This is a genomic window from Frigoribacterium sp. Leaf164, from assembly GCF_001423665.1.
Taxonomy (GTDB): domain Bacteria; phylum Actinomycetota; class Actinomycetes; order Actinomycetales; family Microbacteriaceae; genus Frigoribacterium; species Frigoribacterium endophyticum.
Window position 1 is genome coordinate 566,714 of the sequence record NZ_LMOX01000003.1, and the last position, 57,671, is coordinate 624,384.

The 57,671-nt window shown below is 76.6% G+C and carries 43 protein-coding genes; 20 read left to right on the forward strand and 23 right to left on the reverse strand.

The genetic code is table 11. The annotated features are described in order from the left end of the window. The 3 genes from ASF82_RS10645 to ASF82_RS10655 all read right to left on the reverse strand — a co-directional run. On the reverse strand, positions 1-924 hold a 924-nt coding region (locus ASF82_RS10645), incomplete at its 3' end, for a MurR/RpiR family transcriptional regulator (RefSeq protein WP_235491265.1). Next, positions 921-2,183, reverse strand: coding sequence for an allantoate amidohydrolase (locus tag ASF82_RS10650; protein WP_056056858.1), 1,263 nt, complete (start codon positions 2,181-2,183; stop codon positions 921-923). The genes ASF82_RS10645 and ASF82_RS10650, both read right to left, overlap by 4 nt. Then, positions 2,180-3,469, reverse strand: a complete 1,290-nt coding sequence (locus tag ASF82_RS10655) for an alanine--glyoxylate aminotransferase family protein (RefSeq protein ID WP_082514565.1) — start codon at positions 3,467-3,469, stop codon at positions 2,180-2,182. The genes ASF82_RS10650 and ASF82_RS10655 overlap by 4 nt, the downstream gene beginning before the upstream one ends. Positions 3,470-3,546: 77 nt before the next feature. Between ASF82_RS10655 and ASF82_RS10660 the strand changes: the two genes are divergently transcribed. Continuing rightward, positions 3,547-4,233: an NTP transferase domain-containing protein gene (locus tag ASF82_RS10660; protein ID WP_200931998.1), complete on the forward strand. Its 687-nt coding sequence runs from the start codon at positions 3,547-3,549 to the stop codon at positions 4,231-4,233. Positions 4,234-4,356: 123 nt separating this feature from the next. On the opposite strand, the gene ASF82_RS10665 is transcribed toward ASF82_RS10660, so the two are convergent. Both ASF82_RS10665 and ASF82_RS10670 read right to left on the reverse strand, forming a co-directional pair. Continuing rightward, entirely contained in the window at positions 4,357-6,024 is a 1,668-nt protein-coding gene (locus ASF82_RS10665; RefSeq protein WP_235491266.1) for an AtzH-like domain-containing protein, read from the reverse strand. Beyond that, positions 6,017-7,153: an acetamidase/formamidase family protein gene (locus ASF82_RS10670; RefSeq protein ID WP_056058978.1), complete on the reverse strand. Its 1,137-nt coding sequence runs from the start codon at positions 7,151-7,153 to the stop codon at positions 6,017-6,019. Before ASF82_RS10670 ends, ASF82_RS10665 begins: the two co-directional genes overlap by 8 nt. A 262-nt stretch (positions 7,154-7,415) precedes the next feature. On the opposite strand from ASF82_RS10670, the gene pucL reads away from it, so the two are divergent. After that, positions 7,416-8,324, forward strand: coding sequence for a factor-independent urate hydroxylase (gene pucL / locus ASF82_RS10675; protein WP_082514567.1), 909 nt, complete (start codon positions 7,416-7,418; stop codon positions 8,322-8,324). Between the two features lie 71 nt (positions 8,325-8,395). Beyond that, entirely contained in the window at positions 8,396-8,911 is a 516-nt protein-coding gene (locus ASF82_RS10680) for a nucleoside deaminase (RefSeq protein WP_056056859.1), read from the forward strand. A 77-nt stretch (positions 8,912-8,988) separates the two neighbouring features. Here the strand turns inward: ASF82_RS10680 and uraH are convergent, their stop codons facing one another. Then, complete coding sequence (uraH, locus tag ASF82_RS10685; protein ID WP_056056861.1) at positions 8,989-9,315, reverse strand: hydroxyisourate hydrolase; 327 nt, start codon at positions 9,313-9,315, stop codon at positions 8,989-8,991. Beyond that, positions 9,312-9,854, reverse strand: coding sequence for a 2-oxo-4-hydroxy-4-carboxy-5-ureidoimidazoline decarboxylase (gene uraD / locus ASF82_RS10690; protein ID WP_156370080.1), 543 nt, complete (start codon positions 9,852-9,854; stop codon positions 9,312-9,314). Before uraD ends, uraH begins: the two co-directional genes overlap by 4 nt. 42 nt (positions 9,855-9,896) lie before the next feature. On the opposite strand from uraD, the gene ASF82_RS10695 reads away from it, so the two are divergent. From ASF82_RS10695 to ASF82_RS10705, 3 genes are all read left to right on the forward strand, one after another. Next, entirely contained in the window at positions 9,897-10,787 is an 891-nt protein-coding gene (locus ASF82_RS10695; RefSeq protein WP_082514568.1) for an FAD binding domain-containing protein, read from the forward strand. 62 nt (positions 10,788-10,849) lie between these two features. After that, a complete protein-coding gene (locus ASF82_RS10700; RefSeq protein ID WP_056058984.1) occupies positions 10,850-13,654 on the forward strand; it encodes a molybdopterin-dependent oxidoreductase in 2,805 nt (934 codons plus the stop codon). Between the two features lie 79 nt (positions 13,655-13,733). After that, a complete protein-coding gene (locus ASF82_RS10705; protein ID WP_056056864.1) occupies positions 13,734-14,558 on the forward strand; it encodes a carbon-nitrogen hydrolase family protein in 825 nt (274 codons plus the stop codon). 198 nt (positions 14,559-14,756) lie between these two features. Here the strand turns inward: ASF82_RS10705 and ASF82_RS10710 are convergent, their stop codons facing one another. From ASF82_RS10710 to ASF82_RS10725, 4 genes are all read right to left on the reverse strand, one after another. Continuing rightward, positions 14,757-15,779, reverse strand: a complete 1,023-nt coding sequence (locus ASF82_RS10710) for a BMP family protein (RefSeq protein WP_056058987.1) — start codon at positions 15,777-15,779, stop codon at positions 14,757-14,759. A 232-nt stretch (positions 15,780-16,011) separates the two neighbouring features. After that, the gene (locus tag ASF82_RS10715; RefSeq protein ID WP_056056865.1) at positions 16,012-16,758 is read right to left on the reverse strand and encodes a response regulator transcription factor; all 747 of its coding nucleotides are present in this window, start codon (positions 16,756-16,758) and stop codon (positions 16,012-16,014) included. Further along, entirely contained in the window at positions 16,746-18,098 is a 1,353-nt protein-coding gene (locus ASF82_RS10720; protein ID WP_082514569.1) for a sensor histidine kinase, read from the reverse strand. Before ASF82_RS10720 ends, ASF82_RS10715 begins: the two co-directional genes overlap by 13 nt. A gap of 85 nt (positions 18,099-18,183) precedes the next feature. After that, on the reverse strand, positions 18,184-20,835 hold the full coding sequence (locus ASF82_RS10725; protein WP_056056867.1) for a phosphoenolpyruvate carboxylase: 2,652 nt from the start codon (positions 20,833-20,835) through the stop codon (positions 18,184-18,186). 72 nt (positions 20,836-20,907) lie between these two features. On the opposite strand from ASF82_RS10725, the gene ASF82_RS10730 reads away from it, so the two are divergent. Continuing rightward, entirely contained in the window at positions 20,908-21,243 is a 336-nt protein-coding gene (locus tag ASF82_RS10730; protein WP_056056869.1) for a hypothetical protein, read from the forward strand. Between the two features lie 162 nt (positions 21,244-21,405). Here the strand turns inward: ASF82_RS10730 and ASF82_RS10735 are convergent, their stop codons facing one another. The 7 genes from ASF82_RS10735 to ASF82_RS10765 all read right to left on the reverse strand — a co-directional run bounded on the left by ASF82_RS10735 (position 21,406) and on the right by ASF82_RS10765 (position 31,366). Next, positions 21,406-22,272, reverse strand: coding sequence for an SDR family NAD(P)-dependent oxidoreductase (locus ASF82_RS10735; protein ID WP_056056872.1), 867 nt, complete (start codon positions 22,270-22,272; stop codon positions 21,406-21,408). Positions 22,273-22,356: 84 nt separating this feature from the next. Next, positions 22,357-22,782 (reverse strand): DoxX family membrane protein, encoded by a 426-nt coding sequence (locus ASF82_RS10740; protein ID WP_056056874.1) that lies wholly within the window; start codon positions 22,780-22,782, stop codon positions 22,357-22,359. Then, on the reverse strand, positions 22,779-24,539 hold the full coding sequence (locus ASF82_RS10745) for an MDR family MFS transporter (protein WP_082514570.1): 1,761 nt from the start codon (positions 24,537-24,539) through the stop codon (positions 22,779-22,781). The genes ASF82_RS10740 and ASF82_RS10745 overlap by 4 nt, the downstream gene beginning before the upstream one ends. Then, the gene (locus ASF82_RS10750; RefSeq protein WP_056056875.1) at positions 24,536-25,237 is read right to left on the reverse strand and encodes a TetR/AcrR family transcriptional regulator; all 702 of its coding nucleotides are present in this window, start codon (positions 25,235-25,237) and stop codon (positions 24,536-24,538) included. The genes ASF82_RS10745 and ASF82_RS10750 overlap by 4 nt, the downstream gene beginning before the upstream one ends. Positions 25,238-25,450: 213 nt before the next feature. After that, positions 25,451-28,042 (reverse strand): MMPL family transporter, encoded by a 2,592-nt coding sequence (locus tag ASF82_RS10755; protein WP_056056877.1) that lies wholly within the window; start codon positions 28,040-28,042, stop codon positions 25,451-25,453. A gap of 149 nt (positions 28,043-28,191) precedes the next feature. After that, the gene (locus tag ASF82_RS10760) at positions 28,192-28,854 is read right to left on the reverse strand and encodes a TetR/AcrR family transcriptional regulator (protein ID WP_056056879.1); all 663 of its coding nucleotides are present in this window, start codon (positions 28,852-28,854) and stop codon (positions 28,192-28,194) included. Positions 28,855-28,936: 82 nt separating this feature from the next. After that, on the reverse strand, positions 28,937-31,366 hold the full coding sequence (locus tag ASF82_RS10765) for an excinuclease ABC subunit UvrA (RefSeq protein ID WP_056056882.1): 2,430 nt from the start codon (positions 31,364-31,366) through the stop codon (positions 28,937-28,939). 240 nt (positions 31,367-31,606) lie between these two features. On the opposite strand from ASF82_RS10765, the gene ASF82_RS10770 reads away from it, so the two are divergent. Next, positions 31,607-32,827, forward strand: a complete 1,221-nt coding sequence (locus ASF82_RS10770) for a GDSL-type esterase/lipase family protein (RefSeq protein WP_056056884.1) — start codon at positions 31,607-31,609, stop codon at positions 32,825-32,827. On the opposite strand, the gene tatA is transcribed toward ASF82_RS10770, so the two are convergent. After that, the gene (gene tatA, locus ASF82_RS10775; protein WP_056056886.1) at positions 32,824-33,066 is read right to left on the reverse strand and encodes a twin-arginine translocase TatA/TatE family subunit; all 243 of its coding nucleotides are present in this window, start codon (positions 33,064-33,066) and stop codon (positions 32,824-32,826) included. The two genes, ASF82_RS10770 and tatA, sit on opposite strands and share 4 nt — an antisense overlap. 243 nt (positions 33,067-33,309) lie before the next feature. Here tatA and ASF82_RS10780 point away from each other — a divergent pair, with 243 nt between their 5' ends. Then, complete coding sequence (locus ASF82_RS10780) at positions 33,310-35,919, forward strand: LuxR family transcriptional regulator (protein ID WP_056056888.1); 2,610 nt, start codon at positions 33,310-33,312, stop codon at positions 35,917-35,919. On the opposite strand, the gene ASF82_RS10785 is transcribed toward ASF82_RS10780, so the two are convergent. After that, entirely contained in the window at positions 35,916-36,299 is a 384-nt protein-coding gene (locus tag ASF82_RS10785) for a PqqD family protein (RefSeq protein WP_056056890.1), read from the reverse strand. The genes ASF82_RS10780 and ASF82_RS10785 overlap by 4 nt on opposite strands. A gap of 147 nt (positions 36,300-36,446) precedes the next feature. Here ASF82_RS10785 and ASF82_RS10790 point away from each other — a divergent pair, with 147 nt between their 5' ends. The 7 genes from ASF82_RS10790 (at position 36,447) to ASF82_RS10820 (ending at position 44,623) form a co-directional block, all read left to right on the forward strand. Then, positions 36,447-37,121, forward strand: a complete 675-nt coding sequence (locus ASF82_RS10790; protein ID WP_235491268.1) for a hypothetical protein — start codon at positions 36,447-36,449, stop codon at positions 37,119-37,121. Beyond that, a complete protein-coding gene (locus tag ASF82_RS10795) occupies positions 37,118-38,335 on the forward strand; it encodes an LCP family protein (protein WP_056056894.1) in 1,218 nt (405 codons plus the stop codon). The genes ASF82_RS10790 and ASF82_RS10795 overlap by 4 nt, the downstream gene beginning before the upstream one ends. Next, positions 38,332-39,915 carry a sugar transferase gene (locus ASF82_RS10800; RefSeq protein WP_056056896.1) on the forward strand — a complete coding sequence of 528 codons (1,584 nt, stop codon included), beginning with the start codon at positions 38,332-38,334 and terminating at the stop codon, positions 39,913-39,915. Before ASF82_RS10795 ends, ASF82_RS10800 begins: the two co-directional genes overlap by 4 nt. Next, positions 39,915-40,709 carry a WecB/TagA/CpsF family glycosyltransferase gene (locus ASF82_RS10805; protein ID WP_056056897.1) on the forward strand — a complete coding sequence of 265 codons (795 nt, stop codon included), beginning with the start codon at positions 39,915-39,917 and terminating at the stop codon, positions 40,707-40,709. The genes ASF82_RS10800 and ASF82_RS10805 overlap by 1 nt, the downstream gene beginning before the upstream one ends. After that, positions 40,706-41,779: a glycosyltransferase family A protein gene (locus tag ASF82_RS10810; protein WP_056056899.1), complete on the forward strand. Its 1,074-nt coding sequence runs from the start codon at positions 40,706-40,708 to the stop codon at positions 41,777-41,779. Before ASF82_RS10805 ends, ASF82_RS10810 begins: the two co-directional genes overlap by 4 nt. A gap of 196 nt (positions 41,780-41,975) precedes the next feature. Further along, entirely contained in the window at positions 41,976-43,736 is a 1,761-nt protein-coding gene (locus tag ASF82_RS10815) for a polysaccharide biosynthesis tyrosine autokinase (RefSeq protein WP_056056901.1), read from the forward strand. Then, positions 43,733-44,623, forward strand: a complete 891-nt coding sequence (locus ASF82_RS10820) for a nucleotidyltransferase family protein (RefSeq protein WP_056056902.1) — start codon at positions 43,733-43,735, stop codon at positions 44,621-44,623. Before ASF82_RS10815 ends, ASF82_RS10820 begins: the two co-directional genes overlap by 4 nt. An 82-nt stretch (positions 44,624-44,705) precedes the next feature. On the opposite strand, the gene ASF82_RS10825 is transcribed toward ASF82_RS10820, so the two are convergent. Next, the gene (locus tag ASF82_RS10825; protein WP_056056904.1) at positions 44,706-46,034 is read right to left on the reverse strand and encodes an O-antigen ligase; all 1,329 of its coding nucleotides are present in this window, start codon (positions 46,032-46,034) and stop codon (positions 44,706-44,708) included. A 230-nt stretch (positions 46,035-46,264) separates the two neighbouring features. Between ASF82_RS10825 and ASF82_RS10830 the strand changes: the two genes are divergently transcribed. The 4 genes from ASF82_RS10830 to ASF82_RS10845 are packed head-to-tail and all read left to right on the forward strand — an operon-like array spanning position 46,265 to position 53,113. Next, positions 46,265-48,436, forward strand: coding sequence for an acyltransferase family protein (locus ASF82_RS10830; protein ID WP_162240273.1), 2,172 nt, complete (start codon positions 46,265-46,267; stop codon positions 48,434-48,436). Continuing rightward, complete coding sequence (locus tag ASF82_RS15930) at positions 48,433-50,721, forward strand: acyltransferase family protein (protein WP_056056908.1); 2,289 nt, start codon at positions 48,433-48,435, stop codon at positions 50,719-50,721. The genes ASF82_RS10830 and ASF82_RS15930 overlap by 4 nt, the downstream gene beginning before the upstream one ends. Then, positions 50,718-51,878, forward strand: coding sequence for a glycosyltransferase (locus tag ASF82_RS15935; RefSeq protein ID WP_056056910.1), 1,161 nt, complete (start codon positions 50,718-50,720; stop codon positions 51,876-51,878). The genes ASF82_RS15930 and ASF82_RS15935 overlap by 4 nt, the downstream gene beginning before the upstream one ends. Further along, positions 51,875-53,113, forward strand: coding sequence for a hypothetical protein (locus tag ASF82_RS10845; protein ID WP_056056912.1), 1,239 nt, complete (start codon positions 51,875-51,877; stop codon positions 53,111-53,113). Before ASF82_RS15935 ends, ASF82_RS10845 begins: the two co-directional genes overlap by 4 nt. Positions 53,114-53,186: 73 nt before the next feature. Here ASF82_RS10845 and ASF82_RS10850 read toward each other — a convergent pair whose 3' ends face one another. Both ASF82_RS10850 and ASF82_RS10855 read right to left on the reverse strand, forming a co-directional pair. Then, positions 53,187-55,646 carry a polysaccharide biosynthesis C-terminal domain-containing protein gene (locus tag ASF82_RS10850; protein ID WP_056056914.1) on the reverse strand — a complete coding sequence of 820 codons (2,460 nt, stop codon included), beginning with the start codon at positions 55,644-55,646 and terminating at the stop codon, positions 53,187-53,189. Between the two features lie 230 nt (positions 55,647-55,876). Continuing rightward, on the reverse strand, positions 55,877-57,538 hold the full coding sequence (locus ASF82_RS10855) for a hypothetical protein (RefSeq protein WP_156370084.1): 1,662 nt from the start codon (positions 57,536-57,538) through the stop codon (positions 55,877-55,879). Between the last annotated feature and the right edge of the window lie 133 nt (positions 57,539-57,671).

The window sequence follows — 57,671 nt, forward strand, 5'->3', positions numbered from 1 at the left end:
CTCCGTACCGGGCCGCTGCTCCAGCTCGGCCAGGTCGGCGTAGAGCCCGGTGACGTCGCCGACGCGGGTGCGGCCGGTGCGCGGGTGCTCGGCCAGCACGGCCGCCGCGAAGAGCGCCACGAGGCTCATCGCCGCGGCGTAGCTGTCGAAGGGCGAGGGGCTGTCGACCGGGCACTCGAGGCGCACGGCGACCTCCGCCGCGCGGGCCGACGCGTCGCCGACGAGCACGACGGGCACCCCGCGCTCGGCCAGCGAGCGGACGACGCCCGAGAAGCCGGCCGGCCGTCGCCGGAACCCGACGAGCACGACGACGTCGCGCGGGCTCAGCCCCACGAGCTCCTCCCCGACCGACTGGCCCGGCTGCGGGGCGAGGCGCACGTCGTCGCGCACCTGCACGAGCTGCTGTCGCAGGTGCATCGCGACGGGGTAGCTGTTGCGGAACCCGACGACCACGACGCGCTGGGCGTCGGCCACCAGGCGGGCGGCGTCGGCGAGGCGACCGTCGGCGAGGCCGTCGAGCATCCGCTGCAGGTTGCGCTGCTCGGAGGCCGCGTGGGGGGCGAGGTCGCCGCAGGCGGTGGTCGGCCCGACGGGGACGCCCCGGCCGCGCGCGGCGCGGGCCTGCTCGCGCACCTCCTGGGCGTCGGTGAATCCGAGGCGGCGGAACAGCCGCGACACCGTCGCCTTCGACACCCCGCTCTGCTCGGCGATCTCGGTCGCCGTGACGACCGCGAGGTCGTCGAGGTGGTCGAGGATGAAGTCGGCGGCCCGCTGCTCCTGCGGGCTGAGGGCGCCGTAGCCGGAGTCGATCCGGTCGCGGATGCCGCCCTCGGGCGGGGCGGCCGGAGCGTCGGAGGCGCCGACCGGAGCGTCGGTCGGCACGGGACCCGCCGGCTCGGCGACCGCGTCCGCGCTCGCGCTCACGCCGCCTCCGCCGTCCGGGCCGCCAGGGCGCGCACCGCGGCCTCGAACGCGTCGAGCGCGACCGCCACGTCGGCGAGGCCGACGATCTCGTCGGGGTGGTGGCTGATGCCGCCGGCCCCGCAGCGGACGAAGAGCATCGCCCAGTCGGTGAGCTCGGCGACGGCCATCGCGTCGTGGCCGGCCTTCGAGAACAGCGTCATCGGGTCGGCGTCGCCCGTCGCCGCGATGCCCTCGCGCACGACGTCGCGGAGGGCGGGCGAGGCGACCACGGCGGGGGCGCTGTGCGTCTCGCGCGCCTCGACGGTGAGGCCGCGGCGCTCGGCGACCTCCGCGGCCTCGGCGAGCACCGCCTCCCACACGGCGTCCCGCTCGGCGTCGTGCTCGCCCCGCAGGTCGACGCTGGCCTCGACCAGGCCGGGGATGACGTTGACCCCGCCCGGGAACGCCTGCAGCCGGCCCACCGTCGCCACGCAGCCCGCGTCGCGGGCGAGGCGCTCGACCGCGAGCACGATCTCGCTGGCGCCGGCGAGCGCGTCGTGCCGGCGATGGAAGGGGACTCCCCCGGCGTGCCCGGCGACGCCCGTGACGGTGAGCTCGAAGCGTCGTGCCCCGGCGATCGACGAGACGACGGCGAGGGCCCGGTCGGCCTCCTCGAGGTAGGGGCCCTGCTCGATGTGCGCCTCGAGGTAGCCGACGAGCGACCCCCGGGGAGGCGCGGCGTCGGCCACGGCCGCGGGGTCGAGCCCGAAGGCGGTGAACGCGTCGCGCAGCGTGGTGCCCTGGTCGTCGACGAGCTGCCACCACGCGTCGTCCCAGGTGCCGGCCAGCGCCCGGGAGCCGAGCAGGGCCGTGCCGAAGCGCGTGCCCTCCTCGTCGCCGAACGCCGCGACCTCGACCGCGACCGGCAGGCGGGTGCCGGCACGGTGCAGGCGCTCGACGACGGCGATCGCGAGCAGCACGCCGAGGACGCCGTCGTAGCGCCCGGCGTCGGGCACCGTGTCGAGGTGCGAGCCGAGCAGCACCGCGGGGGCGCCCGGCGTCTCGGCCTCGTACCGGCCGCGCTGGTTGCCCGCGGCGTCCTGCCAGGTCGTCATGCCCGCGGCCTGCATCCACCCGGCCGCGATCGCGTTGACCCGGGCGTGCTCGGGGCTGAGGTACACGCGCGTGATGCCGTGGGCGGCGCTGCTCTCCCGGGCGAGCTCGTCGCACCGGTCGAGGACGACCTGGGCGTCGGAGCGGGGCGTTCCTGCGGGGCTCACGCCGCGCCTCCCGCCTGCTCCGCGCCTCCGGCCGTCGCCGCGGCCAGGGCCGCGGCCCGGTCGGCGTCGGCGTACACGTCGTAGGCGGCGTCGACCCCGCCGCCCGACGCGACCCGGGCGCCCGCCCGGCGCAGCACCGACTCGAGCGCCGAGAGCGTCGTCAGCACGGTGTCGCGGCGGGCGTTGTAGCCCATCGTGCCGATGCGCCAGACCTTGCCGTGCAGCGGCCCGAAGCTCGTGCCGATCTCGAGGCCGAAGTCGGCGAGCAGCTGCCCGCGCACCGCGTCGCCGTCGACCCCGTCGGGGATCTCGACGGCGACGACGTTGTTCATCTTGTGCTCGACGTCGCCGAAGACGCCGAGGCCGAGCCCCTGCACCCCGGCGAGCATCGCCGCGCCGTGCAGGCGGTGCCGCTCGACGGCGGCGTCGAGCCCCTCGTCGACGACGAGCCGGGCGCACTCGCGGGCGCCGTAGAGCATCGTCGTGGCCTCGGTGTGGTGGTTGAGCCGCTGCGGGCCCCAGTAGTCGAAGATCATCGCGAGGTCGAAGTAGTTCGACGCGATGCGCCGCTCGCTGGTCGGGTCGCCCGCGCTGCGGATGCCGGCCTCGACGGAGGCGCGGGCCCGGATGCGCTCGACGGCCCGGTCGGAGAAGGTGGCCGGGGCCGAGCCGGAGGGCCCGCCGAGGCACTTCTGCAGCCCGGCGGTGACGGCGTCGAGCCCGAGCGCGTCGGCGTCGACGGCGTTGCCCGCGATCGAGGCCGTGACGTCGGTGTAGAAGAGGACGCCGTGGCGGGCGCAGACCTCGCCGAGCCCCTCGAGCGGCTGGGCGACGGTCGTCGAGGTGTCGCCGTGCACCACCGCGAGCAGCACCGGGCGCGTCTCGACGATCGCGCGCTCGATCGCCTCGGCCGTGAAGACCTGGCCCCAGGGCACCTCGATCGTGTGCACCTCGGCGCCGCACCGCCCGGCGATCTCGACGAGCAGGTGGCCGAAGCGGCCGAAGACGGGCACGAGCACGCGGTCGCCCGGCTCGATCAGCGAGACGAGGGCCGCCTCGATGCCGGCCCGGGAGGTGCCGTCGACGAGCACGGTCTGCTCGTTGTCGGTCTGGAAGACCTGCCGGTAGAGGGCCTGGGTCTCGTCCATGGTCGCGGTCATCCACGGGTCGTACTGGCCGACCAGCTGCGCCGACATCGCCCGCAGCACGCGCGGGTCGGCGGTGATCGGGCCGGGGCCCATCAGCAGGCGAGCGGGCGGGTCGATCGGCTGGAAGGCTCGTTTCATGCCGCCATCGTACGCAACCCGTGTTTCAGGGGTGTTGCCGTCCGGCGGGGTGGCGGCGAGGCTGCGAGGATCGGGGCGTGACCGAGCCGACCCGTGCCCCCTCGTCGCCCTCCGGCGTACCGGCGGGCAGCGCCCCCGGCGGCCGGGTCGTCGGCGTGCTCCTGGCCGCCGGGGCCGGGGCGCGCGCGGGGCGGCCGAAGGCGCTCGTCCGCGACCCCGACGGCACGCCCTGGCTCGAGCGGGGGTGCGCGGCGCTGCTCGACGGGGGCTGCGACGTGGTGGTCGTGGTGCTCGGCGCGCGGGCAGGCGAGGCGCGCGGTCTCGTGCCGGCCGACCCGCGCCTCCTCGTGGTCGTGGCCGGCGACTGGGCCGAGGGGCTCGCCGCGTCGCTCCGCGCGGGGTTGGCGGCCGCGGCGGGGCCGGAGGTCGCCCGGGCGCTGGCCGACGCGGCGGACGGTGCCGGAGGAGGAGCCGAGGAGGCGCGGTGCGCGCTGGTCTCGCTGGTCGACCTCCCGGGGCTGCCGCCGGCCGCGGTCGCGCGGCTGCTCGACGGCGAGGGCGGACGCTCGGCGAGCGCCCTGCGGCAGGCGGAGTTCGGAGGCCGCCCGGGGCACCCCGTGGTGATCGGTCGCGACCACTGGGCCCCGCTGGCGGCCACGCTGCACGGCGACTCCGGCGCCCGGAGCTGGCTGCACGCGCACGGCGCCGAGCGCGTCGACGCCTCCGACCTGTGGGACGGCGCCGACGTCGACCGCCCCGCCTGACGGCGAGCGCGACGCCGTCGCGCCCCGAGGCGACTCGAACGGGGCCCTCCGTGGCACTGCGGGCCCCGGACGAGTCACCTCGATCGCCCCGACGGCGCCGCCGTCGCCGCCGTCGCCGCCGCCTCAGCCGACGAGCGACGCCGCCAGGTCGACGAGCGCGAGGTCCGAGCCGCGCGGCCCCACCAGGCAGAGCCCCACCGGCCCGCCGGAGACGCGCAGCAGCGGGGCCGAGACGGCGGGGCGCCCGGTGACGCCCGCGAGGCAGGTGAGGCGGAGCGTCGCCCCGCGCACGCGGTCGACCTCCTCCGGCGAGGCGTCGAGCCGGGGCGCCGACGACGAGGCCGATGGCAGCAGGAGCACGGCGTCGCCGAGCACCGCGTCGAGGGCGCGACGGGCCTCCGCCAGGCCGAGCCGCGCCTCCTGCTCCTGCTCGGCGTCGACACCCGCCCCGACGGCGAACCGCGCCGCGACGTCCGCGGAGAGGACGCCGGGGTGCGCCTCGATCCACCGCCCGTGGCTGCGCCAGGCCTCGGCGGCCTGCACGACCCGGAACAGCTCGAACAGCGCATCGAGGTCGCCGACCGCGACGGCCGCGAGGCCGGGCAGCCGCCCGTCGTCGACGAGCGCGTCGACGACCTCGGTGAAGGCCGCGGCGACGTCGGGCTCGACCGCGGCGAGCACCCGGGGATCGACGACGACCGACGGCCCCGTAGCCCCCGAGGGACCCGACCGCGCGCGCCCCGCCGACCCGCCGGGCGCCGCCCCCAGCGACGCCTCCGCCGCCGCCCGCAGCGTCGCCGGGTCGCGCGTCAGCCAGCCCACCGTGTCGAAGCTCGGCGCCAGCGGCAGCAGGCCCTCCCGCGGCACGGCGCCGTGCGACGTCCGCAGCCCCCAGAGCCCCTGGTACGAGGCGGGGACCCGCACCGAGCCTCCCGTGTCCGTGCCGAGCCCGACGTCCGCCTGCCCCAGCGCGACCGCGGAGGCGGGGCCGCTCGACGAGCCGCCCGGCAGCGCACCCGGCACGGCCCCGTTGGGCGGGGTGCCCCACGACCCGTTGCGGCCGGCGACGCTGTACGCGAACTCGTCGGTCTGCGCCAGGCCGGCGACGCTCGCCCCGGCGGCGAGCAGCAGCTCGACGGCCGGGGCCGACGCCGTCTCGACCGGCTGCTCGGCGAGCCAGGCGGGCACGCCCGCGCCGACCGCGTGCCCCGCCACGGCGAAGAGGTCCTTGACGGCGACGGTCCGCCCCGCCAGCGGCCCCGAGGAGGCGCGGGCCGGCACCAGGGGCCCGCTCACCACCCGCCACACCCGCGTGTCGACCGCGGGGCGCGGGGCCTGCACGTGCGCGGTCGCGATCCGCCACGGCTGCCCGGCCCCGCGCCTCCACAGCTGGGTGACGACGCCGCGGCCGCCGCCGGCCGGCGCGTTGACGGTGACCACGACGGCCGAGCCGGGGTCGAGCACGCGCACGTGGCACTCCTCGACGCGACGGGCCGGCGCACCGCCCCGCCGGGCCCGGAACGCCGTGATCGCGTCGTGCCCGACGAGCACGCCCTGCGCGTCGACGCGCACGCTGCCCGGGCCGGGCTCGAACGCGTCGGCCAGGGCCGCGGCGTCGTCGCGGCGCAGGGCGTCCTCGTAGGCGACGACGGCGTCGAGCAGGCCCTCGGGCAGCTCGCCGCCCTCTAGCGTGGTGATCGACAGCGGGGCGACCGGCTGCGGGGTGACCGGCTGCGGGGTGACCGGCTGCGGGGTGACCGGCTGCGGGCCGGGGGCGGTCTCGTCAGGCACGGGCCGCCTCCTCGCGGTCGAGCCGGGTCACGGCGCGGTCGCCGCCCACCAGCGGCACGCCGGCGAAGTCCGCCTTGCGCACCCGGGCGTGCACGCCCTTCACGAGGTCGACCACCTGTGAGATGTCGAAGTCGGTCGCGGCCGAGAGGTAGGCGTACGCCAGCGACTCGTCCATGCCCCAGCGTGCCCGGAGCAGGGCGATCGCCGCACGGACGCAGGCGCGCACCGCCTCGTCGAGGTCGGCGTCGAGCCCCGTCGGCACGAGGTCGTCCACGGTCTCGCCGAGCGGCCCGGCGAGCTCGCCGAACATCGCGAGCGCGTCGTCGCGCCGCACGAGGTCGAGCTGCACGGTCACGCGCAGCGACGCCTCCATCGCGGTCAGCGCGACCTCGCCGTCGCCCTGGGCGAAGTGGGGGTCGCCGACGTAGACGAGCGCGTCGGGCACCTGGACGGGCAGGTGCAGCGTCGTGCCGGCCGTGAGGAGCGCGATGTCGACGTTGCCGCCGAAGGCCCCGGGCGGCACCGAGTGGGGGCGCTCGGCGCCCGCGGCGGCGACGCCCATGATGCCGAGGAAGGGCCGCAGCGGGAAGCGCACGACGTGCTCGCCCCCGGGCACCACCGGCAGCGTGCCGACGAGCGAGCCGTCGGGCTCGACGTCCACCGCCGCGAAGACGCTGACCGGGCCCTCCTGCAGCGGGTACTCGCCGGCGAGGGCCCCGCGCCCGTGCCGGTTCGAGACGACGCCGTACGGCACGCGCGGCAGGGCCTCGACGAGCGTCACGCTGAGCACGTCGCCCGGCTGCGCCCCGCGCACCGCGACCGGGCCGGTGACGAGGTGCGGCCCGTCGACGAGCGGGTCGCGGCCGTGGGCGTCGGAGGCGGCGATCGCGACCGCGTCGCGCAGCACGTCGTCGGCGGCGACGCCGTGGGCGGCGAAGAAGCGCACCGGGTCGCGGCCCTGGTCGTCGAGCACGCCCTCGTGGCTGACCGTGTCGATCGTGACGCGCGTGCCCGGCTCGACCGTCAGCACCGCCGTGTCGGCGGCGCAGGGCAGGCGGCCCCAGAGCGTCGTCTCGGGCGTCGCGGGGAGGTAGTGGCCGGCGGCGACGGGGCCCTCCCCCGGCTGCAGGGGCCAGGCCGGGCGGGGCGGGGCGGCGGACGCGGCAGGTGAGACGGGCGCCGCGGCGGACGGGGCGGCGGGCGGAGGAACGGGGGCGGGGGCGGGGTGCACGGCGACGGCCTCTCTGGTCGCGCGGGGCCCGTGGCGGCCCCGGGTGACTCCCGACCCTAGGCGACGAGCCGTCCCTCCCGAGGGCCGTCCTGAAACAATCCGTTCACAAACGGCCCATCGTGAAACACGGCGTTCACACGAGCGTGTGAGGATCACGGCCATGGCGATCATCCTCGGCGACAACCAGTACGGCAAGGCGGAGTCCCGCCTGGTGCGCATCGTGCGCGACTCCCCCCGGCACGAGATCCGCGACCTCAACGTGACGACCGCGCTCCGCGGCCCGTTCGAGGCCGCCCACCTCGCCGGCGACCAGTCGGCTGTGCTGCCCACAGACACGCAGAAGAACACCGCCTTCGCGTTCGCCAAGTCCCACGGCGTGCAGTCGGTGGAGGGCTTCGGCCTCGACCTGGCGCGCCACTTCGTCGCCGACGTGGGCCCCGTCGTCGGCGCGCGCGTCGAGATCGAGGAGTTCGCGTGGGCCCGGGCCGTCGTCGACGGCGTCGAGCACGACCACACCTGGCTGCGCACGGGGCAGGAGGTCCGCACGGCCGCCGTCACGGTCGACGCCGACGACGAGCACGTCGTGGCCGGCCTGAAGGAGCTCGTGCTGCTGAAGTCGACCGGGTCGGAGTTCGCCGGGTTCCTCACCGACGAGTTCACCACCCTGCCCGAGACCCACGACCGCGTGATGGCGACGGCGCTCGACGCGAAGTGGCGGCTCTCCGGCGCGGCGGCGGCCGACCCCGACCGCGACTGGGACGCCCTGTACGCCTCGGTCAAGACGCTGATGGTGCGCGAGTTCGCCACCCTCCAGTCGCTGGCGCTCCAGCAGACGCTCTGGCACATGGGCAAGGCGGTGCTCGAGGCCCACCCCGAGATCGCCGAGATCCGCCTCAAGGCCCCCAACAAGCACCACTTCGCCTACGACCTCGACCGCTTCGGCCTGTCGAACGACAACGAGGTGTTCTGGGCCGCCGATCGGCCCTACGGTCTGATCGAGGCCACCCTCACGCGCGACGACGCCGCCCCCGCGGGCGACGCCTGGCGGGCGTCGGCCGGGCTCGCCTGAGCCCCGTCGCCGTGGCCACCCGACCCGCACCGCCCGCCGCCCCCGCGGCACCCGACCGAGCAGGAGGCGCCGTGAGCGCAGAGAGCACCACACCCGTCACCCGAGCGACCGCCACCGAGGCCGACGACGCCCGCTGGCTCGCCCGCACCATCGAGCTCGCGGTCGAGAACGTCGCCGCCGGCGGGGGGCCGTTCGGCGCGCTGATCGTGCGCGACGGCGAGCTGGTGGCCGAGGGCCAGAACCGCGTCACGGCGAACCTCGACCCGACCGCGCACGCCGAGGTCACGGCGATCCGCGCGGCGTGCCAGGTCGTCGGCGACTTCTCGCTCGCCGGCGCGACGCTCTACACGTCGTGCGAGCCGTGCCCGCTCTGCCTCTCGGCGTCGCTCTGGGCACGGGTCGACCGCGTGGTCTACGCCGCCGACCGCCACGACGCGGCCCGGGGCGGCTTCGACGACCTCGAGTTCTACGAGCTGTTCCGCCGCGACCGCTCCACCTGGGATCTCCCGGTCGTCGCCGCGCGCCCCGACGACGCCTCGGCGCCGTTCGAGGCCTGGCTCGCCCACGACCACCGCACCGACTACTGAGCGCCGTGCGAGGGCCCGTCACGGCCGGGGGCGCCCGGCCCCCGGTCGCCCGGCCCGCGGTCGCCCAGGCCGGCGGGTCAGCTGCCGCGGTACGTCGTGAAGGCGAACGGGCTGAGCAGCAGCGGCACGTGGTGGTGGGCCGACGCGTCGGCGAGCTGGAACTCCAGCACGACGCGCGGCCAGAAGGAGTCGCGGCCCGCGGCCTCGAAGTACGCTGCGGTGTGGAACGTGAGCCGGTAGACCCCCGCGACCAGCGCCTCCGGCCCGAGGTCCGCGACGCGACCGTCGGCGTCGGTGACGCCCTGGCCGAGCAGCGTGCCCGCCTCGTCGGAGAGGTCGACGGCGACGCCGGCGGCCGGGCGGCCGAGCGCCGCGTCGAGCACGTGCGTCGTGACGTGGCTCACGCGGCGGGCTCCCGCGGCGACGCGGTCTCGCTGGTGCGGCCGGTCTCGGCCGTCGCGGCGGCGAACATCTGGCGCAGCCGCAGCGCGGCGATCTCGACCAGCTGCTCGCCCACGACCTGCTTCTCGGTCTCGTCGTCGAGCTTCAGCCGACGCTCGAGCTCGTCGACGATCTCGGCGCGGCTGCGCCCCGCGGCGCGGATGAGGAAGACGCGGCCGAAGCGCTCCTCGTACGTGGCGTTGCCCTCGGCGAGCGCCTTGGCGAGCTGCGGGTCGTCGGTCTGCGCCGACGCCTCCTGCTCGCGCCGGCTGAACTCCTGCGCGGCACCCTCGCCCGTCGGCGCCTCGCCGATGCGCGGGTGGTGCGCCATGGCCTCGTCGACCTCGGCCTCGCTGAGCGGGCTGCCCGCGGCCGTGGCGGCCCCGACCAGGGCGTCGACGTCGTCGAACGGCGCGGACGCGGCCACCTCGTCGACCCAGCGCTGCACGGACAATGCGGTGGCCAGCCGCTCGCGCAGCTCGCTCTCGGGGAGGTCGATCATGGTCGCCACTGTACTGACCGCGACCGGGGGGCGGGTGCCGTCGTGGACCTGATCACCGTGCGCGAGGTGCGCACCCCGACGACGCGGGGCGAGCTCCGCTTCGGCCCCGGCGAGCTGCCCCTCGGCGGCGGCACCTGGCTGTACTCCGAGCCGCAGCCGGGGCTGACCGGCCTCGTCGACCTGACCACCCTGGGCTGGGCCCCGCTCCAGGTCGTCGGCGACGTGCTGAGCATCGCGGCCACGTGCACGCTGGCCGAGCTGACGCGGCTGCCGGCGGAGCCCGGCTGGGCGGCGCACCCGCTCGTGCGCCAGTGCGCCGAGAGCCTGCTCGCCTCGTTCAAGATCTGGAACACGGCGACGGTCGGCGGCAACGTCGCGACGAGCCTGCCCGCCGGCGCGATGACGTCGCTGCTCAGCACCCTCGACGCCGTGGCCGTCGTCTGGACCCCCGACGGCGGCGAGCGCCGCGAGCCCGTGGTCGAGCTCGTCACGGGCGTGCGCGAGAACACCCTGCGCCACGGCGAGGTGCTGCGGTCGCTCGAGGTGCCCCTCGGGTCGCTGCGCTCGCGCACCGGGTTCCGCCGCGTCTCCCTGAGCCCCCTGGGCCGCTCGGGAACGCTCGTCACGAGCCGCACGGCGCCCGACGGCGAGTGGGTGCTCACCGTCACGGCGGGCACGACGCGCCCCGAGCAGCTGCGCTTCGACGAGGTGCCCGGCGAACGGGCCCTCGCCGACGCGCTCGCCCGCGTCGACACCTGGTACGACGACCCGCACGGCGCCCCCGACTGGCGACGGCACGTCAGCGCCCTCTTCGCGCACGAGCTGCGGGCCGAGGCGCTGTCGCCCGCCCCGACGCCGCCCGCGCGGCCCTTCGTCCACCGCCCGGGCCCGGCCCGGTCGGCCGGCACCCCGACCCGAGGAGGCACGGCGTGAGCACCCCAGGAGCAGCCAGCGGCGGCGGCGTGACCGGCCCGGCGACCGCCAGCGAGGCGGCCGTGCCGAGCCGCGCCTCCGGCAGGACCGTCTCGTTCGAGGTCGACGGGCGACAGCTCGACGCGCCGGTGGCGCCCGGCCAGGTGCTGCGCACGGTGCTCCGCGAGGCCGGCGTGCACTCGGTGAAGAAGGGCTGCGACGCGGGCGACTGCGGAGCCTGCTCGGTGCTCGTCGACGGCGAGCCCGTGCACTCGTGCATCTGGCCGGCGCACCGCCTCGACGGCCGCGCCGTCACCACGGCCGCCGGCCTCGGCACGGTCGAGCACCCGCACCCCGTGCAGCAGGCCTTCGTCGACGCCGCGGGCTTCCAGTGCGGCTTCTGCACCGCGGGCATGGTCGTGACCGCGTCGACCCTCACCGAGGCCGACCACGACGACCTGCCCCGGCTGCTCAAGGGCAACCTCTGCCGCTGCACCGGCTACCGGGCGATCGGCGACGCGATCTGCGGCGTCGCCAACACGACGACGCCGGCCGCGGGCACGGCCGTCGGCCAGTCGACCACGGCCCCGGCCGCCCTCCGGGTCGTGACCGGCGGCGAGGAGTACACCCTCGACTTCCGCTCGCCGACGAAGCTGCTGCACCTCGCCGTGCTCGGCAGTCCCCACCCGCACGCGCGCGTCGTGTCGATCGACGTCTCGGCCGCCGAGGCCATGCCGGGCGTGCACGCCGTCCTCACGCACCACGACTCCCCCGCGACGCTGTTCTCGACCGGCCGCCACGAAGACCGGGAGGACGACCCCGACGACTCGCTCGTGATCGACCCCGTGCTGCGGTTCCGCGGCCAGCGCGTCGCGGCCGTCGTCGCCGAGTCGGTGCGCGAGGCGCGCCTCGCCCTCGACGCCGTCGTCGTCGAGTACGAGCTGCTGCCCGCCGTCTTCGACCCCGAGCAGGCCCGGCGCCCCGGAGCCCCGCTGCTGCACGGCGAGAAGACGAGCGAGGTCTCGCGCATCGCCTTCCCCGAGCGCAACACCGTGGCCGCGATGCACGGCGAGACGGGCGACGTCGAGGCCGCGCTCGCCGCCGCCGACGTCACCGTCGAGGGCACGTGGCGCACCCAGCGGGTCAGCCACGCGGCGCTCGAGACGCACGCCACGCGGGGCTGGCTCGACGACGACGGGCGCCTCGTGCTCCGCACCTCGAGCCAGGTGCCCTTCCTCGTCCGTGACGAGGTGGCGCACGTCTTCGGCCTGCCGCAGGAGTCCGTCCGGGTCTTCACCAAGCGGGTCGGCGGCGGGTTCGGCGGCAAGCAGGAGCTCTTGACCGAGGACCTCGTGACGCTCGCCGTGCTGCGCACCGGCCGGGCCGTGCAGTACGAGATGAGCCGCGACGACGAGTTCACGGTCGTGCCGACCCGGCACCCGATGCGCGTGCGCGTGCGGCTCGGGGCCACCCGCGACGGCCTGCTCACGGCGATGCACGTCGACCAGCTGATGGACACGGGCGCCTACGGCAACCACGGCATCGGGGTCATGTACCACTCGGTGCACGAGTCGACCTCCGTGTACCGCTGCGAGAACAAGCGGGTCGACGCCGAGAGCGTCTACACGAACAACCTGCCGTCGGGGGCGTTCCGCGGCTACGGCCTCGGCCAGGTCGTCTTCGGCGTCGAGTCGGCGATGGACGAGCTGGCCCGCGAGCTCGGCCTCGACCCGTTCGAGCTGCGCCGCCGCAACGTCGTCGTGCCGGGCGACCCGATGGTCGTCACCGACCCCGACGAGGAGACGGACCTGCTCTACGGCAGCTACGGCCTCGACCAGTGCCTCGACCTCGTCGAGCGGGCCCTGGCGACCCCGAGCGACGACCCCGCGGTGGCCGCCGCCGACGTCGTGCCCGAGGGCCCGAGCTGGAGCGTCGGCACCGGCATGGCCCTCGCGATGATCGCGACCATGCCGCCCCGCGGCCACTTCGCCGACACGTCGGTCGCGCTGCGGTCCGACGGCGGGTACGACGTGGCCGTCGGCACGGCCGAGTTCGGCAACGGCACGACCACGGTGCACGGCCAGCTGGTCGCGACCGTGCTCGGCACCACGCCCGACCGCGTGACGATCCGGCAGAGCGACACCGACGTGGCGCGGTACGACACCGGCGCCTTCGGGTCGGCCGGGGTCGTCGTGGCCGGCAAGGCGCTGCTCGCCGCGGCGCAGAAGCTGCGGGCCGCGATGGTGGAGCGGGCGCTCGACCTCACCGGAGGCGCGGCGTCGGTCGTCGACGGAGGCCCGCTGCCCGAGGTGGTGACCGGGGGCGTCGTCGTGACCCGCGCCTCCCGCACCCCCGGGGGCGACCCCGAGCACGTCGTCGTCGACGCCGGGCAGCTGCTCGCCGCCGGTCCGCTCTCGGCCGACGGCAGCCACGACGGCACGCCGCGCTCGGTCGCGTTCAACGTGCACGCGTTCCGCGTCGCCGTCGACCGGTCGACCGGAGAGGTGCGCATGCTGCGCTCGATCCAGGCGGCCGATGCCGGCACCGTGCTGAACCCCGAACAGCTGCGCGGGCAGGTCGAGGGCGGCACCGCGCAGGCGATCGGCACGGCGCTCTACGAGGAGGTCCTGCTCGACGAGGAGGGGCGGGTCACCACGACCGCGCTCCGCAACTACCGCGTGCCCAAGTTCTCGGACGTGCCGCGCACCGAGGTGCTCTTCGCGGCGACCCACGACGACCTCGGGCCTCTCGGCGCGAAGTCGATGAGCGAGGCGCCGTACAACCCGGTCGCCCCGGCGCTCGCGAACGCGATCCGGGACGCCCTGGGCATGCGGCCGCACGAGCTGCCCATGTCGCGCGACCGGCTCTGGCGGCTCGCGCGGGGGTGAGCGGGGCTGACCGGCCGGGCGTGGCCGGGCGCGGCCGGGGGTGAGCGCGCGCGGCCGCTGGCCTACAGTACGGAGCACCATGCGCATCGCCCTCGCCCAGATCATCAGCACCGCCGACCCGGCCGCGAACCTCCGGGAGGTGGAGCGCGTCGCCGAGCTCGCCGCGGCCGACGGCGCCGAGCTCGTCGTCTTCCCCGAGGCGACGCTCTGCGCCTTCGGCGGCGCCGACCTCGGCACGGTCGCCGAGCCGCTGGACGGCCCTTGGGCGTCGTCGGTGCGGGGCCTCGCCGCCCGGCTCGGCACGACGATCGTGGTCGGCACGTTCACGCCCGGCGACGACGGCCGGGTGCGCAACACCCTGCTGGTGGCGGGGCCCACGCCCGGCGACGGGGCCCACTACGACAAGGTGCACGTCTTCGACGCCTTCGGCTACGCCGAGTCGGAGTCGGTGCAGCCGGGCGACCGGGCCGTCACCGTGCAGGTGGCGGGCGAGACCGTCGGGCTGGCCACCTGCTACGACGTGCGCTTCCCCGCGCTGTTCCTCGCGACGGCCGCGGCGGGCGCGCGCGTCAGCCTCGTCTGCGCATCGTGGGGCGCGGGCCCCGGCAAGGTCGAGCAGTGGCGGCTGCTCGCCCGGGCCCGGGCCGTCGACACGACCACCGTCGTCGTGGCCGTGGGCCAGGGCGACCCCGCGACGCAGGGGGTCGAGCCCTCGGGCGGCGCGCCCACCGGGGTGGGGCACAGCGTCGTCGTGTCGCCGCTCGGCGAGGTGCTCGTCGAGCTCGGCGCGGCGCCCGAGCTCCGCGTCGTCGACGTCGACCTCGCCCAGGTCGACGCCGCCCGCGGGTCGCTGCCCGTGCTGGCGAACCAGCGCTTCACGGTCGCGAGCGGGCCGCAGGGCTGACCCGCGCCTCCCGACCGGCCTGTCGCTCGGCGGTTCGAGAGCGCCCTCGGGGCCTCGAGGAGGGTCCGCCGTCACCGCTGATCCACTCCAGAGTGGATCAGCGGTAGGCGTGGGTGCTTCCCGGGCGACGGGACCCGCAGGTCGGCCGCGGCAGCGCCAGCTCTGGCCGTACTGGCCGCGCTCCGGCGCCCTCGCCCCCTACGGCGCGCTGGGCGACTCGACGACGAGCTCGCCGCTGACGATGCTCGCTCGCACCGCGTCGAGCTCGGCCTGCAGCTCGGCGGGGACCGACGAGGCGAGGTCGTGGAACGGCGCGATGTCGACGCCGCCGTTGTCGAGCGTGCCGACGTAGGGCTCCGCCGTGAACGAGTCGTCGGTCGACGAGACGGCGATCTGCTGCACGGCCTGCTCCGTGTCCTTGATCACCGAGGTGAGCATGATCGGCCGGTACTCCTCGGGGAGCGTGTCGTAGCCGTCGTTGTCGACCCAGATCACCGAGACGCCGCCCGCGTCGAGGGCCGCGGAGGCGGCGCCCTCGCCGACCTGCCCAGCCACCGGCATGATCACGTCGGCGCCCTGGTCGATCAGCGCCTGCGCCAGCTGCTTGCCCTTGTTGACGTCCTCGAAGTCGCCGGTGAACGAGCCGTCCTGCGCCTCCTTCGACCAGCCGAGCAGCTCGACCGCGGTGCCGTGCGCGGCGTTGTAGGCGTCGACGCCGTCCGAGAAGCCGTCCATGAACAGCGTCACGGGCGGCTGGTTGCCACCGCCGAAGGTCGCCACCGCGCCGGTCTTGCTGACCCCGGCCGCGAGGTAGCCGGCGAGGTACGAGGCCTGCGCCGTGTCGAAGAGGATGGGCTTGACGTTCTCGCCCTCGACGCTCTCGTCGACGATCGCGAAGTCGATGTCGGGGTTCGCGGCGGCCTGCTCCTGCGTCGCCGCGGCGAGCTCGTAGCCGACCGTCAGCACGAAGCCGCAGCCCGAGCCCACGGCCTGCTCGACGTTGGGGGCCAGGTCGGTCTCGCTCGTCGACACGAGCACCTTCGCGTCGATGCCGTCCTCGGCCTGGGCCGCCTGGAGGCCCGCCCAGCTCGACTGGTTGAACGACCGGTCGTCGAGGCCGCCCGAGTTCGTGACCATGCGGGCGCAGTGCGTGCTGTCGGTCGCGGCGACGTCGTCGCTCGGCGCGGTCGCGCAGGCGCTGAGCAGCACGAGGGCCGACAGGCCGACGACGCCCCCGAGGAGGCGCGAGGGGCGACGAGCGGACGACGCGCGGGCCGGGGCGGCGAGGCGGACGACGGCGGCGGGGCTGCCGGTGCGGGCGGGGCGGACTGACACGACGGGGAGACCTCCGGGCTGGGGGATGCTGCAGGGGTGAGCAGCATCATGGCACCGATCGGCCGCCGTGCCGCCTCCGTGACGCCGACGCGCGCGCCCGCGAGGGCGGGGCGTGACGTCAGCGCGCCCCGCCGACCCGGTGCACCAGCATCGCCAGGTCGACCCGCCCCTCCACCTCGAGCTTCTCGTAGACGTGGCCGACGTGCGTCTTCACCGTCGCGAGCGTGATGAAGAGGTCGGCCGCGACCTGCGCGTTCGTGAGGCCGCGCGCCACCGCCCGGGCGACCTCCGCCTCCCGCTCGGTCAACCGCTCGAAGCGCTCGACCTCGCCGACCACCACGGCGGCGTCCACGCCGGTGCCGGCGACCGGGCCCACGCCCTGCCCCGCTCCTGGCCCCGCTCCCCCGCCGCGCCCGGCCGCCACCTCGATCACCCGGTCGAGCACCGACGGCGAGAGCGTCGACCGCCCCTCGGCGGCCGCGTGCACGGCGGCGACCAGCTCGGCCGGCGGCGTGTCCTTGAGCACGAAGCCGCGGGCACCGCTCCGCAGCGCCCCGAGCACCATCTCGTCGGCGTCGAAGGTCGTCAGCACGAGCACCGCGAGGTCGGGCCGTCGCCGCAGCTCGCGGGCGGTGGCGTCGAGGCCGTTGCAGCGCGGCATGCGGATGTCCATCAGCACGACGTCGGGCCGGGTGCGGGCGATGACGGCCTCGGCGGCCAGGCCGTCCTCCGCCTGGCCCACCACCTCGATGCCCGGGTCGCCGCCGAGGAGCAGCAGCAGGCCCTCGCGCACCAGGCGCTCGTCGTCGACCACGACGACGCGCACGGGGGCCGGCCCCGGGGAGTCGCGGGTCACCTCGTCCACGGCAGCCGCGCCTCCACCGTGAACCGGCCGTCGGCGTGCTCGACGGTCAGCGAGCCGCCCGCCAGCCGGGCCCGCTCCTCCAGGCCCGTCAGGCCGTGGCCCCGTCCGGGCACGCGGAGGCCGTCGCCGCCGAGGCCGTCGCTGCCGAGGCCGTCGGCGCCCCCCGCCGTGCTCGTGGTCGGGTTCTCGACCCGCACCCGCAGCTCGCGCCCCGGGCGCCCCGAGAGGCCGACCGTCACCGGCTGCCCCGGTGCGTGACGGCGCGCGTTCGTGAGGCACTCCTGCACGACGCGGAAGGCGTGCCGCGAGGTCGACGTCGGCAGCGCCTCCAGCCCCCGGCGCGTGTCGTCGTCGACCCGCAGCGTCACCGCGGCGCCGGCCGTGCGGGCCTCGTCGAGCAGGCCGTCGAGGCCCGCCAGCGTCGGCTGCGGCGGCACGGCCGCGGCGCTGGCGGCGGCGGCGACGTCGAAGTCGGCGTCGGGGTCGGCGTCGGGCCCGTCGCCCCCGCGCGCCCCGTCGCGCAGCACGCCGAGCACCTCGCGCAGCTCGGTGAGCGCCGCCCGGGCGTTGTCGCGGATGACCCCGGCCGTCGCCCGGGTCTCGGCCTCGCCGAGCCCCTCGCGGTACTCGAGCGCCCCGGCGTGCAGCGCCACGAGCGAGAGCCGGTGGGCGAGCACGTCGTGCATCTCACGGGCGATCCGCGTGCGCTCGTGGTCGCGGGCCTGGGCGAGGCGCAGCGACTGCTCCTCCTCGGCGAGGCGGGCCCGCTCGCGGAGCGAGCGCAGCAGCTCGCGGCGGCCCCCGACGTAGAGGCCCACGGCGACGAGGAGGGCGACGACGAGCGCCGAGACCGCGACCAGCTGCCAGAGGGGCGTCGCCGCGGAGGCCTGCGTGACGATGCGGTCGCCGAGCACCGACGCCCCGACGAAGACGACCGACACGAGGCCGATCTCGACCGGGCGACGACGGGTCGCCAGCGAGACGGTGGCGAGCACCGCGGCGCCGATGCCGAGCGCGGAGGCCCCGCAGAGCGCCACGGCGACGAGGGCCACCACCAGGGGCGCGTGCCGCCGGAAGGGCACGAGCACGAGGGCTGCCGACCCGAGCACGAGGTCGAGCAGCACCAGCAGCGTGAAGCGGGGCTCGCCGAGGCCCTCGGACACCGCGGGGTCCGAGAACCAGACGACCACGAAGAGCAGGAGGCCCACGACCGCGGCGACGACCCAGCGCCAGGTCTCCGACCAGAGGCGCGCCGCGGCGCCCGGGCGGTCGTCGTCGACCGGACGGCCGACGTCCGCGGGGCTCGGGGGCGGGCTCGCGGGGCGTGCTGTCGCGGTCATGCGGCGAGCCTACGGAGCGGCCCGCGGGGCCCGGATCGACCGAAGGTCGGAGATGCGGGCCCCGCGCCCGTGCCGGTGCCCGGGGTCATCCGGTGTTCTGCAGGCCCGCGGCGATCCCGTTGACGGTGAGCAGGAGGAGGCGGTGGTCGGCGTCGGCCGGGTCCTTCTCGACCGCGCGGCGGATGCCCCGGAGCGCCCGCAGCTGCAGCAGCGACAGCGCGTCGACGTACGGGCTGCGGAGGCGCACCGAGCGCTTCAGCACCGGTCGGCCCTCGAGCACCTCGGCGTGGCCGCTGACGCGGAGCACCCACTCACGGGTCAGCGCCATCTCGGCGAGCACCCGGTCGGCGAGGTCGGTGCGCTCGGCCAGGCCGAGGTACTCGCGGGCGATGTGGTCGTCGGTCTTGGCGAACGACAGCTCGACGTTCTTGATCATCGTCGTGAAGAGCGGCCACGACGCGTACGCCTCGCGCAGCAGCTCGACGTCGCCCACCGCGGCGAGGGCGGAGCCGAGGCCGTACCAGCCCGCGAGGTTGATGCGCGCCTGGGTCCAGGCGAACACCCACGGGATCGCCCGCAGGTCCTCCAGCGACTCGACCGAGAGGCCGCGCCGCGCGGGGCGGGAGCCGAGCGCGAGCAGGCCCACCTCCTCCATCGGGGTGACCGTGGCGAACCACTGGGCGAAGCCGTCCGCCTTGACGAGGCCGAAGAAGGCGTCCTTCGAGGCGGCGTCCATCGCGCTCGCGAGCGGGGCGAAGCGCTCCGCCGCGGCGGCGTTGCGCGCGGCCGTGGCGGGGCTCGACGCCTGCAGGGTCGCAGCGGCCATCTGCTCGATGTGCCGCGCGGCGATGGTCTTGTTGCCGTAGTGCGCCAGGATCACCTCGCCCTGCTCCGTGATCTTGAACCGCCCCTCCACCGATCCGGGCGGCTGGGCGCGGACGGCCTCGTGGGCCGGCCCGCCGCCGCGGCCCATCGAGCCGCCGCGCCCGTGGAAGAGCGTCAGCACGATCCCGTTGCGCTCGGCCCACTCGGCGATGCGCGCCTGGGCGTCGTAGAGCGCGAAGCTGGCGCTGACCGGCCCGACGTCCTTCGACGAGTCGGAGTAGCCGAGCATGACCTCGAGCCGGCGGCCGTTCGCGGCGAGGCGCCGCTGCACGGGCTCGGTCTGCAGGGCCTCCTCGAGGATGCGCGTCGACGCCTCGAGGTCGGCGAACGTCTCGAAGAGCGGGATGACGTCGAGCACGGGCGCCGCCTCGGCCGAGCCGAGCGCGAGCTCGGCCAGCTCGACGACGTTCGCGAGGTCGGCCGACGACTGCGTGAACGAGACGATGTAGCGGGAGGCGGCCTGGCGCCCGAAGCGCTGCTGCAGCTCGGCGACCACGCGGAACACCTCCAGCACCTCGACGGTGGTGGGGCTGAGCTCGCCGCCGGCCCGCGCCTCCTCGAGGGCGTTCCGGTGCACCTGCGAGTGCTGGCGCACCTCGAGCTCGGCGAGGTGGAACCCGAAGGTCTCGACCTGCCACACGAGGTTCTGCAGCTCGCCGTTCGCGGCACGGTCGGCCCCCGCGGCCCGCAGCGAGCGCTGCACGGTGCGGAGGTCGTCGAGCAGCTCGTCGGGGCGGCCGTAGGCGAGGGGCTCCTGGCCGAGGCGGGTCGCCTCGAGGCGGGCCGCGACGAAGAGCAGCACGCGGCGGTGGCTCTCGTTCGGCGAGCGGATGCCGATGCGCGAGGCGACGTCGGGCTCGAGCTGCCGCTGCTGCTCGGCGAGCGCCACGAGGCCCTCGTCGCCGGGGGTGTCGGCCTCGTCGAGGGTGAGGGTGCTGCCGATGCGCGTGGTCGCGCGCTGCAGGCCGATCAGCACGTGCTCGGAGGCGATCTCGGCCGCGGCCCGCGTGACCTCGGCGGTGACGTGCGGGTTGCCGTCGCGGTCGCCGCCGATCCAGCTGCTGAGGCGCATGAAGGCGGGGGCGCGCACCGGCTCGCGACCGGCGCCGTCGCCCTGGAGGCGGTCGTCGAGCAGGCGGTAGACCGTCGGCACGACCTCGAAGAGCGTCTGGTCGAAGACGTTCATCGCGGTGCGGACCTCGTCGAGCGGGGTCGGACGCGTCGTGCGGAGCGGCGAGGTGCGCCACAGCGTGTCGATCTCCTCCAGGAGGCGGCGCTGCGTCTCGGCGCCGGTCACCTCGTTGGCGGAGATGTCGCGCTCGGCGAGCAGGTCGCTGATGCGGCGGATGGTCGATGCGACGGCGCGGCGGCGGGCCTCCGTCGGGTGCGCCGTGAAGACGGGCTGGAAGCGCAGCTCGGCGAGGCGCCGCGACGCCTCGTCGGCGCCGAGCTCGTCGACCAGCCGCTCGACGGCGGCCGGCAGGGAGTCGGGGCCCGAGCCGCGGCGCGTCAGCACGCGCACGCGGTGGTGCTCCTCCGCGAGGTTGCTGAGGTGGAAGTAGCAGGTGAAGGCCCGGGCGACCTGCTCGGCGCGCTCGTGGTCGAGCGACTCGACGAGGTCGCGGGCGCGGGCCCTGGCCACCTCGTCGGTGTCGCCCTCGTAGGCGCCGATCACGGCGGCGCGCAGGGCCTCGACGTCGGCGAGCAGCTCGGGGCCGCCCGCCTCGGTGAGCACGCGCCCGAGGAGGCTGCCGAGGAAGCTCACGTCGGCGCGGAGGGCCGCGTCGACCTCGCCCCGGACGTCGTCGCGGGAGGTGCCGTCAGGGCGTCGGGGGGTCTCGGTGTCCGTCACGCGACCATTCTGTGGCACGCGGGCGGAGTGTGACGAACATCGGGGGCCCCGGGGTCGCCCTAGGGTGGCGGCATGACCCCCGAGCCCTCCGCGAAGACCGTCCAGCTGCGCCGCTACGACCTGGTGCCGGGGGTGCTCGACGACTTCCTGGCGTGGTTCCACGCCGAGATCGTGCCCGTGCGCACCGCACAGGGCTTCACGGTCGAGTTCGCGTACGCCGACCGCGAGGCCGAGCAGTTCACCTGGGCGGTCAGCGTGCCCGGCGACGCCGCCGCGTTCACCGCTCTCGAGCAGACGTACCTCGCCAGCGAGGGCCGGGCCGCGGCGTTCGCCGGCCAGCCGACCCGCGTCGCCGTCTCGCACGTGCGCCTGGTCGAGACCGTCGTCGAGGCCGGCAGCCGCGCGTAGCCGCGCCCGCCCCGCGCCCGCCCTGTCCTCACCCCGAGCGAACCACCGACTGATCAAAGAACCATCGCGAAGCGTGGTTCTTTGATCAGTCGGTGGTTCGCCGGGGACGAGGCTGCGGGGGGGGCAGGGGGGGCGGGGAGGGCGGGGGGCAGCACCGGGGCGTCAGGCGGCGGGGACGCCGACCATCGCCGCGCTGCGCTCCCACAGGCCGCGCGAGAGCTCGCGGTCGCCGGCCTGCGACGCGACGCGGCCGGGGGCCTTCAGGCGGTCGAAGTAGTTGCCGCTCGGGGCGGGCACCGACGCCGCGGCCGCGAGCCGGACGAGGGGCTCGGCGCCCTGCTCGGTGCTGATCGCGAGGTTCTTGGCGAGGCTGACGACGGGGCCGCCGCCGCCGAAGCTCGAGGCGACGAAGCCGGGGTGGAAGGCGAAGGCGTCGACCGCGGTGCCGCGGAGGCGGCGCGCCAGCTCGCGCGTGAAGAGCACGTTCGCGAGCTTCGACGTGCCGTACGCCCGCATGCCGCCGAGCCAGGGGCCGCGCGAGCTGTCGAGGTCGTCGAGGTCGACGCGGCCCATCAGGTTGCCGGCGCTCGACGTCTGGACGATGCGGACGGCGCCCGGCGGGACGTCCTGCGCGGTCTCGGTGAGGCGCGGCAGCAGGATCGAGGTCAGCAGGAAGGCCGCGAGGTGGTTGCTCTGCAGCGTCGTCTCGAAGCCGTCGCCGGTGGTGCCGCGCTCGGGCATCAGGCCGCCGGCGTTGTTCGCCAGCACGTGGATGCGCGGGTGGTCGGCGAGCAGCTGCTCGCCGAGCGAGCGCACGGCGGCGAGGTCGGTGAAGTCGGCGAGGTAGGCCCGGCCGCCGACCTCGTCGGCGACGCGGCGGGTGCGCTCCGCGTTGCGCCCGACCACGGCGACGGTGGCGCCGAGGCCCGACAGGGCGACGGCCGCGGCGCGGCCGATGCCCGAGCTCGCGCCGGTGATCACGACCGTCCGGTCGTCGAGTCGGGCGGGGGCGGGCAGCGTGACGGTCATGCCGTGCACGATAGCCGCGCGCCCCCCGCCCCGCCTGGGTGCGGGAGGAGGGGCGCGGGGCGGAGCGCGGGAGGCGCGGTGCGGCTAGCGGCGGCGCTTCCGGTCGCGCCAGGCTCCGGTCGACCAGAGCGCCCAGGCGATCAGCAGCGGCTGGCCGAGCAGGCGCAGGCCGCGCTTGGTGTCGGTGTCGAGCCCGAACGCGTCGCGGTGGTGGATGAGCTGCGCGATGTTGCCGGGGAAGATCACCGTGAAGAAGATCGCGGCGACCCAGCCGACCGTGACGCGGCGGCCGCGGAGGGCGATCAGCGCGGCGCCGAGCGAGATCTCGGCGACGCCCGAGGCGAGCACCGTGACGTCCTCGCTGAGCGGGACGAACTCGGGCACCTGCGCGCGGAAGTCCTCGCGGCCGAAGGTGAGGTGGCTGGTGCCGGCGAAGACCAGCGCGGAGCCGAGCAGCACCCGGCCGATCGTGCGGGGCACGGAGGTGCGGGGGAGCTTGCGCGAGGTCATGGTCGGTCCGTTCGGTCGGTGCGGGGGGAGTCGGGGTGCGGGTCGGTGTCGCCCACGGCGCCGTCGAGCGGGGCGACGGGCGCGCCCGTGGCGACGGCGGCGGCGGTGGCGGTCTCGGCGGCGGCGGACGTGGCGGCGGGCGCTCCTGCGGTGCGGCCCCGCGCCTCCGCCTCGAGCCGGTCGGCCTCCTCGCCGGTGACGGCCTCGCCGCGGGCGACCATGCCGGCCACGTCGCTGAGGGCGATCTGCGGCAGGAAGAGCGCGAGCACGAACGCCACGGCGATGAAGGGGATGAGGTAGGCGAAGACCGGGGCGAGCGCGTCGGCGTAGCCCTCGACGACCTGGCGACGGATCGCCTCGGGCAGCTCGTTCAGGGCCGCGGGGTCGAGGGTGGCCGTCGACTGCGCGGCGTCGCCCGCCGAGGCCCCGGCGCCGGTGAAGACGCTGGTGAGGTTCTCGGTGAGGCGGCTCGTGAAGAGCGCGCCGAAGATCGCGACGCCGAGCGCGGCGCCGACCTCGCGGAAGTAGTTGTTCGTGCTGGTCGCCGTGCCGACGTTCGCCGCGTCGACCGAGTTCTGCACGACGAGCACCACGACCTGCATGATGAGGCCGAGGCCCGCGCCGAAGACCAGCAGGAACACGCAGATCAGCCAGAGGGGCGTGTCGGCCGTGAGCGTCGTGAAGAGGGCCATCGCGATGCCGGTGAGCACCGTCCCGACGATGGGGAACATCTTGTAGCGACCGGTCTTGGTGATCAGGTTGCCCGAGATGATCGAGGTGCCGATGAGGCCCGCCATCATCGGCAGCAGCAGCAGGCCGGAGACCGCCGCGGAGGCGCCCGACGACATCTGCAGGAAGGTCGGCACGAACGCGATGGCCGAGAACATGCCGATCCCCAGCACGAAGCCGACGGCCGTGGCGAGCACGAACACGCGGTTGCGGAAGAACGAGAGCGGGATGATCGGGTCGTCGGCCCGCGACTCGACGAGCACGAAGAGGCTGACCGCGACGAGCACGCCGGCGCCCCACAGCCAGGTCTCGGGAGCGCCCCAGCCGTGGTCGGCCTGGCCACCGAACTCGGTGAAGAAGATGAGGCAGGTGGTGGCCGCCGAGAGCAGCACGACGCCGAGCCAGTCGACCTTCTTCGTGGCCTTCTTGCTGGGGAGGGTCAGGGCCATCCAGGCGATGACGAACGCGGCGACCCCGACGGGCACGTTGATGTAGAACGCCCACTGCCAGGTGAGGTGGTCGACGAAGAAGCCGCCGAGCAGGGGCCCGCCGATGGCGGAGAGGCCGAAGACGGCGCCGAGCGGGCCGAGGTACTTGCCGCGCTCGGAGGCGGGCACGATGTCGGCGATGATCGCCTGCGACAGGATCATCAGCCCGCCGCCGCCGAGGCCCTGGATCGCCCGGAAGACGACGAACATCCAGAAGTCGGTGGCGAAGGCGCAGCCGATGCTCGCGAGGGTGAAGATCGCGATGGCGACGAGGAAGAGGCTGCGCCGCCCGAGCACGTCGCCGAACTTGCCGTAGATCGGCATGACGATGGTCGTCGCGAGCAGGTAGGCCGTGGTGATCCAGGCCTGGTGCTCGACCCCGCCGAGCTCCCCGACGATGGTCGGCATGGCCGTGGAGACGATCGTCTGGTCGAGGCTCGACAGCAGCATGCCCGAGATCAGCGCGCCGAAGATGATCCAGATGCGCCTCTGGGTGAGCAGGAAGGGGGCGTCGGCCCGCTTCTCGGTGGTGGTCGTCATGCGGATCGAGGCGCCTCTCGGTCGGTGGTGCGGAGCGGGGGTGTCACGGGGGCGGCGCCGGCGGCCAGCAGCTCGCGGGCGAGCCGCAGCTGGTCGGTGAGCACCGCGTCGAAGCGCTGGGCCTGGTCGCCCTGAGCGGTGAAGAAGGCGGCCATCGAGCGCTGCGCGAGGCCGGTCATCAGGGTCACGACGACGTCGACGCGGGGGTCGGAGACGTCGAGCCCCTCGTGCGCGGCCACGGCGGCGGCGATGCGCCGCTGCTGCTCGTCGCCCTGGCGCATCACGCTGCCGAGCAGGCGCGGCTCGCGGTCGAGCGCGGCCTTGAACTCGGCGGCGCGGGCGCGGGTGAGGCCGACGTGCTGGATCCGCTCGACGAGCATCGCCGACAGGTCGTCGAAGGTCGTGGCGAACGGCGGCAGCGCCGGGTCGCGGCGGGTCGCGGCGTAGGCCTCCAGCGGCTCGTCGTCGTCGTCGAGGGCGATGCCCACGACCACGTCGTCCTTCGAGGCGAAGTGGTTGAAGAAGGTGCGGCGCGAGATGCCGACCGTCGTGCAGAGCTCGTCGATCGTGAAGCCGGCCAGGCCCTCCGCGGCGGTCAGGCGCCGGGCCTCGGCGACGAGCTCGGAGCGCACGCGCAGCCGCCGGAGCGCGGCCTTGCCGAGCGCCTCGGGGCCGCTCTCGATCGTGCTGTCGGTCACGGGTGCCTCCTCTCGGTCGTCGCGGTGCGGGCCGGCGACGTCGCCGAGGGCGCGGTGCCCGACGACGAGAATTGCACCCTGCGGCGCAGAGTGCAACTCTCAGCAGCTGAGAGATCGCCGAGACGACTGAGCCACGCACGGGAGGCGCGGTGCCGGTCAGACCGACACCGCGCCTCCCCCGGGCACTGCTCCCCCGCCCTCGCGGGGCCGGGGCTACGCCCGGTGCGCTCCGTCGCCGTCGTGCGCCGTCGCCGTCACGGGAGCGTCGACCTCGGCGCCGGGAGCGACGTGCGAGTGGTGCTGCTCGTCGGCGGTGTGCGCGGCCGCGGGGTGCGAGCGCTCGAGCGAGGCACCCTCCACGTCGACGTCGGGCAGGATGCGGTCGAGCCACTGGGGGATCCACCACGCGGCGTCGCCGAGCAGGTGCATCACGGCCGGGATCAGCAGCAGGCGGACGACGAACGCGTCGACGAGCACGCCGAGCGCGAGGCCGAGGCCGATCGACTGGATCATCACCGAGTTCGAGAAGACGAAGCCGGAGAAGACCGCGGTCATGATCAGGGCCGCCGCGATGACGACCGTCCGCCCGGCGTGCACGCCGCGCTGGACGGCGAGGCGGGCCGGGGCACCGTGCGCGAACGACTCGCGCATGCCGCTGACGAGGAAGAGCTGGTAGTCCATCGCGAGCCCGAAGAGCACGCCGACCATCAGGATCGGCAGGAAGCTCAGGATGGGCCCCGGGTCGTGCACGCCGAAGACCGGCGCGAGCCAGCCCCACTGGAACACCGCGGTGACGCCGCCGAAGGCCGCGAACAGCGACAGCACGAAGCCGAGCGTCGCCGTGATCGGCACGAGGATCGACCGGAACACGAAGATCAGGATGATCAGCGACAGCCCGACGACCACGAGCAGGTAGAGCGGCAGCGCCGAGGCGAGCTTCTCGCTGACGTCGATGTTGCCCGAGGCGTTGCCCGCGACGCCGAGCGCGGAGACGCCCTCGACGTCGAGCCCGCGGAGGTCGCGGACGAGCTGCTCGGTCGACTCGCTCGACGGGCCGCCCTGCGGGATCACCTGGAAGGCGAGGGTGCGGTCGTCGTCCGAGGCGCCGATCGGGGCCACCGCCACGACGTCGTCCTCGCCCTTGATCTCGGTGCCGATGCGCACCTGCTCGGCGACGAGGTCGTCCTCCGAGACGGCCTGGTCGAGGTCGGCGACGACGATCAGCGGGCCGTTGACGCCGGCGCCGAACTTGTCGTCGATCAGCTTGTACGCCTTGTACGCGCTCGAGTCGACGGGCTCCGACGAGCCGGCCGGCAGGCCGAGGCGCATCGACAGCGCGGGGATCGCGACGATCAGCAGCACGGCGACGCCGGCGACCAGCGTGAGCACGGCACGGCCGGTGCGCATCGGCGAGGTGGGCACCTTCACCGGGCCGGTCTGGCCGACGCGGGCGCGCACCTTCTTGGTGAGGATGCGCATGCCGACCAGGCGCAGCAGCGCCGGGGTGAGCGTGACGGCGATGAGGATGGCGACGAAGACGCAGACCGCGCCGACGGTGCCCATCAGGCCGAGGAAGGGGATGCCCGTGAGGTTCAGCGCCAGGAGGGCGATGAGCACGGTCGAGCCGGCGAAGACGACGGCGTTGCCCGAGGTGCCGTTGGCGAGCCCGATCGACTCCTCGAGGGGCACCCCGTCGCGCAGTTGCTGCCGGTGGCGGTTGAGGATGAAGAGCGAGTAGTCGATGCCGACCGCGAGGCCGAGCATCACGCCCAGCACGGGGGTGACCGACAGCATCTCGACGGTGCCCGAGAGGGCGAGCGAGGCGAGCACGCCGACGCCGACGCCGATCAGGGCGTTGACGAGCGGCAGGCCGGCGCCGATGAGGGTGCCGAGCATGACGAAGAGCACGATCGCGGCGATGACGACGCCGCCGACCTCGCCCGGGCCCAGGATCTCGGGGATGCTCGCGGCGATGTCGTTCGACACCTCGACGTCGACGCCGGCGATGTCGGCGCCCTGCATCTCCTCCACGAGGGCGTCCTTGGACTCCGTGGTCACGAGGTTGAGGGCCTTGTCGAACTGGATGCTGGCGACCGCGGTCGTCTCGTCCTTCGAGACCTGGCGGATCTCCTCCGCGAGTGCGAGCAGGTCGGCGCCGTCCTCCAGGGTGGCCGACTGCGTCTCGAGCTCGGTGCGGCTGGCGTCGAGCGTGGCCTGCTGCTCGTCGATCTGCTGCTGGCCCGCGGTGATCTGGGCCTGCTGCGCGTCGAGCTGCGCCTGGGCGGCGGCGAGCTGGCCCGCGGCCTCGGCCTGGGCCCTCGCCGCGTCCAGCTGCTGCTGGCCGGCGGTCAGCTGCGCCTGCGCGGCGTCGATCTGCGCCTGCCCGGCCTCGAGCTGCGCCGTGCCCGCGTCGATCTGGGCGCGCCCGTCGGTGACCTTCTGCGCCTGCTCCGCGAGCTGCGCCTGGGTGTCGAAGGGGTTCGTGGTGCCCTTGACGTCGTCGAGCTCCTCCGTGCGGGTGAGCAGGTCGGCGATCTCGGTCTTCTGCTCGTCGGTGAACGCCGAGTCGTCGGAGGTGGTGAAGACCACCGAGCCCGAGCCGCCGCTCGCGGCCGGGAACTTCTCGGAGAGCTCGTCGCTCACCGCCTGGGTCGCGGTGCCGGGGATGCTGACGGCGGAGGTCAGCGTTCCGCCGAACAGGGCGAAGGCGCCGCCGGCGAGGCCGAGCACGACGACCCACGCCACGATCACCAGCCAGGCGCGTCGGGCCGCGAGGCGGCCGAGTCGGTAGAGCAGTGTCGCCATGGTGGTGGTCCTCCAGGTGGGGCGGTGGTGGCCGTGCGGTGGTGGCCGGGGTGCGGTGGGCCTCGCGTCGTCGGGAGGAGGGGCGGAGCAGCCGGGGTGCGGCGGGTCGGGGGGCGCCGGGTCGGGGCGCCGGGGGCGGTCGGTGCGGGTCAGGGCCCGTCGGGGCCGCGGGCCGCCGGGTAGCCCGTGCGCACCGTCTCGACCAGCCGGTCGAGCAGCTCGCCCCAGACCGCCCGCGACGCGTCGTCGAGAGCGCCGTCGGTGCGGCGCACCCAGTGCACCGCGATCACGGCGATGCCGTGCATCAGCGAGCTGACGAGCAGCTCGACGTCGAGGTCGTCGACCTCGGAGCTGCGGCGGGCCGCGTCGGCCGAGAGGTGCTCGGTCGCCCGCGAGAAGACGTCCTGCATGACGTTCGGCTCGCCCGGCCCCTCGCTGCCGCCCTCGAGCACGCGCCAGAGGTAGGCGATCACGGCCGGCAGGTCGATGCTGCGGAGGGCGAGCGTGACCTCGTCGAACAGGGAGGCGCGGGTGAGCACCGCGGCGGGGGTCGCCACGGCCGCGGTGGCGGTCTGGAACTCCTCGACGGCGTTCGTGATGGCGACGGTGCCGAGGGTCAGCACCACCTGGTCGAGGCCGGAGAAGTGGTTGAAGATCGTGCGGCGCGACACGTCGGCGCGCTCGGCGAGCTCGTCGACGCTGAACCTCGGGGCGCCCCGCTCGGCGATGAGGGCGTCGGCCGCGTCGAGGATCGCCTGCCGGTGCCGCGCCTTGAGGGCGGCACGTCGGTCGAGGGCGGGAGCGGCGGTCACGGTGATTACACTAAGTGCACCCACGCACTCGGTGCACCCTGCTCTGGGCGCATTCCCAGGCCCCCTGAGCCCCGGGCCGTCGTCAGGGCCGGAGCCGCCGCGCGAGGTACGGCGCCGTCCGGCTCGCCGTGCTCGCCGCGACCTCGCGCGGGGTGCCGCTCGCGACGACCTGCCCGCCCGCGTCGCCGCCGCCGGGGCCGAGGTCGATCACGTGGTCGGCCGCCGCGACGACGTCCATCGCGTGCTCGACGAGCACCACGGTGCCGCCGGCGTCGACGAGCCGCTGCAGCTGGGCGACGAGCAGCTCGACGTCGGCCGGGTGCAGCCCCGTCGTCGGCTCGTCGAGGAGGTACAGCGTGTGGCCGCCGCGGGCGCGCTGCAGCTCGGTCGCCAGCTTGATGCGCTGCGCCTCGCCGCCCGACAGCTCGGGGGCCGGCTGCCCGAGCCGCAGGTAGCCGAGGCCCACCTGCCGCAGGGCCTCGAGCGCCCGGGCGGCGGCGGGCACCTCGGCGAGGAAGCCCGCGGCCTCCTCGACGGTCATGCCGAGCACGTCGGCGACCGTGGCGCCGTGCCAGGTGACCTCGAGCGTCTCGGGCGCGTAGCGCGACCCGTGGCACTCCGGGCACGGCGCGTACGAGCCGGGCAGGAAGAGCAGCTCGACCGAGACCGACCCCTCGCCCTGGCAGACCTCGCACCGGCCGCCGACGACGTTGAACGAGAAGCGGCCGGCGCCCCAGCCCCGGGCCCGCGCCTCGTCGGTGGCCGCGAAGGAGGCGCGGACCGCGTCGAAGAGGCCGGTGTACGTCGCGAGGTTCGAGCGCGGGGTCCGCCCGATCGGCTTCTGGTCGACCTGCACGACGCGGTCGACGCCGGGGTGCTCGACCGCGCGCTCGGCGACGACGTGGCCGACGAGGGTCGACTTGCCGGAGCCGGAGACGCCCGTGACCGCGGTCAGCACGCCGAGGGGCACGTCGACGTCGAGCGCTCGGAGGTTGTGCCGCGTGACGTCGCGGAGCTCCAGCCACGCGGCCGGCGTGCGCGGCTCGCGGGGGGCGGGGCGCGCCTCCTCGGCTCCCAGGAAGCGGCGGGTCACCGACGCCTCGACGTCGGCCAGCCCAGCGACCGGGCCGCTGTAGAGCACCTCGCCGCCGCCGGCCCCGGCGGCGGGCCCGACGTCGACGACCCAGTCGGCGCGGCGCACGACGTCCATGTCGTGCTCGACGACGAAGACGCTGTTGCCGCTCGCGACGAGCTGCTCGAGCACCTCGACGAGGGGCTCGGCGTCGGCCGGGTGCAGCCCCGCGCTCGGCTCGTCGAGCACGTAGACGACGCCGAACAGGCCCGAGCGCAGCTGCGTCGCGATGCGCAGGCGCTGCATCTCGCCGGGCGAGAGCGTCGGGGTGGCCCGGCCGAGGCTGAGGTAGCCGAGGCCGAGCTCGGTCAGCACCTCGACCCGCGCGAGCAGGTCGCGGCTGATCGCGACCGCGACCTCGGTGCGCTCGCCCGACGACGCCCGCGACGTCGCGACGCCGGCGTCGGTGATCGCCGCGATCGGCCGCAGCAGCTCCGCGACCTCGGTGAGCGGCAGCGCGTTCAGCTCGGCGACCGTGCGGCCCGCGACCGTCACCGCGAGCGCCGCCCGGGTGAGGCCGGTGCCGACGCAGAGCGAGCACGGCCCCGACTCGACGAACTGCAGCACCTTCGTGCGCTGCGTCTCGCTCTGCGAGTCGGCGAGGGTGTGCAGCACGAACTGCCGCGCGCTCCAGAAGCGGCCCTTGTACGGCTTGGCGACGCGGTCGCGCTGGGGCTGCACCTCGACGACCGGCTGCTCCTCGGTGAAGAGCAGCCAGTCGCGGTCCTCCCGCGACAGCTCCCGCCACGGCCGGTCGATGTCGTAGCCCAGCACGGCGGTGACGTCGCGGAGGTTCTTGCCCTGCCAGGCGCCCGGCCACGCCGCGATCGCGCCGTCGCGGATGCTCAGCGACGGGTCACGGACGGCGGAGGCCTCGGTCACCTCGTGCGCCACCCCGAGGCCGTGGCAGCGCGGGCACGCGCCGGCCACGGTGTTCGGCGAGAACGAGTCGGACTCGAGGCGGTCGGCCCCCTCGGGGTAGGTGCCCGCTCGCGACCACAGCATGCGGACGGAGTTCGACAGCGTCGTGACCGTGCCGACCGACGAGCGCGAGCTGGGCGCGCCGCGGCGCTGCTGCAGCGCGACGGCCGGGGGCAGGCCCGTGATCGAGTCGACCCGGGGCGTCGACCCCTGCGCGATCAGCCGGCGGGCGTAGGGGGCCACCGACTCGAGGAACCTCCGCTGCGCCTCGGCGAACACGGTGCCGAAGGCGAGCGACGACTTGCCCGAGCCGGAGACCCCGGTGAACGCGACGATGCGGTCGCGGGGCACGTCGACGTCGACGGCCCGCAGGTTGTTCTCGCGGGCGCCCCGCACCCGCACGAAGCCGTCGACCGGGTCGGGGGCGGACGAGGAGGCGCGGGTGCGGTCGGCAGGCATCCGGTCGATGGTAGGCGGCCGGTCCGCGGCGGGGCCGGGGAGACTCCCGGGCAGACCACCTTGTCTGCCCGGGCGCGCGTGGCTAGCGTGGGGGGACGACGTCCGAGGCGTCGGGCACGAGGCAGCACCGCTGCACACCGACTCGTCGCCGGCGACACCGGATCAGGGAGACAGCACGATGGGCGAGACGACGCAGGGCGGCTCGGGCCGTACGAGGGCGCGCGGCGCCGAGGCGACGTCGTGAACCCGGCCGGGCGCCTCCTCCTCTCCCCCGCCCTCGCGGCCCGGTACGCCTGGCTCTGCGCGCGGTCGACGACGACGCCGCGGCCCCGCGACGTGCCCTTCGGCGCCGGGGCGGGCCTCGACCCCGACCGGGTCCTCATCGTGGGGGCCGGCCCCGCCGTCGGCTGGGGCACGAGCTCGCACTCGGTCGCGCTGCCGGGCCGGCTCGCGCGGCGCCTGGCCCGCCGCACCGGCCGGGGCTCGCACGTCGCGGCCCTCGCCGACCCGACGCACCGGGTGCCGTCGCTGCACACCGTGCTCGGCGACGCCTTCCTCGAGAACTGGGACGTCGTGGTGGTGACGCTCGGGGCCGCCGAGGCGATGACCCTGCGGTCGCCCCGCGCCTGCGCCCGCGACCTCGACGGCCTCGTGTCGGCCCTGCTCGAGCGCACGAGGCCGTGCGCGAGGGTGGTCGTCGCCTCCACTCCCCTGGCCGACGCGCTGGGCACGTTCGGCGTGCAGCCGACGGCGCTCGCCGAGCGCCACTCGACCCTCCTGGCCGAGGTCTCGGCGGGGGTCTGCGCCGAGCACGCCCGGGTCACCCACCTGACGCTGCCGGGAGGGGGAGGCGCGGAGGCCGTCGACGACGACCGGTCGCCGGGGCGCGCGGAGGCCACGGCCGAGCTCTACGAGACCTGGGCGGAGGCGCTCAGCGAGCACGTCGCGCCCCTGCTGCACGCCCAGCGGGCGCGCATCGACTCGCCGCAGCGGGCCCGGAGCCGCCCGCAGCCCGAGCCGACGCGGCTCGAGGCGATCGCCGCGTCGGGCGTCGTGCAGCCCGAGCCGGAGGCGGCCTTCCAGCAGATCACCGACCAGGCCAGGGCCCTGTTCGAGACCGACGGCGCCGCGTTCAACCTCGTGCTCGACGACCACCAGTGGAACGTCGTGAGCACCCTCGGCTCGAGCACGGCCGTGCCGCTCAGCGAGTCGTTCTGCGCGACGACGGTCGACGCCGACGAGCCCTTCGTCGTGGCGGACGCCTGGCAGACGACCCTGACGGTGCCCCGCAACGACATCCGGTTCTACGCCGGCTACCCGGTGCACACCGCGGAGGGCATCCGCATCGGGGCGCTCTGCGTCTTCGACCCGGAGCCCCGCGACGTGCGGGGCCTGCCGCTCGACGCCCTGCGCGAGCTGGCCCTCGACATCGAGCGGGAGCTCTGGCGCCGAGCCGCCTAGCGCGCCTGGTCGGCCGGGGCCGGCGCCGTGGTCGCGGGGGCGGGGGCGGCGGTCGCGGCCACCGTCGGGGCGGCCGCCGACGCCGCGTCGGCCTCGGCGCCCTTCTCGGTCTCCTTCTTGAAGATGCTGATCGACTGGCCGAGGCCCTTCGCGAGGGCGGGGAGCTTCGTCGAGCCGAAGAGCAGCAGGACGATGCCGAGGATGATCAGCAGGTGCATTCCGCCGAGGTTGGCGAGCATGGGGACTCCTTGGGTCGTGGGGCGCCCCGGAGGTCCCGGGTCGTGCCGCACCGTAGGCCGTGCCGGACGGTCGTCCGGCGAGCCGGCCCCGTCGCCCTCGCCGAGGCGCCCCGCGATGCCACCCCCGCCTCCACCCCGCGGGTCACCCGGTCTCACGTCGGTGAGGAGGAGATCTCACCTCCGGCGTGATGAGTGTGATATTTTGTGTTCCTGCACTGGATATCTTCCACAGGAGAGGCCCCCATGTCACCCACGTCCACGCTCGCCGAGCACCGCTCCCCCGACCAGGGCCTCCGCGGTCGCCCCCGCACCCGCCGCCACGTGCTGCGCCGCGAGGGCGTCTCGGAGGCCCTCAGCCGTGCGGCGGAGGCCTCGGTCGTCGTGGTGCGGGGGCCCGCCGGCGTCGGCAAGACGACCGCGATCGCGGCCTGGCTCGACGAGGCGCCGGTCAGGGGCGCCTGGTGGACGGTCCGGGGCGACCAGGCCGTCGCCGACGTCTGGGCCGGCGTGGCCCGCCTGCTCGACCCGGCCGCCGGCGACCTGGGCGGCGCCCCCCTGGCCGCGCTCGACGAGGCGCTCGGCGGCGCCGCCGGGCCGGTGACGGTCGTGCTCGACGACGTCGACCGCCTCGACGACCCGCGGCTCGCGGCCGACGTCGAGCGCCTCGTGCTGCGCCACGACCACCTCCACGTCGTGCTGGTCGGCCGGGTGCGGACGACCTTCGAGCGCGCCGCCGGCGCCGACCTCGACGTCGAGCTCGTCGCCCCCGACGTCTTCGAGCTCGACCGGGGCGAGGTCGCGGCGATGCTCACCGCCCGCGGGGTCTGCTTCGACGACGCCGCGCTCTCGCTCGTCGACGACGCGCTCGGCGGCTGGGCCGTCGCCGTGCAGCGCCTGGCCCACGAGCTGGCCCTGCAGCCGCGGCGCCTCTGGCGACGTCGGGACCTCGCCCCGCTGGTGGCCCGGCTCGAGGGCGAGCTGACCCGCGACGTGTCGACGGAGGCGGAGTCGCTGGTCGGGGCCGACGCGCTCCGGGCCGCCGCCGAGCTCCCCTTCCTCTCGCCCGAGCTGCTCGAGGCCGTCACCGGCGACCACGACGCCGCGGCCGAGCTGCTCGACGTCGTCGAGCGGTCGGGCGTCGGCGGGTGGACGGTCGTCGGCAGCACGCGGCACCTCGTGCTGGTGCCGGTCGTCCGTCGGGTCCTGCTCGAGCGCCGGGTCGACGAGGCCCAGCGGCAGGAGGCCCGGCGCGTGCAGGTGGCCGGCGCCCGCCAGCTGCTCGACGACGGCGACGCCCGGGAGGCCCTGGGGCTCGCGGCCGCGGCCCACGACTGGCCCCTGCTCGGCGAGGTGCTCGAGCGGCACCACGCCGAGCTGACCCGCGACCACGCCGACGAGGTCCTGTCCGTGCTCGAGACCGTGCCGGAGGCGTCGCTGCGCGCCGACCCGTGGCTGCTCTGCCTGCTCGGCAAGCTCTCGGCGTTCCGCGGTCGCAGCTGGCTGGCCGCCGCGGGCACCCTCGCCGCCGCCGACACGGCCGCGCGCGAGCTGCAGAAGGACGCGGGCCCCACCGGCGCCCTCCGGCTCGCCGCGGTGCGCATCGCGGCGCTGCGGCGGGCGGGCAGCGTCGGGAGGGCCGCGGCCCTCGCCCGACGCACCCGCGAGTCGATGGCCCAGCTCCGGGTGCCCCGCACCCCCGAGCTCGCGCGCCGACTGGCCGACGCCCACCTGCAGATCGGCCTCTCGCTCTTCCACGAGGGCGCGTACGACGAGGCGCTGCTCGAGTTCGGCGCGGTCGGCCGCCTCGACGAGGCGACCGACCCGGTGCGCCTGCGGGCCCTCGGCACCGCAGCCCTCGTCCACGCCCTCGACGGCCGGCTGGGCGAGGCGCGGGCGCTCGTCGTCGCGGCGGAGGGCGACGAGCGCTGGTCGGACTGGCGGCACACGGTCTGGGCGCTGCCCGCCCACCTCGCGGCCGGCGTCGCCGCGCTCGACGCGGGCGACGACCGGGAGGCCCGGCGCCGCATCCGCACGGCGGCGAGCATGCCGGCCTCGGTGGAGGAGTGGCCCGTCGTCGCCTGGCTGACGGCCCTGCGGCACCTGGCCCACGGCGACGGGGCCACCGGCTTCAGCGTCGTCCGCGACGCGGAGGCCGCGCACCCGCAGGGCGTCGCGAGCAACCACCTGCACGGGCTCCTGACCGCCCTGAAGTCCGACTTCCTCCTGCTCTCGAAGCAGGCGCGCTCGGCCCTCGGCGCCCTGCGGCCCTTCGTCGACGGCCGCGAGTCGGTCGCCGGGGCGCACGCCCGCGCGCTGCTCTTCGCGGGCGCGGCGGCCGACGCCCGGGTCGTGGCCGACCGCATGGTCTGGCGGGGCCGGCTCGCGCCCCGCCCGCAGCTCGAGCTGCAGCTCGTCCGGGCGGTCGCCAGCGGCCGGGTCGGCGACCTCGACGTCGCGCGGACGGCGCTCGAGCAGGCCGTCTCGGTGTCGGCCCGCCACGACCTCCGCCTGCCGTGGTGGCTCGTCCCCGCCGAGGAGCTCCGCTCCCTCGCCCGGCAGACGGGCGTCGACCTCGACCCCGTGCTCGCCGACGCTCCCCGCATCTACTCGAGCGGCCTCACCGTGCCGAAGCTCACGCGACGCGAGGCCGTCGTGCTCGCGCAGCTGCGCGGCGCCGGCTCCGTCGAGGACATCGCCCGCACCCTCGGGGTCTCCCACAACACCGTCAAGAGCCAGGTGCGGAGCCTCTACCGCAAGCTCGGCGTGAGCACCCGGCCGGCGGCCCTGCGCGTCGCCTACGAGTGGCGGCTCCTGGCCCCCGTGAGCCGCGAGCAGGCGGCCACCGCCTCCTAGGCCCGCTCCGCCCGCTCGACCAGCCCCTCGGCCAGCAGCTGGTCGACGAAGGCCGCGACCTGCTCGCGCACCGCCGCGGGGTCGGCCCCGGGGTGGTCGGCGAGCGACGCGTCGACGAGGTCGTCGACCGCGGCGACCCCGTCGAGCCGCGCCCAGAGCTCCGCCGCCGTGCCCTCGAGCCGGCGGAGCGCGCTGCGGTCGAGCTGGGCCACGACGAGCGCGTCGCCGTCACGGGCGACCGCCACGCGCGGTGACACGCGGACGACGAGGCGGCCGTCGACCGTGGGGGCTCCGCGGCCGCCGGGGGCTCCGGGGCCGCCGGCGGCCGGGGCGACGCGCCCCTCGCCGGGCCCTCGGCCGGTCCCCTCGCCGTCGGTCATCCGGCCATCCTCCCACGGCGGACCGGCCGCGGCACCCGGGGTGTCATGCGACATGTCACCCCGGTGAAGGGCGGGGTGACATCTCGGGGGCCGCGGCCCGTCGCGACGCCCGACCCGCGCCTCCCGGGGGTGACGGCGCTGCCTACGGTGCACGCCTCTGACACCGACCCCGAGGAGCTGATCACGGTGCCACGCCCCGAGACCCGACCCGCCGCCCACCGCCTGCCCTGGGCCACCGCGACCGAGCCCGCCGAGCCCGCCCGGGCGGACGGCCCCTTCGAGATCGTCGTCGTCTGCCGGGCCAACGAGGCCCGGTCGCCGTTGATCGAGAGACTGCTCGGCGCGGAGCTCGAGCGCCTCGCCCCCGGCGACTTCCGGGTCACGAGCTGCGGCACCCGGGCCCGGGTCGGCGCCGGCGCCGCGCACGGCACCCTCGAGCTGCTCCGGTCGCACGGCATCGACGCGGCCGACCACCGTGCCCGGCAGCTGACCCCGGCCGAGCTCGACGACGTCGACCTCGTCGTCACGGCGGAGCGGAGCCACTCCGACCGCGTGCTCGACCTCGCGCCCGGACTGCTCAAGCGCACCTTCACCTTCCTCGAGCTGGCCGGCCTCGCCGTGCACGCCGAGACCGGAGCACTCGAGGGCCGGGCGTTCGTCGAGCGGGCCGCCGCCCTCCGCGCCGGCCTCGCCGACGTCGACGGCCACCGCGCCGACCTCGACGACCCGGTCTCCACGGTGCCGGGGGCCTTCGAGCTGCTCGACCTGCGCACGCAGGACGCGGTGTTCGTCATCGCCCGGGCCCTCGCGGGTTCGTCGTGACCGGCACCGTGCCGCCCCGCGACGAGGCCGCCCCGGTGACCGACGGCCTGGCGCTCGTCTTCCCGGAGAACGCCGGGGAGCCCGTGTCGCTGCCGCCCCGGCGGCGGCGCAGCCACCAGCCGCACGCGTCGTCCTCCCGCCCGGGGACCCGCAGCTCCGGAGGCTCCCGCAGCACCGCGGGCTCCCGGGCCGAGGCCCGGCCCGGCCGGCGGTCTCCCCGGGGCCCCCGTCGCCGACGCGCCCTCCGACGCCTGTCCGCCGTGCTCGTCGTCCTCGTCGGTCTGCCGCTGCTGGCCGGCGCCCTCGTGCAGCTCGGCTGGCGGTCGGGCGTGACCACCTTCGAGGCCGATCCCTTCCCGTCCGGCAGCCGACCCGCGCCTCCGGCCGACGGGGCCCTCAACGTGCTGCTCATCGGCTCCGACAGCCGCGACGGCGACCTCGACCCGGTCGACGAGGCCGGGCCCACGGGCCAGCGCTCCGACACGATGATGCTCGTCAACGTCTCCGGCGACCGCCGCGAGGTGACCGTGGTCTCGATCATGCGCGACCTCTGGGTCGACGTGCCGGGCCACGGCGAGGCGAAGGTCAACGCGGCCTACGCCTGGGGCGGCGCGCCGCTGCTCGTGCAGACGGTCGAGCAGCTGCTCGACACCCGCGTGGCCCACGTGGCCCTGGTCGACTTCGAGGGCTTCGCGTCGATGTCGACGGCGCTCGGCGGCGTCGAGGTCGACTCCCCCGTCGCGTTCAGCAGCCGCAACGTGCCGGGCCACGACTTCGCCGCCGGTCCGAACGTCGTCGCCGGCGAGCGGGCCCTGGCCTTCGTCCGCGAGCGGTACGCGTTCGCCGACGCCGACCACCAGCGCGTGCGCAACCAGCAGGCGTTCCTCCGCGGCGTCGTCGACGGGCTGCTCCGCGACGGCCTCGCCGACCCCGGTCGCCTGGCCTCGTTCGTCAGCACGACGACCCGCTGGGTGACGGTCGACGCGGGGCTCGGCCCCGCCGAGACCACCCGCCTCGGCTACGAGCTGCGCGGCGTCCGGGCCGACGACGTCGCCTTCTTCACCCTCCCCACCGCCGGCGGCGGCGTGCGGGGCGGCGGCCAGTCCGTCGTCCTGCCCGACGAGGCGGCGACGACCGCCGTCTCCGCCGCCATCGCCGACGACGACCTGCGCCGCTGGAGCGACGCGGCAGACCTCACCCCGGAGCGACCATGACCAGCACCCTCCCGGGCCCGACCACCACGGGCCCCGCCACGACCGACCCGGCCGCCACGGGCCGGGCCCGACCCGCCGAGCGACCGGCCGTCCGCCCCGCCAGCCGGCCCGCCGAGCGCCCCGACGACCGCACCCCGCCCCGGGGGCCGGCACCGCGACTCCCCCGACGTGCGCTGCCCGTCGTCCCGATGGCCGTCACGGAGGCGGCCGCCCTGCTCGTCGCGACGTCCGCCGCGCAGCTCGCCTGGTTCGGGCGCGGCCCCCAGGGGCTCGCGATCGGCGACGGCGGCGTGGGCTACGGCACCGTCTCGGTCGCGCTCACGGCGGCCTGGACGCTGCTCCTCCTCGTCGCCCGGGCCGACGTCCGGCCCGACGACCTCTTCGCGAGCGGGGCCGCGGCGTTCCGCGACCTGCTGCGCGCGACGGTGGTCGTCGCGGTCGGCGTGAGCCTCTTCTCCGCGGCGACGCAGACGCAGATCTCCCGCGGGTGGCTGCTCGTCGCCGTGCCCGCCGGGCTGGCCGTGCTGCTGCTGAACCGGCTCGCGTGGCGGGCGCACGTCCGGTCGCTGCGGGCCGCTCGGCGCCTCGGCACGCGCACCGTGGTCGTCGGCACGGCCGCCGGCGTCGCCGGCGTCCGCCAGGTGCTCGCCCGGGACTCGTCGTCGGGGCTGGACGTGGTCGCGGAGGTCGTCCTGGACGACCTCGACGACGCCCCGGTGGCCCACGTCGCCCGCACCGCCGAGCTCGTCTCGCTCGTCGAGCGACGGCTGGCCGCCGAGGGAGCCGAGGGCGTCGTCGTCGTCGGCAGCGGGCTCGTCGGCGACGAGTTCGTGCGCCGCCTCTCGTGGGCCCTCGAGGGCACCGACGTGCAGCTGATCGTGTCGCCGCAGGTCGGCCCGGTGTCGAGCCGGCGCCTGCAGCCCGTCGCCGTCGGCGGGCACCAGCTCATCCGCGTCGACCGGGTCCAGCTCGGCGGGCGCCAGTCGGTGCTCAAGCGCCTGATGGACGTCGCGCTCTCCGCCGTGGGCCTCGTGGCCCTCGCGCCGCTCCTCGCCGGGGTGGCCGCGGCGATCCGCCTGACCTCGCCCGGCCCCGCGGTGTTCCGCCAGACCCGCGTCGGCGTCGACGGCGCCGAGTTCACCCTCTACAAGTTCCGCAGCATGGTGACCGGGGCCGACGCCCTCGTCACGGCCCTCGTCTCCGACGACGACGACGCCCGCGGCCCGCTCTTCAAGATGCGCGACGACCCCCGGGTCACGCGGGTCGGCCGCGTCATCCGCCGGTTCTCGGTCGACGAGCTGCCGCAGCTGGTCAACGTGCTGCGGGGCGACATGAGCCTCGTGGGACCCCGCCCGCCGCTGCCGCGCGAGGTCGCGGCCTACGACCGCACGGCCCACCGTCGCCTGCTCACCCGCCCCGGCCTGACCGGAGCGTGGCAGGTCAGCGGCCGCGCCGACCTCGACTGGGAGGAGGGGCTCGTCATCGACCTCCTCTACGTCGAGAACTGGACCCTCTCGGGCGACCTCGCCATCCTCGGCCGCACCGTCGGCGCCGTCCTCCGAGCACGGGGGGCCTACTGATGTCGCTCCTCACCGCGCCCCTGCTGCGCGTCGGCGCCCGGGGCACGCACCTCGACGGGCAGCCGCTCTTCCGGGGCGGCCCCGACGAGCTCCTCGACGAGATGGAGGCGCTGGTCGCCTCGGGCGGCCGCCACCTGGTCATGACCCCGAACGTCGACCAGGTGCTGGCCCTCCGCACCGACCCGCGCACCGCCGCCGCGCACCGTGCCGCCTCCCTGCGGATCGCCGACGGCGCCCCCCTCGTCGGCCTCGCCCGTCTGCTCGGCGACCAGCGCATCCAGCGGCTCACGGGCGCCGACCTCCTCGGCGACGTCGTCGCCCGGGCGGCGCGGAACGGCTGGCGCGTCGCGATCGTCGGGGGCGCCGAGGGCGTCAGCGACGACGCGGCGGCCAGGCTGAGGGCGTCGTCGCCGGGCGTCCGGCTCGTCACCGTGCCCTTCCCGTTCGTGCGCTCGGTCGACGACGCCGGGTGCAGAGCCGTCGCCGACGCGCTGCGCGTCGAGCGGCCCGACGTCGTCTTCGTCTGCCTCGGCTCGCCGAAGCAGGAGGCCTGGTTCCTCGAGTGGCGCGACCGCCTCCCCCCGGGCGTCTACGTCGGCGCCGGCGCCGCCGTCGAGTTCGCGGCGGGCACCCGGGCGCGTGCCCCGCGCCTCGTGCAGCGCCTCGGCGGCGAGTGGCTCTGGCGGCTCGCCCAGGAGCCGCGCCGCCTGACGCACCGCTACCTCGTGCGCGGCCCGGCGTTCGTCGGCGTCGTGCTGGGCTCGCTCCTCGCGGCCCGCGGGCGGCGCTCGTGAGCGCGCCCCGGGTCACCGTCGTCTCGGCCGTGCACCGGCCGGGCGGCCACCTGCCCGCCTTCCTCGCCCGGCTCGACGGCTGCCTCGCCGAGGGCGCGCAGGTCGTCGTCGTCGACGACGCCTCCGGCGACGGCACCGGGGAGGCGCTGGTCACGTGGGCCGCGTCGCGCCCGTCCGCCGTCGTGGTCGTCGCCGACGAGAACGCGGGCGTCGCCCGCAGCCGCAACCGGGCGCTCCGTCACGCCGTCGGCGACTTCGTGTGGTTCGTCGACCACGACGACGAGTGGGAGGACGACGCGCTCGCCGTCCTCACCGCCGCCACGGGCGACGACGACGGCGACCCCGTCGACGTCGTCTGGTGCCGGGCCGACCACCGACGGGCGGCCGGGGTGCCCGGCAAGGTCGTCGACGGCCTCGCCGAGCGCCGGACGGTGACCGGCGACGTCGCCCTCGCGCTCCTCCTCGACCGACAGGTCGACGGGTTCCTCTGGTCGAAGCTGCTGCGGCGCCGGCTGCTCGGCGACGCGCCCTTCCCCGAGCTGACGTCGCAGAGCGACGTCGCGGGGGCGGCGGCGGTGCTGGCCCGCGCCTCCCGGGTGCGGTTCGTGCCCGAGGTGCTCTACCACTGGACCCATCGCCCGGGGTCGATCACGCGGGTCTCGACGCCGCGTCTCGCCAACCTCGAGCGAGCCCACGACCTCGTGCTCGCGGCGGCCGGGGCGCGGGGCGGCGCGGCCGCCGACGAGCGCGTGCGCCAGCGCTTCACCACGACCTTCCTCTGCCTGGCGCTCGTCGCCCTGCCCGTGCGCCTCGGCGCCCCCGCGGCGGTGCGGCGGGACGGGCTCCGCCGGGCTCGACGGGCCCTCGGCGGCGTCGACCTCGGCGCCGTGCGACGACGCGACCCCCTGGCCTGGGGCGTGCTCCGGGGCGCCCTCGTGGCACCCGCCGCGACGACCGCGGCGCTCCGCGTGCTGTACGCCGCGCACGACGCGAGGGGCCGGGCCCGGCTCCGCTCCGGGCTCCGGCGCGGGCCCGCCGCGCCGGCACGCCGCGCGGTCCACCCGGGGTGAGACCCGGGGTGAAAGCCCCGTCGGCCCCGGTGCCCGTCTGCCCCGTGCCCCCGGGGATCGGCGCGCGGCCAGCCCCCGGAGCCCCTCGCCACGCGCGGTAGGAACGACCCGGCGCCCGCCTCCGGACGCCCTCCGGCCGCCGGCCGGCACCCGCCCCGCGACACCAGCAGCACCGCCACCGCGACAGGAGAAGCCCGTGGACCGACCCGACACCGAGCCCCGCCCCAGGACCCTCGACCTGCAGGACTACCTGCGCATCGTGCGGTCGTACTGGCTGGGCGCCTTCCTCATCGTGCTGCTCGGCGTGACCGCCGGCGCCGGCTGGACCCTCACCCAGACCCGCGTCTACGAGTCGAGCGCGTCCGGCGTCGTGCAGGTGGCGGCCGGGGGCGACGCCAACCTCGCCTTCGCCGCCGACCAGCTGGCGAAGTCGCAGGCGCAGTCGTACGTCGAGCTCGGCGGCTCGCTCGCGGTGGCCGAGTCGGCCGCGGCGGCGCTCGGCGGAGCGGCGTCGCCGGCGTCGCTGCTGGGGCGCGTGACCACCTCGCTGCCCGAGGACACGGCCATCATCACCGTCACCTCCCGCGGCTCGACCCCGGCCGACGCCGCGGCACTGACCGACGCCTGGCTCGCCGCGATGGGCGAGCAGATCGCCGCGATGCAGGAGGAGAGCACCGACACGGGCGGCTCGGCCACGTCGTTCGTCGCGCTCTCGTCGGCGTCGGTGCCGACGTCGCCCGCGTCGCCGAACGTGGAGGTGGCCCTCCTGCTCGGCGGGCTCTCCGGCCTCATGCTCGCCGGCGTCTACCTGCTCGTCCGCAACACGCTCGACCGCCGGATCCGCTCCGCGGCCGAGGTGGAGTCGCGGTTCGGCGTAGGCGTGATCGGCACCATCCCGCAGAACGACGCGCTGGCCGAGCACGGCGGCCTCGTCGCGGCGCTGCCGAACGCCACCGCCGACGACCGCCACGTGAACTTCGCCATGTCGGAGGCGCTGCGCGAGCTCCGCACCAACCTCGCCTACGTCAAGGTCGACGCGCAGCCGCGGGTGATCGTGATGACCAGCCCGCAGCCGGGCGACGGCAAGTCGACGCTGGCGGCCAACCTCGCGGAGTCGCTCGCCGTGTCGTCCGACCAGCGGGTCGTCGTCATCGACTGCGACCTGCGCCGGCCGACCCTCTCGAAGGTGCTCGGCGTCTCCGAGGGCGCGGGCCTCACCGACGTGCTCTCCGGCCGGGCGCAGCTGCACCAGGTCATGCAGCAGACAGAGGCCGCGTCGAACCTCTGGGTCGTCGGCGCGGGGCGCATCCCCCCGAACCCGAGCGAGCTGCTCGGGTCGCAGACCTTCCAGGACCTCGTCTCGACCCTCGCCGAGCACGCGACCGTCATCCTCGACGCTCCCCCGGTGCTCGCCGTCACCGACGCCGTCGTGCTGGCCGCCAAGGCCGACGGCGTGCTGATGACCGCCTCCGCCGCGCGCACCACCTTCGACCAGCTCGACCGGGCGCTCCAGCTCGTCACGCGGGGCGGCGGCGACGTGCTCGGCGTCGTGCTGAACCGCGTGCCCACCAAGGGCCGCGACGCCCGCGAGTACGGCTACTTCGGCGGCAGCTACTACTACTACGAGGGCGACGTCGGGACGGGCGGGGCCGTCGGGGCCGGCGCGGGCTCCGGCACGGCGCCCGCCTCCCGCGAGGCCGTGACGGCCCCCGCGCCCGTGGTCGCCCCGACGCCTCCTGCGGCCCCGACCCCGGCCCCGGTCCCGGCCCCGGCTGGTGCCGCGGCGGCTGCTGCTGCCGCTGCTGCTCCTGGTGGGGAGCCGGCTCCTGCCCGGGTCCCCGCTTCACCCGCCTCGCCCGCGGCGCCCACGTCCCCGGCGGTGCCCGCCTCCCCCGTCGAGGCCCCGGGCGGGGCGCTCACCCGTCGCGAGATCCGCGAGCGCGAGCGCACGCGGTGACCGGGCCGGCCGTCGTCGTGGCCGCCGCCCCCGTCGTCGAGCTGGCCCACGCCCTCGTCGCCGACGTGGCCGGCGGCGTCGGCCTGCGGGCCCTCGTCGTCAAGGGCGACGGGGCCGCCCACCACGGCCTCCGGCCGCCCCGCGTCAGCGCTGACGTCGACGTCCTGCTCCGCGGCCGGGACGACGCCGCCCGGTTCGGGGCGGAGCTGGCACGACGGGGCTGGCGCACCCGCCCCGCCGACGCCGACCTCACGGCCTTCCCCCGCCACTCCGACACCTGGTTCCACCCGGGCTGGAGCTGCGACCTCGACGTGCACCACCGCTTCCCGGGGCTCGACGACGACCCCGGGGCGGCGTTCGACGCCCTCTGGGCCCGCCGCGTGGTGCTCGACCGGGCCGGCCGCGACGTCGCGGTGCCCGGCCGGGTCGACACCCTCCTCGTGCTGGCCCTGCACTGCCTCCGCAGCCCCTGGGTCGAGCGCCACGCCGACGAGCACGACCGCCTGGTCGAGCACGCGCGGGCGCTCCCCGTCGCGGAGCTCGTCGACGCCGCGCGTCGCCTGCGCGCCCTCGCGCCGCTGCGCCCCTTCGTCGAGGAGGCCGCGGGTCCGCTCGACCTCGCCTGGGGCGCCCCGTCCGCGGAGTGGCGGCTGCGCACCCGGTCGGCCTCGCCCCTGACGCGTCGGCTCGTGGCCTTCCGCGACGCCGGCGCCCGCGAGCGGCTGCACGCCGTGCGCCTCGCGCTGCTGCCGCCGCGGGCGACCCTCGTGAAGGACGGCCTCGGCGCCGACCTCCGGGGCGTCGACCTGCTGCGCGCCTACGTCGTGCGCTGGGCGCGGGGCCTGCGCGGGCTGCCCGTGGCCTGGCGCGACGCGCGGCACGGCTGAGGCCCCGCCGACCGCCGATCCCCTCGGACGCCGCGACCGCCCATCCCCTCAGGGGGCGCGACCGCGCCGAGCGGCGACCGCCTCAGGCGACGAGCGCCGGGCGGCGGTCCTCCCGGGCCGAGCCGCCGTCCGCGGCGGCCGCCGCCTCGAGGTCCCGGGCCGCCCGGCCCTGCTGCTCCGCCCGGTCCGACGCGGCCAGCGCCGCGGCGCCCGGCAGGGCGAAGAAGAGCGACATCAGCACGCCGACCCCGAGCCAGACGACGAGGTCGAAGGAGGCGCCCATGCCGAGGAAGAGCACGACCACGGCACGGGTGAGGCGGTCGCCGCGGGCGAAGGTCACCACGGCGACGAGCAGGAAGACCGACAGCCCCAGCACCCCCGTGGTGCCGAGCAGGTACACGTAGAAGTTGTCGACGACCTCGAGCCCGAAGGTCAGTCGGATGTGCCCGTCACGGAACAGCCCGACCTCGCTGCCGAAGCCGGTGCCCCAGAGCGACTCCGCGAGCGGCCGGGCCAGCAGGGCGGGCACCGCCTGCACCGACTCGAGGCGGTGCACCCACGAGCCCGAGGCGAGCAGGTCGTCGACGATCTCGGAGAGGCCGAGGTCGAGCAGCAGCACCCCGCTGCCGACCACCGCCGCGATCGCGACGTTGCGCAGCCAGGCGGCGAGCCTCGACCGGAGGAGGAGGTGCACGCCGACGGCCACGACGAGGCAGGCCGCGATGCTCCTCGTGCCCGAGAGCAGCACGCCGCCCGCGCACACGGCGAGCAGGGCCCACCGGGCCCGGCGGGAGAGCTGCCACGGGTCGGCCCAGACGAGGAGGACGGCGAGCCCCTCGAGCAGGCCGAGGATGATCGGGTGGCCGAGGGTGCCCTGCACGCGGTCGACGGCGTCGCCGAGGAAGGGGTTGAGGCGCGTGCCGCCGCGGAGGCCCCACAGCAGCGGCTCGCCGACCGCCAGCTCGGCCAGGGCGATGCCGACCTGCACCACCGCGACCGCGACCACGGCGCCGAGCACGAGGTGCACCTCCCGACGGGTGAGCTGGCCGGCGACGAGCGCGACGACGACGGCGAGCCCGAAGTACGCGACGAGACGGGGCACCGAGTACGTCCCCGCGACGAGCGCGCCCACGGCGAGCCAGGCCCAGAGGCCGGAGACGAGCAGGAAGGGCACGCCGCCCACGCGACGCTCGAGACCGCCGCGCGCCACGGCCACGAGGAGGAGCACGGCCGAGAAGACGAAGCCGGCCACCCACGCGGCGGGCGGTGCGCTGTTGTTGCCGACGGCCACGACGACGGCGACGGTCACGGCGAGCGCCGCCGCGCGGACGCACCAGGCGGGCACGACGAGGAGGAAGACGGCGAGCACCAGCAGGCCGGCGCTCGCGAGCAGGAGGAGGGTCATCAGCATGGGGCGGTCTCCGTTCGGGAGGGGCCATCGCACCACGTCGCCCGGCCGCCGCCGGGCCCTCCGCCCGCCTCCGCGGGCCCGGGCGGCGCCCCTTCCACCCCGCGCTTCGCCCGGGGTGAGTCCCGGGATGAAGCGCCGTGCCCCCGCCCCCGTCAGAGCCCGGGGCGACGGGCGGAGGCGGTCGTCGCACCCCGCAGGATCACCGGGTGTCGATCACCCGAGGAGGACCCGTGACCCGCTCTGCCGCCCACCCGCCGACCCCGCACCGTCTCGACGTGCAGGGCCTCCGGGCCCTCGCCGTCGTCGCCGTCGTCGTCGCCCACGCCACCGACCGGCCGAGCGGCGGGTTCACCGGCGTCGACGTCTTCTTCGTGGTGAGCGGCTTCCTGATCACCGAGCTCCTCGTCCGCGAGCGGGCACGGACGGGGACGATCTCGCTCTCGATGTTCTACCGCCGCCGGGCACGGCGCATCCTGCCCGCCGCCCTCGTCGTGCTGGCCGCTACGGTCGCCGCGACGTTCGCCCTGTACGGCTCGGGCCGCGGCGGCGTCGTCCTCCGCGACGCCGCCGCCTCGCTCGGCTTCGTCGCCAACTGGCGGTTCGCCGCCACCGGCACCGACTACTTCACGGCCGACGGCCCCGTCTCGCCGCTCCAGCACTTCTGGTCGCTGGCGGTCGAGGAGCAGTTCTACGTCGTCTGGCCCCTGCTCGTGATCGGCGCCGTCGCGCTCGCGACGCGTCGTCGGCGCGGCGAGCTGGGCCTGCGGGCGCGCCTGTACGCCGGAGCGGCGATCGCGGTCGTGGGGGGCGCCTCCTTCGCGGTGGCCCTCGTGCAGTCGGCGTCGTCGCCGACCGTCGCCTACTTCTCGACCGCCACGCGAGCCTGGGAGCTCGCCCTCGGGGCCGGCCTCGCCCTCGCCGCGCCCGCCGTCGGCCGCCACCTGCCGGGCTGGTCACGCCCCGCCCTGGGCTGGGCCGGAGTCGCGGTGATCGTCGTCGGCTTCGCCACGGTCAGCGAGTCGGCCGGCTTCCCCGCCCCGGGCGCGCTGGTGCCGACCCTGGGCACGCTGCTCGTGCTCGCCGCCGGCATCGACCACCCGCAGCGCTCGCTGGTCGTGCTGACGAACCCGGTCTCGCGCGCGGTCGGCGACGCGTCGTACTCGATCTACCTCTGGCACTTCCCCGTCGTCGTGCTGTTCGCGCCCTACCTGCGCTTCCTGCTGGGAGACGCCGCTCCCGAGGCGCTAGTGACGACGCTCGTGCTCCTCGTCACCGCCGTGCTCTCGGCCGTGTCGCACCGCCTCGTCGAGCAGCCCGTGCTGCGCAGCTCGTGGCTGCTGCCCTCGACGGACCGCCGCCGGAGCGGTCGTCGCGCCGCCGCCTCCCGGCGCTCCCGGCCGCTCGTCGTGGCCGTGGCCGCGACGGTCGCCGTGCTCGCGGTCACGGGCACGGCGATCGCGTCGTCGGGCGGTGCGCCGGCCGACTCCGCCGCGCCGACCGCGGCCGTCGTGCCCGCCCCGCCCGAGGGCGAGGGGGGCGGCGCCCCGGAGGCCGGTGCCGCCCAGGCGCAGCTGACGGCCGAGATCTCCGCCGCGCTCGACGCCGAGAGCTGGCCCGAGGCGGTCGCCCCCGCCGCGGAGAGCGGCCGCGAGGGAGCCGCCCCGGGCAACGCGGGGCGCTGCGGGTCGGTGACGCTGCTGCCCGCCGCGGAGTGCACCTTCGGCGACCCCGACGCTCCCCGTCGGGCCGTGCTCGTCGGCGACTCGATCGCCCAGGCGTACGTGCCCGCCCTCGCCGAGATCGTCGGCACCGGGGAGTGGTCGCTGCGCATCGTGTCGATGTACGCCTGCCCGTTCGTCGACCTCGAGCTCTCGGACGACGCCGCCCGCGCGGCGGCCTGCCGCGACCGCCGCGAGACCGAGTACCGCGTGGTCGAGGAGACCCGGCCCGACGTCGTCTTCGTCGGCAACACCTTCACCCGCGAGGTCGACGCCGCCACCGGCCGCCAGGCCACCCTCGGCGCCTGGTCGGGCGCGTTCCGGTCGATGCTCGAGCGCCTCGGGGCCAGCGCCGGCCAGACCGTCGTCCTGTCGCCTCCCCCCGCCGGCTCCGACGTCCGGGAGTGCTTCAGCCAGTTCGCCGGGCCCGAGGCCTGCGTGAGCCGTGTCTCCGCGTCGAGCTGGCCCTCCATGGCCCAGGACCAGGTCGCGACCGCCGAGGCGGTCGGCGCCGTCTTCGTCGACGTGCGCCCGTGGTTCTGCGACGCGCAGGGCTCGTGCCCCGCCTTCGCCGGGGACACCCTGACGAAGAAGGACGCCCTGCACCCGACGAGCGACTGGATGCGCAAGATCACCCCGGTCGTGCGGGAGGCGCTGGTCGCCGAGGGGGTCGTCGGCCTGTGAGCCTCCTCGCCGCCGCCCCCGCCGCGCTCGCCGCCCCGCGCCCCGCACGCCCCGCCCCGCACCTCGCGCTCCGCTTCCGCCCCGACGTCGAGGGGCTCCGGGCGCTCGCCGTGCTGCTGGTGCTCGCCGACCACCTCGTCGGCGCCCCCTCCGGCGGGTTCGTCGGCGTGGACGTCTTCTTCGTCCTCTCCGGCTTCCTCATCACCGGGCTCCTGCTGCGGGAGGCCGAGACCACCGGGCGCGTCGACCTGCTGGCCTTCTACCTGCGGCGCACCCGCCGCATCGTGCCGGCCGCGCTGCTCGTCGTGGTCGTCACCGTCGTCGCGTCGGCCCTCGTCCTGCACCGCGTCGGCGCCCTCCGCGTGCTCGGCGACGGGGTCGCGTCGGTGCTCATGGTGCAGAACTGGCACCTGGTGCGACGCGGGGTGAGCTACTTCGGCGGCGACGGCACCGGCTCGCCCCTGCTGCACTACTGGTCGCTCGCCGTCGAGGAGCAGTTCTACGTGCTCTGGCCCTGGCTGTTCGTGGTCTGGGCCTGGTCGCGTCGGCGCTCGCGACGGCGCACCGCGGCCGGGTCGACGACGCCCCGCCCGGGCACCGGGCGCGGCGTGCTGCTGGCGGTCGTGCTCGCGGCGACCGCCGCCTCGTTCGGGGCCTCCGTCGCGGAGACCGAGCTGCGCCAGGGCTGGGCCTACTTCTCGTTCCAGTCGCGCGCCTGGGAGCTGGGCGTGGGGGCGGCCGTCGCCGTGGCGGCTCCCGCCCTCGCCCGGGCGGGCCGGGCAGGGCGCACCGTGCTCTGGTCGGGCGGCCTGCTCGCGATCCTCGCGTCGGCCGTGCTCGTCGGCCCCGAGCACGCCTTCCCCGGCGTCGCCGCGCTGCCGGTCGTGCTCGGCACCGCCGCCCTGCTCGCCTCGGGGGGCGCCTCCGGGGGGCGCCGGCTCGCCCCGGTCGTGCTGCTCGACAACCCGCCGATGCGCTGGCTCGGCCGCGTCTCGTACTCCCTCTACCTCTGGCACCTGCCCGTGTTCGTGCTGCTCTCGGCCGTGTGGCCCGACCGCGGCCTCGCCGTCGCGGGGCTCGCGGCCACGCTGTCGGTCGGCCTCGCCGCCCTCACCCACCGGTTCGTCGAGCAGCCCCTCCGCCACGGCGCCGTCGGTCGGCGTGGCCGCTCGGCCGACCCCCGGGCGGAGTCGCGGGCCGAGTCGCGCGCGGAGGCCCGGACGGAGGCGCGGCCCCGGTCGCACGGCCTCCTGGCCGGGACGACGGTGGCGGTGGCGGTGCTCGGCCTCTCCGCCGTGCAGCTCGTCGGCCCGGCGACGTTCCCGCTGCCCGCGCGGGCTCCCGCGGAGCGTGCCGCCGCCGCGCCGTTCCCCGACGAGGCCGCCCTGCGCGCCGCCGTGCAGGAGGCGGCGGACGCGGAAGGCTGGCCGGCCCTCTCGCCGTCGCCGGACGACGTGTCGCTGGCCGACGGCGCGGCCGCCTCGGCCGGCCCCGGCTGCCTCGTCGACCCGGTGGGCGCCTCCCCCCGGTCCGTGGCGGAGGCCGCGGCGGCCTGCACCGCGGGCCCCGAGCACGCCGAGCGCACCGCCGTCGTGCTCGGCGACTCCATCGCGACCAGCTGGCTGCCGGGGATCACCGGCGCGCTGGTGCCGGAGGGCTGGCGGGTGGTCGGCCAGGGCCTGCAGAGCTGCCCCGCCGTCGACGTGCGCACGACCGACCGGCTCGAGCGCGCCTCCTTCGCCGACGACTGCGCGGCCGCCCGCGACGCCGCCGTGGAGCGCGTGGTCGCCGAGGCCCCCGACCTCGTCGTGCTGTCGAGCTCCCTCGGCGCGTACCAGCGGCTGACCGGGCGGGGGGACGAGGCCGACGCGGCGGGAGCCTGGCGGGAGGGCACGGCCCGCACCGTGGCCGAGCTCGCGGCGGCCGGCGCGACCGTCGTCGTGCTCAGCTCGCCGCCCGAGTCCGCACCCGCCGCGGAGTGCGCCGTGCGCCCCCGGGGGCCCGCGACGTGCCTCAGCACGCCCTCCCGCGCGTGGGTCGACAAGACGGCCGCGGAGCAGGAGGCCGTGGCCGGCCTCGCCGACGGCTCGACGCCCGGGGCGCCGCTGCGCGCCCGGTTCGTCGACACGGCGCCCTGGACGTGCACGGACGAGCTGCGCTGCCCGGCCTTCGTCGGCGACGGCCTGGTCAAGGTCGACGCCGGGCACCTCGCCGAGCGGTGGTCGGCCTCGCTGGCGCTCGTCCTCCGGGCGGCCCTGCTCGACGGGGCGGGGGACGCCCGGTGAGCGGGCTGACGACGGGGCCCGACGCGGTCGGCCCGGCAGGCGACGAGGGCCCCGGGGCGCCGCTCCGCGTGGTCCACGTGCTCGACTCGTTCACAGCCGGCGGCGCCCAGGCGGTCGCCGTGCAGCTGAGCGCCTGGCTCGCCGCACGCGGCGCCGAGGCGCACCTGCTCGGCGTCGACGGCCCGCTGGCCGCGGACGCGCGGCGGTCCCTCGGGCCCGCGCGCGTGCACGTCCGCCCCGGGACGGTCGCCGTCGGGGGCTCCGTCGGGCGTTTCGTCGCGGGCCTGCGCGCACTCGACCGGGCCTGCCGCGAGGTCCGCCCCCACGTCCTCCACGCGCACCAGCGCCGCGAGGCCCTGCAGTGCCTCCTCGTCGGCGCGCGGCACGGCGTGCCCGTCGTCGAGCACGCCCACACCTACCTGCCCCGCGCCGGCCTCCGGGCGTTGTCGTTCCGGAGCGCCGCCGTGTTCGCGGTCAGCGACCACGTCGGGGCGATGATCGCCGACCGGTTCGGTCGTCGGGACGGCGTCCTCGTCGTCGGCAACGCACCGGCCCGGACGACAGACCGGCCCGTGCTGCCCGTCCCGCCGCCGGGCGGCCGCCCCCTGCGGATCGTCGGCCTGGGCCGGCTCGTCGAGCAGAAGGACCCGCTCCGCTTCGTCCGCGTGGTGGCGGCGGCGGCCCGGGTCGTCGACGTCGAGGCGGTGTGGCACGGCGACGGTCCCCTGCTCGACGAGGCCCGGGCGCTCGCCTCCCGCCTCGGGGCGCCCGTCGTCTTCGCCGGCCACGCCGACGACGTGCCGGCGAGGATCGACGCGGCCGACGCCCTCCTCATGACCTCGGCCTGGGAGGGGCTCCCCCTCGTGGTGCTCGAGGCCTTCGCACGGCACCGGCCGGTCGTCGCGACGGCGGCCTCGGGCGCGCCCGGCGCGCTGGGCGACGGCCGCGCGGTGGTCGTGCCCGACGACGCCGACGACGAGACCGCGGCCCGCCTGCTGACCACCGCCCTCGCCGACCGGACGAGGACGACCGAGCAGGTCTCCCTCGCCGCCGGGTGGCTGGCCCGCCGGGCCACCCCCGACGCCGTCTTCGGCCCCGTGCTGCGGACCTACGATGAACTGCGGCGCCGCGCCGCACCGAGAGGGCGACGACCGTGAGCCACCAGACCGACCCCGCCCTCCTCGACGCCCTCGACGCCCTGACCGTCACCGCGATCGGCTGCCGGGTGGTGGTCGGGCTCGTGGGCCTCGACGCCGGGCAGCGCGCCGACCTCGCGACGTCGTGGGCGTGGTGCGAGCCCGTCCTCGAGCGTCGACCCCGCTCGGAGTGCGACGCCGTGGCCGTGCTGCGCGGCGACGGCGACGCCCCGGCGGGCGCCGACTCCGACGCACACGCCGACGCGCCCACCCTCGTCGTGGCCGACGCGCTCGACCAGCTCACGGAGACCGTCACGACCGTGGTCACGCAGCTCGCCATCGACCAGCGCCGCGACGACCTCCTCCTGCTGCACGCGGGCGGCGTCGCCGACCCCGTCACGGGCGCCGTCGTCGCGTACGTGGCCCCGTCCGGGCACGGCAAGACGACGGCCTCCCGCGCCCTCGGCCGCACCCTCGGCTACGTGACCGACGAGACCGTCGCCGTCGGCGACGACGGCCTCGTGGTGCGCTACCCCAAGCCCCTCTCGGTGCGGGGCCCGGCCGCGCCGGGGGCGTCTCGGCCCAAGGCGCAGGTCTCGCCCGACGCGGCGGGGCTCCGACGGGCCCCCGACGGGCCCCTGACGCTCGCTCGCGTGGTGCTGCTCGACCGTGACCCCGCCGCGACCGAGGTGACGGTCGGCCCGATCGGCCTCGCCGAGGCCGCCGCCCGGCTCTTCCCGCAGATCAGCTACCTCGGCGCCCGCGCCCGCCCGCTGCGCCGGCTGCAGGCCCTGCTCGAGCGCACCGGCGGCCTGGTCGTCGTGCGCTACGCCGAGGCAACGACCCTCGAACCGGCCGTGCGCGAGCTGCTCGCCGTGTCGGCACCGGCCGCGACGCCGGGGGGCGAGGGCCCCGGGGAGGCGACGGTCGGGCTCGACGCGCACCGCGCCTCCCCGGGGGCGCCGGGCCCGACGCACGGCGGGGGCGTCCTCGTCGCGACGGCGGTGGACGACTGGGTGGCGGACGCCGGCTCCGTCGTGGTGCTGCACCGCGACTCCCTGCGGACCCTCTCGGGCATCGGCGTCGCCGTGTGGCACGCGGCCCGGGCCGGCCGCACGCTCGACGAGTCCGTGGCCGCCGTCGTGCGCGAGCACGGCCTGCCGGGCGACGGGCCCGAGGCGGTCGCCCGGGCCCGCGAGCTCGTGCTGGCCGCCGTCGCCGAGCTCGTCGCCGCCGGCCTCGTGCGTCAGCGCTGACCGGGCGGCCGCGACCGCGGCCCCGTCAGCGTCAGCGTCAGCGCCAGCGGCCCCGTCAGCGTCAGCGTCAGCGTCAGCGGCGAGCGCCGCGGCGACGCCCGACGGCCGCCGTCACGGCCGCGGCGAGCGCGTCGTCGAGCCCCCGGAACTCGGCGCGCACGTAGGCGTCCAGTCGTGCACGGGCCCCGCCGACCGCGCCCGGGCGCCGGTCGGCCAGACCCTCGACCACCCGCGCCAGCGCCTCCGGATCGGCGGCGGGCACGGTCACCAGCTGTCCGCCGACGAGGTCGCGGAGCTCGTCGAGCGCCGCGCTCTCGCGCGTGACGACGACGCGCCCGGCCGCGAGCCCCTGCCAGACCTTGTTGGCGATCACCGAGCCGGCCTTCTCGGAGTCGCCGAACAGGCCGAGCACGACGTCGTGCTCGCCGATCAGCTCGCCGAGGCGCTCCGGGCTCGTGGCCGGCAGGAAGGCGACGCGGTCGCCGACGCCGAGCTCCGCCGCGAGGGCCGCGGCGTCGGCCTCGCCCCCGGCCCGGTCGGCGCTGCCGACGACGGTCAGGGCGACGTCGGCCCGTCGCGTCGCCGCGAACCCGCGGACGATCGTGGGCACGCCGTGCAGGGGCAGGAACGACCCGTAGAAGAGCAGGCGGAGGCGCGGGTCGCCCCTCAGGGGCCGCTCGCGCGCCCAGGTCGGCGCTCCCACCGGCAGCGACAGGACGGTCGCGCGCGGGTGCCGCCGGCCGAGGTGCTCGGCCCGCACCCGCGTGTCGACGAGCGCGACGTCGGCGGCGCGGACGGCGACCCGGTCGACGAGCGCCCAGAGCAACGCGCGCGGAGACCACGGGGCCCGGAAGCCCTGGTCGCCCACGAGGGTCTCGTGCTTGCCGATGAACACGTCGACGACCAGGGGCAGGCGGCGCACCCGGGCGACGGCCCACGCCGCGGCGACGAAGTCGAGCGACATCTCGGAGACGAGCACGACGTCCGCCGCCCGCGAGCGCACGACGAGCGCCCGGAGGTCGACGAGGTGGCGTCGGGGGCCGCGCGCCCGCTCGTGGAGGTCGACGCGGTGGCCGCGGGCCTCGAGGTGCTCGCGCACCCGCACGTTGCGGGGGTAGCCCGGGTCGTGGACGCGCCACTGGAGCACCCGGAGCCCGGCTCCGGTCGCCGCGCCGTGCGCGTCGCCGCCCGCCCCCGCGGCGCCGAGGGCGCGCGCTGCCGAGCGTCCGCGCCGCTCCGCGACGGCCCGCCCGAGCGACCGCAGCTGCACGACGAGCACGGCCGCCTCGGCGACCACCTCGCCCGCGAGGGCACCGACGACGCCGCCCTGGTGGCCCAGCAGCAGGATGAGCGGAACGCCGACGAGCGCCCCGACGAGCGCGCTCCGCGCGAGACCCCGCACCTCCCCCACCACGACGAGCGCGATGCCGCCGACCGCCCGCGACAGGCTCACGACCACGACGAGGGTCGCGCTGATCGCGGCCTCGCGGTGGCCGAGCGTCGCGACGCCGGAGAACACGACGGCCGACAGCCACGGGCCGGCCACGGTCAGCACGACGCCCGCCGCGGCCCCGACCAGGCCGTTCACGACGATCGCGACGCGGGCACGGTCGAGCCGGTGCTCGACGCCGGCCGGGGCCCCGACCCAGCCCTGGAGCGCGTTCGGCACGGCCTGCAGGCCGGAGAGGAGCATGCGCTGCAGCCGCTCCGCCGCGGCGAAGACGGCGGTCACCGAGGTGCCCGCCACCGCGCCGACGAGCACCACCGGGAGGGCGATGTAGGCGGCGCTCAGCGCGCGCCCGGTGAGCGCGTGGCGTTGCCCGGCGAGGGCGCCGAGCACGCGCCGGGGCGTCAGCCCGGCCGCGTGACGGGGCCGCACCCCGACGACCGCGAGCCCGACGACCGGGCAGACGACCGAGGGCAGCAGGCACGCGGCGACGAACCACCAGAGCGAGCCGCCGAGCGACACGGCCAGGGCCGCGACCACCATCGCGGCGATGCGCGGCCCCGCCTCGACGGCGAGCACGAGCGACGGGCGCCCCGTGCCGATGAAGAGCCAGGTGGCGTTGAGGCTGCTGAGGGCGCCGCCCGCCGCGATCAGCAGCGCCTCGACGGGGTGGCGGGGCACGAGCAGGGCGACGGCGAGGGCGACCACCGCGAGCGTCGGCACCGCCGCGACGAGCTTGGTCGCCGTCACGAGCGCGAGGAGGCGACGGCGCGCCTCCGGGCCCTGTCGCGCCGCCCGCTGGGTGCCGGTGAGGCCCCAGCCGAGCTCGACGACGACGGCCGCGGCGGCGCCGAGCGACTGGGCCACCGCGACGCTGACCCACGCCCCCTGCCCGAAGGCGGCCGTGATCGCGGGGAGGACGAGCAGGGGCGCGACGGCGGTGAGCAGCGGCAGGGCGACGAAGCCGCCGAGCCGGGCCGCGGCGGACGAGACCGGGCCGCGCGCCCCTCCGCGCCCGGGAGCGGGCGGGTGAGGTGCAGGAGGCGCGGCGGGCGCGGGACGGTCGGCGGCGGTCGGGTCGGGCATCGGGGCACCTCGGTCGGGGACGGTCCTCGGCGGGACGGGACGGAGCAGGACTCCCAGGGTGCGACTCCCCCGTCGCGCGCCCGGGGGGCTCGGGCCTGGCCCCGCGGCCCCGGCCCCGCGACCTCACCCCGGCCTTCACCCCGGGACGCCGCGAGCCCCCCACCCGGGTCGGGCAGGGGGCTCGGGTCGCGCCGAGGCCGCGGTGGCGGCGGGTGGGCGGGGAGGGCGGCCTACGCGGGCACGGTGCCCGCGAACAGGTGCGTGCTGCCGTCGGGGGCGCCGCCGATGGCCGTGGCCGGCACGACGGTCGGGTTCGCCCCGCTGCCGAGCTGCCACGCGCCGCGGTTGTCGGTCGCGATGTACGAGTGGCCCCAGACCTCACCGGTCGCGGTCACCATCGTGTAGGCGATCTGCGGGTCCTCGCCGGCGCGGTGGGCGCTGGCCGCCGAGATGCCGACGACGGCGCCCGTCGCGCCCTCGGCCTTGCGCGCGATCGGGTCGAAGCCGTCGCCGTACGACCAGGCACGCCAGAGCTGGCCGCCCTTGGCGTAGTAGTGCACGCTGCCCGTCGCGTTGCCGCCGATCGCCGTCGCGGGCCGCACGGCGCCGTCCACGCCCGTGTCCTGGAGCTCCCAGGGCACCTCGTTCGCGAGCGTGCTCGCCGAGGCCCACAGCTGGCCGGTGCTGGTGATCGCCGTGGCCGCGAGCTGGCCGGCCATCTCCGGGTGGTAGGCGTTGACCGCGTCGATCTGCACGACGGCGCCGTCGACGCCCTCGAGCTGGCGCTCGGGCGAAGCCGCGGACGCCCCGGTGTTCGTGACGAGCCAGAGCTGGCCGTCCTTCACGTAGCGGTGCTGGCTCGTGCCGCCGGGGCCGCCGACCGTGGTGGCCGGGCGGACCGACGACGAGGCGCCGGTGTCGACGAGCCGCTCGCTCGTGCCGGTGTTGAACGACGCGCGCGCCCAGACCTGCCCGGTGCTCGTGACGGCCGTGAAGGCCAGGGTGGTCGTCGCCCCCGAGAAGTGGCCGTTCGCGGCGGAGACCTGGGTCACCGAGCCGGTCGCGCCGGTGAGGAGGCGGTTCGGCCCCGCGCCGGTGCCGGCACCGCCGTACCACCACAGCTGGCCGTCCTTCACGTAGAGGTGGTAGCTCCAGCTGCCCGTGTTGCCGATGGCCGTGGCGCCCTCGACCGCGGGGTCGGCCCCGGTGTCGACGAGGCCCCAGCCGGCGGCGGCGCCCCGGGTCGCGCCCAGCGCCCAGACCTCGCCGGTCGTGGTGACCGCCGTGTAGGCGACCTGGCCCGGCTGGCCGGGCAGGGTCACGGTCGCGGCGGAGACGTGCGCGATGTTCCCCGTCGCGTCGGGGATCTGTCGGGCGGCCGGCTGGTCGCCCGTGCCCGCCGTGACGGGGACGAGGAAGAGGCCCTCCTGCACGACCGTGACGGTGGCGGTGACGGGCGCGACGCCGGCGACCGTGGCCGTGAGGGTGACGACGCCTCCCTCGGCGGCGCTCGCGACGAGGCCGGTGGCGACCGCGACTCCCGCGGCGTTCGTCACCGTCGTCCAGGTGGTCGAGCCGCCGAACGAGGCGGGGCCGGTGACGGTGAAGGTGACGGTCTCGTTCGCGAGCGGGACCCCGTTCTGCGAGAGCACGAGCACGCTGGCGTCCGACAGGTCGGAGCCGAGCGCCCGCGGCAGCTCGTTCGAGAAGCCGATGGTGGCGCGGGCGTTCGACGACGCCGCGTGGGCGGGGGTCGCGAGGGCGATGCTCACGACGGGCACGGCCCAGGCCGCGGCGGTGACGACGGAGCGGCGCGAGGGCCCGGCGTGCCCCTCGACGACGGACGGCGGGGCGGCCGGGTTCACGGGCAGGGAGCGATGACGATCGGTCACGGTGGGGGTCCTCTTCGTAAGGGGGGGTCGACGACGACCAGACGTCTCCCGTCTGGCTCGTGTCGGCACCCTGACCCCTCCGCCGGGGTCCGTCACCGCGACTCCCGCGCCCCCGCACCGTCGGCGCACCGAC

Bases quoted from the DNA above. Each gene is read 5' to 3' on its own strand.
- ASF82_RS10735 (WP_056056872.1), bottom strand. From the start codon at position 22,272: ATGACCGTCACGCTGCCCGCCCCCGCCCGACTCGACGACCGGACGGTC.
- uraD (WP_156370080.1), bottom strand. From the start codon at position 9,854: ATGATCGACCTCCCCGAGAGCGAGCTGCGCGAGCGGCTGGCCACCGCA.
- ASF82_RS10780 (WP_056056888.1), top strand. From the start codon at position 33,310: ATGTCACCCACGTCCACGCTCGCCGAGCACCGCTCCCCCGACCAGGGC.
- tatA (WP_056056886.1), bottom strand. From the start codon at position 33,066: ATGCTCGCCAACCTCGGCGGAATGCACCTGCTGATCATCCTCGGCATC.
- ASF82_RS10765 (WP_056056882.1), bottom strand. From the start codon at position 31,366: ATGCCTGCCGACCGCACCCGCGCCTCCTCGTCCGCCCCCGACCCGGTC.
- ASF82_RS10720 (WP_082514569.1), bottom strand. From the start codon at position 18,098: ATGACCGCGACAGCACGCCCCGCGAGCCCGCCCCCGAGCCCCGCGGAC.
- ASF82_RS10850 (WP_056056914.1), bottom strand. From the start codon at position 55,646: ATGCCCGACCCGACCGCCGCCGACCGTCCCGCGCCCGCCGCGCCTCCT.
- ASF82_RS10730 (WP_056056869.1), top strand. From the start codon at position 20,908: ATGACCCCCGAGCCCTCCGCGAAGACCGTCCAGCTGCGCCGCTACGAC.
- ASF82_RS10805 (WP_056056897.1), top strand. From the start codon at position 39,915: ATGTCGCTCCTCACCGCGCCCCTGCTGCGCGTCGGCGCCCGGGGCACG.
- ASF82_RS10745 (WP_082514570.1), bottom strand. From the start codon at position 24,539: ATGACGACCACCACCGAGAAGCGGGCCGACGCCCCCTTCCTGCTCACC.
- pucL (WP_082514567.1), top strand. From the start codon at position 7,416: ATGGCGATCATCCTCGGCGACAACCAGTACGGCAAGGCGGAGTCCCGC.
- ASF82_RS10825 (WP_056056904.1), bottom strand. From the start codon at position 46,034: ATGCTGATGACCCTCCTCCTGCTCGCGAGCGCCGGCCTGCTGGTGCTC.
- ASF82_RS10755 (WP_056056877.1), bottom strand. From the start codon at position 28,042: ATGGCGACACTGCTCTACCGACTCGGCCGCCTCGCGGCCCGACGCGCC.
- ASF82_RS10705 (WP_056056864.1), top strand. From the start codon at position 13,734: ATGCGCATCGCCCTCGCCCAGATCATCAGCACCGCCGACCCGGCCGCG.
- ASF82_RS10785 (WP_056056890.1), bottom strand. From the start codon at position 36,299: ATGACCGACGGCGAGGGGACCGGCCGAGGGCCCGGCGAGGGGCGCGTC.
- ASF82_RS10655 (WP_082514565.1), bottom strand. From the start codon at position 3,469: ATGAAACGAGCCTTCCAGCCGATCGACCCGCCCGCTCGCCTGCTGATG.
- ASF82_RS10740 (WP_056056874.1), bottom strand. From the start codon at position 22,782: ATGACCTCGCGCAAGCTCCCCCGCACCTCCGTGCCCCGCACGATCGGC.
- ASF82_RS10800 (WP_056056896.1), top strand. From the start codon at position 38,332: ATGACCAGCACCCTCCCGGGCCCGACCACCACGGGCCCCGCCACGACC.